Annotated in this window: 54 protein-coding genes, 1 tRNA gene and 1 riboswitch (2 of these 56 cut by a window edge); of the genes, 23 read left to right on the forward strand and 32 right to left on the reverse strand. The window is 65.7% G+C overall.

Annotation, left to right across the window (positions count from 1 at the left end; translation table 11 throughout):
• From C8J47_RS16585 to C8J47_RS16600, 4 genes are all read right to left on the reverse strand, one after another.
• Positions 1-456: the 5' portion of an NAD(P)-dependent oxidoreductase gene (locus C8J47_RS16585; protein WP_121886602.1), read on the reverse strand. 444 nt of this gene lie to the left of the window's left edge; 456 of the gene's 900 nt are visible here — the first part of the coding sequence; the start codon lies at positions 454-456; the stop codon falls past the left edge of the window.
• 97 nt (positions 457-553) lie between these two features.
• Positions 554-1,651, reverse strand: a complete 1,098-nt coding sequence (gene proB / locus C8J47_RS16590) for a glutamate 5-kinase (RefSeq protein WP_121886603.1) — start codon at positions 1,649-1,651, stop codon at positions 554-556.
• A 115-nt stretch (positions 1,652-1,766) separates the two neighbouring features.
• A complete protein-coding gene (obgE, locus tag C8J47_RS16595; RefSeq protein ID WP_056055836.1) occupies positions 1,767-2,813 on the reverse strand; it encodes a GTPase ObgE in 1,047 nt (348 codons plus the stop codon).
• Between the two features lie 78 nt (positions 2,814-2,891).
• Positions 2,892-3,491 (reverse strand): TetR/AcrR family transcriptional regulator, encoded by a 600-nt coding sequence (locus C8J47_RS16600; protein ID WP_056055838.1) that lies wholly within the window; start codon positions 3,489-3,491, stop codon positions 2,892-2,894.
• 63 nt (positions 3,492-3,554) lie between these two features.
• Between C8J47_RS16600 and C8J47_RS16605 the strand changes: the two genes are divergently transcribed.
• Complete coding sequence (locus tag C8J47_RS16605; RefSeq protein WP_121886656.1) at positions 3,555-4,424, forward strand: metal-dependent hydrolase; 870 nt, start codon at positions 3,555-3,557, stop codon at positions 4,422-4,424.
• A gap of 284 nt (positions 4,425-4,708) precedes the next feature.
• On the opposite strand, the gene C8J47_RS16610 is transcribed toward C8J47_RS16605, so the two are convergent.
• The 4 genes from C8J47_RS16610 to hspQ all read right to left on the reverse strand — a co-directional run bounded on the left by C8J47_RS16610 (position 4,709) and on the right by hspQ (position 6,725).
• A complete protein-coding gene (locus C8J47_RS16610) occupies positions 4,709-5,254 on the reverse strand; it encodes a GNAT family N-acetyltransferase (protein WP_259467607.1) in 546 nt (181 codons plus the stop codon).
• Between the two features lie 174 nt (positions 5,255-5,428).
• Complete coding sequence (rpmA, locus tag C8J47_RS16615) at positions 5,429-5,719, reverse strand: 50S ribosomal protein L27 (protein ID WP_056055842.1); 291 nt, start codon at positions 5,717-5,719, stop codon at positions 5,429-5,431.
• A gap of 13 nt (positions 5,720-5,732) precedes the next feature.
• Positions 5,733-6,077: a 50S ribosomal protein L21 gene (rplU, locus tag C8J47_RS16620; RefSeq protein ID WP_056065957.1), complete on the reverse strand. Its 345-nt coding sequence runs from the start codon at positions 6,075-6,077 to the stop codon at positions 5,733-5,735.
• Between the two features lie 252 nt (positions 6,078-6,329).
• Positions 6,330-6,725 (reverse strand): heat shock protein HspQ, encoded by a 396-nt coding sequence (hspQ, locus tag C8J47_RS16625; RefSeq protein WP_056055845.1) that lies wholly within the window; start codon positions 6,723-6,725, stop codon positions 6,330-6,332.
• Between the two features lie 155 nt (positions 6,726-6,880).
• Here hspQ and C8J47_RS16630 point away from each other — a divergent pair.
• Positions 6,881-6,970: transfer RNA gene (locus C8J47_RS16630), tRNA-Ser, on the forward strand.
• 217 nt (positions 6,971-7,187) lie between these two features.
• On the opposite strand, the gene C8J47_RS16635 is transcribed toward C8J47_RS16630, so the two are convergent.
• Positions 7,188-8,249, reverse strand: a complete 1,062-nt coding sequence (locus C8J47_RS16635; protein WP_121886604.1) for a hypothetical protein — start codon at positions 8,247-8,249, stop codon at positions 7,188-7,190.
• Between the two features lie 174 nt (positions 8,250-8,423).
• Here C8J47_RS16635 and C8J47_RS19740 point away from each other — a divergent pair, with 174 nt between their 5' ends.
• Positions 8,424-9,080 carry a hypothetical protein gene (locus tag C8J47_RS19740; protein WP_183129153.1) on the forward strand — a complete coding sequence of 219 codons (657 nt, stop codon included), beginning with the start codon at positions 8,424-8,426 and terminating at the stop codon, positions 9,078-9,080.
• A 707-nt stretch (positions 9,081-9,787) separates the two neighbouring features.
• Here the strand turns inward: C8J47_RS19740 and C8J47_RS19620 are convergent.
• The 8 genes from C8J47_RS19620 to coxB form a co-directional block, all read right to left on the reverse strand.
• The gene (locus C8J47_RS19620) at positions 9,788-10,102 is read right to left on the reverse strand and encodes a hypothetical protein (protein WP_259467608.1); all 315 of its coding nucleotides are present in this window, start codon (positions 10,100-10,102) and stop codon (positions 9,788-9,790) included.
• A complete protein-coding gene (locus C8J47_RS19625; RefSeq protein WP_259466918.1) occupies positions 10,099-10,257 on the reverse strand; it encodes a hypothetical protein in 159 nt (52 codons plus the stop codon). The genes C8J47_RS19620 and C8J47_RS19625 overlap by 4 nt, the downstream gene beginning before the upstream one ends.
• 133 nt (positions 10,258-10,390) lie before the next feature.
• Positions 10,391-10,990: a DNA-3-methyladenine glycosylase I gene (locus C8J47_RS16650; protein WP_259467609.1), complete on the reverse strand. Its 600-nt coding sequence runs from the start codon at positions 10,988-10,990 to the stop codon at positions 10,391-10,393.
• Between the two features lie 607 nt (positions 10,991-11,597).
• Positions 11,598-12,626 (reverse strand): c-type cytochrome, encoded by a 1,029-nt coding sequence (locus C8J47_RS16655; RefSeq protein WP_121886605.1) that lies wholly within the window; start codon positions 12,624-12,626, stop codon positions 11,598-11,600.
• Entirely contained in the window at positions 12,623-13,255 is a 633-nt protein-coding gene (locus C8J47_RS16660; RefSeq protein ID WP_121886606.1) for a cytochrome c oxidase assembly protein, read from the reverse strand. The genes C8J47_RS16655 and C8J47_RS16660 overlap by 4 nt, the downstream gene beginning before the upstream one ends.
• Complete coding sequence (locus C8J47_RS16665; protein ID WP_121886607.1) at positions 13,252-13,635, reverse strand: hypothetical protein; 384 nt, start codon at positions 13,633-13,635, stop codon at positions 13,252-13,254. Before C8J47_RS16665 ends, C8J47_RS16660 begins: the two co-directional genes overlap by 4 nt.
• Positions 13,632-16,178: a cytochrome c oxidase subunit I gene (gene ctaD / locus C8J47_RS16670; protein WP_121886608.1), complete on the reverse strand. Its 2,547-nt coding sequence runs from the start codon at positions 16,176-16,178 to the stop codon at positions 13,632-13,634. The genes C8J47_RS16665 and ctaD overlap by 4 nt, the downstream gene beginning before the upstream one ends.
• Positions 16,175-17,143 (reverse strand): cytochrome c oxidase subunit II, encoded by a 969-nt coding sequence (gene coxB / locus C8J47_RS16675; protein ID WP_121886659.1) that lies wholly within the window; start codon positions 17,141-17,143, stop codon positions 16,175-16,177. Before coxB ends, ctaD begins: the two co-directional genes overlap by 4 nt.
• A 206-nt stretch (positions 17,144-17,349) precedes the next feature.
• On the opposite strand from coxB, the gene C8J47_RS16680 reads away from it, so the two are divergent.
• The 5 genes from C8J47_RS16680 (at position 17,350) to C8J47_RS16700 (ending at position 22,908) form a co-directional block, all read left to right on the forward strand.
• On the forward strand, positions 17,350-17,679 hold the full coding sequence (locus tag C8J47_RS16680) for a multidrug efflux SMR transporter (RefSeq protein WP_121886609.1): 330 nt from the start codon (positions 17,350-17,352) through the stop codon (positions 17,677-17,679).
• A 119-nt stretch (positions 17,680-17,798) separates the two neighbouring features.
• Entirely contained in the window at positions 17,799-18,437 is a 639-nt protein-coding gene (locus C8J47_RS16685; RefSeq protein ID WP_259467610.1) for an RNA polymerase sigma factor, read from the forward strand.
• Complete coding sequence (locus C8J47_RS16690; protein WP_121886610.1) at positions 18,395-19,342, forward strand: FecR domain-containing protein; 948 nt, start codon at positions 18,395-18,397, stop codon at positions 19,340-19,342. Before C8J47_RS16685 ends, C8J47_RS16690 begins: the two co-directional genes overlap by 43 nt.
• A 79-nt stretch (positions 19,343-19,421) precedes the next feature.
• Positions 19,422-21,920 carry a TonB-dependent receptor gene (locus C8J47_RS16695; protein WP_121886611.1) on the forward strand — a complete coding sequence of 833 codons (2,499 nt, stop codon included), beginning with the start codon at positions 19,422-19,424 and terminating at the stop codon, positions 21,918-21,920.
• 52 nt (positions 21,921-21,972) lie between these two features.
• On the forward strand, positions 21,973-22,908 hold the full coding sequence (locus tag C8J47_RS16700; RefSeq protein ID WP_121886612.1) for a metallophosphoesterase: 936 nt from the start codon (positions 21,973-21,975) through the stop codon (positions 22,906-22,908).
• A 174-nt stretch (positions 22,909-23,082) separates the two neighbouring features.
• On the opposite strand, the gene C8J47_RS16705 is transcribed toward C8J47_RS16700, so the two are convergent.
• From C8J47_RS16705 to C8J47_RS16715, 3 genes are read right to left on the reverse strand one after another with little or no spacing between them, the layout of a single operon-like run.
• Positions 23,083-23,373 (reverse strand): hypothetical protein, encoded by a 291-nt coding sequence (locus C8J47_RS16705; RefSeq protein ID WP_121886613.1) that lies wholly within the window; start codon positions 23,371-23,373, stop codon positions 23,083-23,085.
• A 38-nt stretch (positions 23,374-23,411) separates the two neighbouring features.
• Complete coding sequence (locus C8J47_RS16710) at positions 23,412-23,816, reverse strand: hypothetical protein (RefSeq protein WP_121886614.1); 405 nt, start codon at positions 23,814-23,816, stop codon at positions 23,412-23,414.
• A 23-nt stretch (positions 23,817-23,839) separates the two neighbouring features.
• On the reverse strand, positions 23,840-24,367 hold the full coding sequence (locus tag C8J47_RS16715; protein ID WP_259467611.1) for a hypothetical protein: 528 nt from the start codon (positions 24,365-24,367) through the stop codon (positions 23,840-23,842).
• Between the two features lie 61 nt (positions 24,368-24,428).
• Between C8J47_RS16715 and C8J47_RS16720 the strand changes: the two genes are divergently transcribed.
• Positions 24,429-25,250, forward strand: a complete 822-nt coding sequence (locus C8J47_RS16720) for a helix-turn-helix domain-containing protein (protein WP_121886615.1) — start codon at positions 24,429-24,431, stop codon at positions 25,248-25,250.
• Positions 25,251-25,530: 280 nt separating this feature from the next.
• Here the strand turns inward: C8J47_RS16720 and C8J47_RS16725 are convergent, their stop codons facing one another.
• Both C8J47_RS16725 and C8J47_RS16730 read right to left on the reverse strand, forming a co-directional pair.
• Positions 25,531-26,499, reverse strand: a complete 969-nt coding sequence (locus C8J47_RS16725) for a DUF6607 family protein (RefSeq protein WP_121886616.1) — start codon at positions 26,497-26,499, stop codon at positions 25,531-25,533.
• An 8-nt stretch (positions 26,500-26,507) separates the two neighbouring features.
• The gene (locus C8J47_RS16730; protein ID WP_121886617.1) at positions 26,508-28,784 is read right to left on the reverse strand and encodes a TonB-dependent hemoglobin/transferrin/lactoferrin family receptor; all 2,277 of its coding nucleotides are present in this window, start codon (positions 28,782-28,784) and stop codon (positions 26,508-26,510) included.
• 79 nt (positions 28,785-28,863) lie between these two features.
• Between C8J47_RS16730 and C8J47_RS16735 the strand changes: the two genes are divergently transcribed.
• On the forward strand, positions 28,864-29,685 hold the full coding sequence (locus C8J47_RS16735; protein ID WP_121886662.1) for a DUF4198 domain-containing protein: 822 nt from the start codon (positions 28,864-28,866) through the stop codon (positions 29,683-29,685).
• A gap of 283 nt (positions 29,686-29,968) precedes the next feature.
• Here C8J47_RS16735 and C8J47_RS16740 read toward each other — a convergent pair whose 3' ends face one another.
• From C8J47_RS16740 to C8J47_RS16760, 5 genes are all read right to left on the reverse strand, one after another.
• The gene (locus C8J47_RS16740) at positions 29,969-30,940 is read right to left on the reverse strand and encodes an FAD:protein FMN transferase (RefSeq protein ID WP_259467612.1); all 972 of its coding nucleotides are present in this window, start codon (positions 30,938-30,940) and stop codon (positions 29,969-29,971) included.
• A gap of 67 nt (positions 30,941-31,007) precedes the next feature.
• The gene (locus C8J47_RS16745) at positions 31,008-31,847 is read right to left on the reverse strand and encodes a DUF4198 domain-containing protein (RefSeq protein ID WP_121886618.1); all 840 of its coding nucleotides are present in this window, start codon (positions 31,845-31,847) and stop codon (positions 31,008-31,010) included.
• 10 nt (positions 31,848-31,857) lie between these two features.
• Entirely contained in the window at positions 31,858-32,352 is a 495-nt protein-coding gene (locus C8J47_RS16750; RefSeq protein ID WP_056055894.1) for a DUF2271 domain-containing protein, read from the reverse strand.
• A gap of 11 nt (positions 32,353-32,363) precedes the next feature.
• Complete coding sequence (locus tag C8J47_RS16755; RefSeq protein WP_121886619.1) at positions 32,364-33,023, reverse strand: PepSY-associated TM helix domain-containing protein; 660 nt, start codon at positions 33,021-33,023, stop codon at positions 32,364-32,366.
• A gap of 131 nt (positions 33,024-33,154) precedes the next feature.
• Positions 33,155-34,066, reverse strand: a complete 912-nt coding sequence (locus tag C8J47_RS16760) for an AraC family transcriptional regulator (RefSeq protein WP_121886620.1) — start codon at positions 34,064-34,066, stop codon at positions 33,155-33,157.
• Between the two features lie 120 nt (positions 34,067-34,186).
• Here C8J47_RS16760 and C8J47_RS16765 point away from each other — a divergent pair, with 120 nt between their 5' ends.
• Together C8J47_RS16765 and C8J47_RS16770 are read left to right on the forward strand one after the other, a co-directional pair.
• Positions 34,187-35,305 (forward strand): zinc-binding alcohol dehydrogenase family protein, encoded by a 1,119-nt coding sequence (locus C8J47_RS16765; RefSeq protein ID WP_121886621.1) that lies wholly within the window; start codon positions 34,187-34,189, stop codon positions 35,303-35,305.
• On the forward strand, positions 35,302-35,727 hold the full coding sequence (locus tag C8J47_RS16770; RefSeq protein WP_121886622.1) for a DUF3291 domain-containing protein: 426 nt from the start codon (positions 35,302-35,304) through the stop codon (positions 35,725-35,727). The genes C8J47_RS16765 and C8J47_RS16770 overlap by 4 nt, the downstream gene beginning before the upstream one ends.
• 47 nt (positions 35,728-35,774) lie before the next feature.
• Here the strand turns inward: C8J47_RS16770 and C8J47_RS16775 are convergent, their stop codons facing one another.
• Genes C8J47_RS16775 through C8J47_RS16790 form a run of 4 tightly spaced genes read right to left on the reverse strand, consistent with a single transcriptional unit; the run spans position 35,775 to position 41,759 of the window.
• Entirely contained in the window at positions 35,775-38,957 is a 3,183-nt protein-coding gene (locus C8J47_RS16775) for an efflux RND transporter permease subunit (RefSeq protein ID WP_121886623.1), read from the reverse strand.
• Between the two features lie 3 nt (positions 38,958-38,960).
• The gene (locus C8J47_RS16780; protein WP_121886624.1) at positions 38,961-40,112 is read right to left on the reverse strand and encodes an efflux RND transporter periplasmic adaptor subunit; all 1,152 of its coding nucleotides are present in this window, start codon (positions 40,110-40,112) and stop codon (positions 38,961-38,963) included.
• Positions 40,109-41,371: a TolC family protein gene (locus C8J47_RS16785; protein ID WP_121886625.1), complete on the reverse strand. Its 1,263-nt coding sequence runs from the start codon at positions 41,369-41,371 to the stop codon at positions 40,109-40,111. Before C8J47_RS16785 ends, C8J47_RS16780 begins: the two co-directional genes overlap by 4 nt.
• A 55-nt stretch (positions 41,372-41,426) precedes the next feature.
• On the reverse strand, positions 41,427-41,759 hold the full coding sequence (locus C8J47_RS16790; protein WP_147454353.1) for a hypothetical protein: 333 nt from the start codon (positions 41,757-41,759) through the stop codon (positions 41,427-41,429).
• A gap of 721 nt (positions 41,760-42,480) precedes the next feature.
• Positions 42,481-42,704: riboswitch (cobalamin riboswitch) on the forward strand.
• 121 nt (positions 42,705-42,825) lie between these two features.
• On the opposite strand from C8J47_RS16790, the gene C8J47_RS16795 reads away from it, so the two are divergent.
• From C8J47_RS16795 to C8J47_RS16820, 6 genes are all read left to right on the forward strand, one after another.
• Positions 42,826-43,809: a DUF1852 domain-containing protein gene (locus tag C8J47_RS16795; protein WP_121886627.1), complete on the forward strand. Its 984-nt coding sequence runs from the start codon at positions 42,826-42,828 to the stop codon at positions 43,807-43,809.
• Between the two features lie 25 nt (positions 43,810-43,834).
• Entirely contained in the window at positions 43,835-44,869 is a 1,035-nt protein-coding gene (locus tag C8J47_RS16800) for a methionine synthase (RefSeq protein ID WP_183129154.1), read from the forward strand.
• A gap of 971 nt (positions 44,870-45,840) precedes the next feature.
• Complete coding sequence (locus C8J47_RS16805; RefSeq protein WP_121886629.1) at positions 45,841-47,091, forward strand: lipoprotein-releasing ABC transporter permease subunit; 1,251 nt, start codon at positions 45,841-45,843, stop codon at positions 47,089-47,091.
• Complete coding sequence (locus tag C8J47_RS16810; protein ID WP_121886630.1) at positions 47,084-47,797, forward strand: ABC transporter ATP-binding protein; 714 nt, start codon at positions 47,084-47,086, stop codon at positions 47,795-47,797. Before C8J47_RS16805 ends, C8J47_RS16810 begins: the two co-directional genes overlap by 8 nt.
• Entirely contained in the window at positions 47,794-48,390 is a 597-nt protein-coding gene (locus C8J47_RS16815; protein ID WP_121886631.1) for a GNAT family N-acetyltransferase, read from the forward strand. Before C8J47_RS16810 ends, C8J47_RS16815 begins: the two co-directional genes overlap by 4 nt.
• Positions 48,387-48,866 carry a glutathione peroxidase gene (locus C8J47_RS16820; protein WP_121886632.1) on the forward strand — a complete coding sequence of 160 codons (480 nt, stop codon included), beginning with the start codon at positions 48,387-48,389 and terminating at the stop codon, positions 48,864-48,866. Before C8J47_RS16815 ends, C8J47_RS16820 begins: the two co-directional genes overlap by 4 nt.
• A 212-nt stretch (positions 48,867-49,078) precedes the next feature.
• Here C8J47_RS16820 and C8J47_RS16825 read toward each other — a convergent pair whose 3' ends face one another.
• The gene (locus C8J47_RS16825; RefSeq protein WP_121886633.1) at positions 49,079-49,666 is read right to left on the reverse strand and encodes an HdeD family acid-resistance protein; all 588 of its coding nucleotides are present in this window, start codon (positions 49,664-49,666) and stop codon (positions 49,079-49,081) included.
• A 106-nt stretch (positions 49,667-49,772) separates the two neighbouring features.
• Between C8J47_RS16825 and dnaE the strand changes: the two genes are divergently transcribed.
• The 5 genes from dnaE to rutD form a co-directional block, all read left to right on the forward strand.
• Positions 49,773-53,276, forward strand: coding sequence for a DNA polymerase III subunit alpha (gene dnaE, locus C8J47_RS16830; RefSeq protein WP_121886664.1), 3,504 nt, complete (start codon positions 49,773-49,775; stop codon positions 53,274-53,276).
• 18 nt (positions 53,277-53,294) lie between these two features.
• Positions 53,295-54,887 (forward strand): long-chain fatty acid--CoA ligase, encoded by a 1,593-nt coding sequence (locus C8J47_RS16835; protein WP_121886634.1) that lies wholly within the window; start codon positions 53,295-53,297, stop codon positions 54,885-54,887.
• A 181-nt stretch (positions 54,888-55,068) separates the two neighbouring features.
• Complete coding sequence (rutB, locus tag C8J47_RS16840) at positions 55,069-55,797, forward strand: pyrimidine utilization protein B (protein ID WP_121886635.1); 729 nt, start codon at positions 55,069-55,071, stop codon at positions 55,795-55,797.
• Between the two features lie 100 nt (positions 55,798-55,897).
• Positions 55,898-56,281, forward strand: coding sequence for a pyrimidine utilization protein C (rutC, locus tag C8J47_RS16845; protein ID WP_121886636.1), 384 nt, complete (start codon positions 55,898-55,900; stop codon positions 56,279-56,281).
• Positions 56,281-56,303 carry the 5' end (the start) of a pyrimidine utilization protein D gene (gene rutD, locus C8J47_RS16850; RefSeq protein ID WP_121886637.1) on the forward strand. 766 nt of this gene lie beyond the right edge of the window, so the window shows 23 of its 789 coding nt (coding positions 1-23); the start codon lies at positions 56,281-56,283; its stop codon lies beyond the right edge, outside the window. Before rutC ends, rutD begins: the two co-directional genes overlap by 1 nt.

Genomic DNA, 56,303 nt, shown 5'->3' on the forward strand with positions numbered 1-56,303 from the left:
CAGCTCGTGGTCGCGCGGGCCGAAGATCGCGGGTGGGCGGACGATCGTCCAGTCCAGCCCCGATGTCTGCACACGCGTTTCCGCCTCGGCCTTCGACCAGCCATAGTTCGACAGCGTCGGCTCTCGCGCGGCAAGCGAGGAGACGTGGACGAAGCGGCGGATGCCCGCCGCCCGCGTTGCCTGGAGGATGCCTTCGGTGCCGGCGACATTGCCCTTGCCGAACCCCGCACGGTTGGGCGCGTTGACGACACCGGCGACGTGGATGACCACGTCCGCGCCCTCGACCAGCGTCGCGAGGCTCTTAGGCCGATCAAGCGCGCCTTCGATCCAGGTCACGCCGATCCGCTTGGCCTGCGGTTTCCGGGCGAGCGCACGGACAATGTGACCGGTCTCTAGCGCGTGGTCGATCAGGTGGCTGCCGACGAACCCGGTGCCGCCAGTGATGGCCAGGATCATGACGGCGCTCCCGAGGTAGCATAAGAAGTATGTTCACCCGCGAAGGCGGGTGCCCAGACTGGGCACCCGCCTTCGCGGGTGAACAAGGCCCGGCCGATCATACGAGCGCCAGATGATTGCGGTGCACGAGTGCGGATCTTGGAGCATAGCCAAGGATCGCCGCATGATCGTCGCTATGGCGGCCGAGCAAGCGCGCGGTATCCGCCGCATCATATTCCGCAAGCCCCCGTGCGACAGTCCCGCCCGGCCCCTCGATCGTCACCAGATCGCCCCGCGCGAAACCCCCGTCGATCCGCGTCGCGCCGGTGGCAAGCAAACTCCGCCCCCGTCCAAGTGCAGCCGCAGCCCCCGCATCGACATGGATCGCCCCCTTCGCGGTTAGCCCCCCCGCCAGCCAGGCCTTCCGCGCAGACGCCGTCCGCTCGGCAGTAAAGATCGTGTGGCGGGCAGGGGTGGACAGCGGATGCTCGATCCGCCCCGAAGCGATTGCCAGTGGAATGCCCGCACCCGTCGCGATCCGCGCCGCGGCAATCTTCGACGCCATCCCGCCCGAGCCCATCCCCGAGCCCGAACCGTCGTCCGCCATCCCCGCAACCGCATTGATCCGCGGCACGCTGGCGATATGCGTCGCGGACGGATCGGCATGCGGATTGGCGGTGTAGAGCCCGTCGACGTCGGACAGCAGGATCACGCCCTGCGCGCCGGCGGCTTGCGCAACGCGGGCGGCGAGACGGTCATTGTCGCCGAACCGAATTTCCTCGGTCGCGACGCTGTCGTTCTCGTTGATGACTGGCACGACTTTGAGGGACAGCAGCCGGTTGAGCGTCGCGGCGGCGTTGAGATAGCGTCGCCGGTCTTCGAGATCGTCCAGCGTGACGAGGATCTGGGCCGCGTTAAGCCCTTGCGCGGCGAGCAGTTCGGCCCAGACCTGGCTAAGCGCGATCTGGCCGGTCGCCGCGGCGGCCTGCGCATCTTCGAGGCTCGCCCGGCCGCCCTTCGAAAGACCAAGCCGGCGCGCGCCTAAGGCAATCGCGCCAGACGACACAATTGCAACCTGCTGGCCTTCACCAGTCCGAGCAGCAATGTCGGCAACGAGACCGGTCAGCCACTCCCGCCGAACGCTCCCATCAGGATCGACCAGCAACGCCGACCCGATCTTCACGATCAGCCGCGCGCAAGACGAAGGCGGAAACATCACTGCTCCCTCTCCCCGTCGGGGAGAGGGCCGGGGTGAGGGGCCGCCAAGCAGTGCTCCACCTGGAACAGCCCCTCACCCAACCCTCTCCCCGCAGGGGAGAGGACTTCAAGAATCAGAGCGGCGACCATGCGACCGGCACTTCGCCTTCTTCCAATTCCTTCGCCGCGCCCGGAGCGGGCCCGATCGCCTCGATAAGCTGGTCCAGCACCGCTTCGATCCCCGCGCCGCTCGCGCCCGAAATCGCCATTACCTCGGCGCCGCTCGCCTCGGCCAGTTCCGCCGACAGCGCCGCGATCAGCTCGGGATCGAGCATGTCGATCTTGTTCAGCGCGACGATCACCTTCTTGTCGGTGAGCCCCTCGCCGTAATTCTCCAGCTCGTCGCGCACGATCCGGTACGATTCGGCCACGTCACGGTCGTTCGCATCGACCAGATGCAGCAGCACCCGGCACCGCTCGATATGCCCCAAGAATCGATCGCCGATCCCCGCGCCCTCGGCAGCACCCTGGATCAGCCCCGGAATATCCGCGACCACGAACTCCCGCTGCTTGTGCCGCACCACGCCCAGCTGTGGCCGCGTCGTCGTGAAGGCGTATTCGCCGACCTTGGCCTGCGCGTTCGTCACCTGGTTGATGAAGGTCGACTTCCCCGCATTCGGCAGGCCGACGAGACCCGCGTCGGCGAGCAGCTTCAGCCGCAGCCAGACCCATGCCTCGCCGAACGGCCAGCCGGTGCCGTGCTGGCGCGGCGTGCGGTTGGTCGACGTCTTGTAGCTCGCATTGCCGCGCCCACCATCGCCGCCGCGGAACAGCACTTCGCGCTGGCCGACCTCGGTGAAGTCGATCAGCACCTCTTCCTTGTCCTCCGACAGCACCTGCGTGCCGAGCGGAACGCGGATGACGAGGTCCTTGCCGCCCGCGCCGGTGCGGTTCGAGCCCGACCCGCCCGAGCCGCGGGGCGCGCGGAAATGCTGCGTGTAGCGGAAGTCGATCAGCGTGTTCAGGCCGGCGATGCATTCGAACACGATGTCGCCGCCTTTGCCGCCATTGCCGCCATCGGGGCCGCCATATTCGATATATTTCTCGCGGCGGAAGCTGACGGCACCGGGGCCGCCCTCACCCGAACGTACGTAGATCTTGGCTTGGTCTAGAAAATGCATCGCCGCCCCATAGCGAAATTGGCGAAAATCTCCACCCTCTGCGATTCGGATCGCGATTCGAGCCCTGATCCGGTGCGCTTAGCAGCGGGCAGGGGCGGCGGCGTCCTTGCTGGCGAGCAGTGCGTCGAGCGCGAGTTCGCGTGCCTTGCCGACCGGCAGCCCCAGCGCGCGCGCCATCGGTGCCCCCATCAGCGCATCGCCGAGCGCCATCAGCACGAGCGTCAGAGTCTGTTCCTGGATCGGCTGATCGCCGGGCATGTCACCCTCCGCCAGTTCATCGACAAGATCGTGGATCGCGGTCAGGATCGGGTCGAGCGCATTGGTATTGCCCGAGAGGATCATCCAGCTCGCCAGCGCCCCCGCGCCGCCCTTGCCGAACGCGTCGAAGGTCATCTCGACAACCTCACGCGGGTCCAGCTCGCCTGCCCGCACGCGGAGAACCGCTGCACCTATAGTGCCGACGATGTCCGCCGCCATCCGCGTGATCAGCGCGGTATGCAGCGCTTCGGCCGAGCCGAAATGGTGGAGCAGATTGGCGTGCGTGCGCCCGACCCGGCCTGCCACGGCCTTTAGCGTGACGGCGCTAGGCCCACTCTCGACAAGGAGGGCTCGCGCAGCCTCGACGGCGGCTTCACGCGATTCGGTGGGGGAGAGGCGCTTGCGCGGTGTTGACGTCACGGACCGGGAAACCTATTTACATCAATGTAAGTAACGAGTGTTCATTCCTGTTTGGAGGTTTCCGTGGCGAAAGCAACCACGCCTGCCGATCTGACGATCACCCCGCGCGACCGCCGCTTCGGCCGCGGTGCCGCGATTCGCCGCTGGTGGCTGAACGACGATGCCGTCGCGACGGCGTTCTACAACGCGCTGTCGGTGACGTTTCCGAAGGGCGAGGGCTATTTCGTCGACAGCGTGCGGAAGTTTCGCGAGGGCACGCCGCCGAAACTCCACGCGGAGATCAACGCCTTCATCAAGCAGGAGGTGATCCACACCCGCGAGCACGTCGCGTTCAACCGCCACGTCACCGACCAGGGCTACGACGTCGCGCCGTTGATCGTCGATGTCGACGCTGCACTGGCGCTGACCAAGGGCCGTCCCGAGATCGCGAGCCTCGCCGCCACCACCGCGCTCGAGCATTTCACCGCGATGCTGGCGCACGAACTGATCGCGAATCCGAAGCACCTCGCGGGCGGCGACCAGCAGGCGGCGGCGCTCTGGCTGTGGCATGCGGCGGAGGAGATCGAGCACAAGGGTGTCGCCTACGACACATGGCTGCACGCGACTCGGGACTGGCCGCGGTTTACGCGCTGGCGGGTGAAGTCGATGGTGATGCTGATCACGACGTGGCGGTTCTTCACCGGACGCGCACGGGGAATGGCGGAACTGTTGCGGCAGGACGGGCTTACCGGACCGAAGGTGTGGGCGCGGATGGCGTGGTACGCGTTCGGTAATCCGGGAATGGCGCGCAAGATCGCGGGCGTCTGGGCCGCGTATTTCCTGCCGGGGTTCCACCCGTGGAAGCATGATGATCGCGCGCTGATTGGGCTAGCGGAGAGCGAGTATGAGGCGGCAGTGCTTCCGGTTGCGAAGCGGGTGGCGGCGGTGGCCTGAACCTCGGCTGGCAAGCTTCCCTCTTACGTCCTAGTTCTCCCGCGAAGGCGGGAGCCCAGGATACCAAACGCCACTGCCCGTGATTCCTGGACCCCCGCCTTCGCGGGGGAACAGCTATTGCTAGAGTAGCAACTCACCTAAACTAAGGCACCACCCCGGCGAAGGCCGGGGCCCAATTGGGGGACGTTGCTAACGGAGGTCAGCGCTCCGTTACTGCGACCTTTCCAATTGGGCCCCGGCCTTCGCCGGGGTGGTGTGCGATTGTGCAGCGACGGGTTTACGAATCAAGCCGCCAAAGGCATCGGCGCACATCGGTCGTCATCCAGATCCAGCTCGAACATCACCGCCGGAGCCTCACCCCCACGCCCCCGCGAGGTCCGAGCCTCGACCCGCCCGGTCGGCCGAAACCCGAGCTTCGCCAGCACGCGTCCCGATGCCGGGTTATCCACGAAATGAAACGCATCCAGCCGCCGCAAGCCGAGCGCGTGCCGCGCCATCGCCACCACCGCCTCGCCAGCCTCGGTCGCATACCCGCGGCCCCAGGCATCGGGCGCCAGCCAATAGCCGAGTTCATGCCCCGCATCCGCCGCGCGGATACCGATCCCGCCGACGAGTCGCGGCGTACCCGCCCCCATCGTCTCGATCATGAAATGTGGGTCGTGCGGCCCACGCGGCTGCGCCAGGAACGCCTCGGCGTCCCCCAGCGCATACGGCCAAGGCGCTCGCGCCAGCTTGGCGACCACCGACTCATGGCCGATCGCCCGCGCCAGTGCAGGCGCATCTTCCGGCCAACCCGGCCGCAATGTCAGTCTCTTGGTGCGCGCGAACACGGCTCTCTCCTATCGCGTCATTGGCTGCGCGCATGCCACGTCGGGATGACGGGACCGCGACAGCCGCGTGGAGGGAGCAATAAAAAAGGGAGCCGGGGTGACCCGTCTCCCTTGTTCAGGTTCGCTTTCGCGACCCGGGTCACCCTGGTGGGCAACCCGGATGGTTACCCTATGTTATTCGGCTGCTGCTGCCATATCGGCAGTGTCGTTCGCTGCCAGTTCGACCGAGCAGAACTTGCGCCCGAGTTTGCCTTGGCTGAACACGACGCGGCCATCGACCAGCGCGAACAGCGTATGGTCGGTACCGATGCCGACGTTCGTGCCTGGGTAGAACTTCGTCCCGCGCTGACGCACGAGAATGTTGCCGGCGACGCACGCCTGGCCACCGAACTTCTTGACGCCGAGGCGACGACCAGCCGAATCGCGACCGTTGCGCGAAGAGCCGCCTGCTTTCTTATGTGCCATCTGAAGCTACTCCTTATGCCTGAGCGGCCGGGGCATCAGCCTCGGTCTGCTTGGCGGTCTGGCCACCCACGGACACGATCTTCAGGATCGTATGCTGCTGGCGATGGCCGTTCTTACGACGATAGTTATGACGACGACGCTTCTTGAAGACGATGACCTTGTCCGCCTTCGCCTGCGCGATGATCTCTGCAGCGACGACGAAGCCCTCGACGGACCGCAGCTCGGAGCCTTCGCCCGCCAGCAGAACGTCACCCAGCGTCACCGACGCACCTGCATCGCCCTCGATCTTCTCGATGACGATCTTATCTCCGGCGGCGACGCGATACTGCTTGCCGCCCGTGCGCACGACTGCGAACATGGCCCTTGTCACTTTCCAAATACATGTACCCCACGGACGCAGGGTCCGCCGGGAGAAGCCGGGCAGCTAAGCGAGGGGGGGAGAGTTGTCAACCGCGAAGGGGCGGGAAAGGGTGGTTTAGGTAGGGCAATCACCGCCACTCCGTCACCCCGGACTTGTTCCGGGAACCACGGTTCCGCGAATCGACGGCCGATGATCAAGTGCAACGGTGGATGCCGGAACAAGCCCGGCATGACGGAGCGCGATTCGCCTCTAGTGCCGATGAACCTGGCGCAGCGCGTACCGCCCATCGGCATATTCACTGAACAACCCGTCGATCGCCGGATGGTCGACCGGCTCGTCGCTATCGTCCGGCACCAGGTTCTGCTGGCTGACATAGGCGACGTAGCTCGACTCCATGTTCTCCGCGAGCAGATGGTAGAACGGCTGATCCTTGCGCGGACGAATGTCCTCGGGAATCGCCGCATACCATTCGTCGCTGTTCGCAAACACGGGGTCGACGTCGAAGATCACGCCGCGAAAGTCGAACAATCGGTGCCGCACGACGTCGCCGATCGAGAAATTCGCATGCGAGATCGGCGGTGCGATCACCTCGGCCGGAATAAGCGGGCCGGTGATGTCGTGAGCGATACTGTCGTGTCGGGGCATATCCGCCAATTTAGGGTCTGTTTTGCGCCGCACAAGGAAAACGCGCCCGACGGTTCCCCGAACCTCGAAATCCGCTTGCGTCCCCAGGGGCACTTCATTAGAGGCCGCGCTTCGACCGATCGGAGGAACTGTTCGCAGCGCCTTGGATGACCTGCGGAGAGGTGGCAGAGTGGTCGAATGTACCGCACTCGAAATGCGGCGTACCCGCGAGGGTACCGTGGGTTCGAATCCCACCCTCTCCGCCAACTTCCTAGATCAACCGGCCTCATGCTGTCCTACACAGCACAGATTAGCCGTGCTTTTTCTCGTTCGGTAGTCTCGCACCGTTCCATCGTGTCTCCGCCAAGCGGAGGCTTGGTGGGGGTATTCTGGGGTACGCTAAAGACGTCCTAGGGGTATCAACTGCGTTGCCATCAGGCCAAGTCAGCGGAGAAGCACTCGTGCAGCACGGCAAGCTGTCCACTAGGGTTGCTTGCCGGCAGGGAGGTCCAGCGCGGACCAGGGAATGATGGCCCAATCCGGGCTGTCGCACGGCCGCTGCGCTCGTGCGAAATAGGCGCCGAGCCACAGTCCCTTGTCCGACAGAGCCCAGGCTGGGAATTGCCACACCTCCGGGTCCGCATAATTGCAGTCGTCATCGCTCGTGCCCGGCGGCGCCATCTCGTCTGGGTGATAGCGCTTGAGCAACACGACCACGCCGGGACCGAAGCTTTTGCCGCGATATTTGTACCAGGCGTCGCTGTCTTCATCAGGAATGGGACCCGATCCGAAGTGCAGCAACTCGTCCAGCGTCAGCGCGTGCCCGGTGCGCATGTCATAGCTGTAGCCCTGGGTTCCGAAATCCGGATGCGCGGCGCCGGCACAACTCCAGCTCGTGGTCCACACATAGCTCATGTGATTGACACCGAGCCAAGGCTTGCCGGCCTGCGTCACCTCGATGCCGGGCTTCCCGCCCATGTCGGTACAGGCGAACCACGCTGCCACATTCTGCCATTGGCTGCGGGCAAGCGCATGGTTGACCGCGGCCATTGCCGGCACAGCATAGCCGCGTTCGAGCCGGAACAGTCGGATGCCGGACTGCGGCTCGCGGTACCAGCGAATGGTCTTGCCGCCGATCGTCTCGCTTTGCGCGGGCGTGAAGCTGAGCCCGGCGAAATGCCAGCGCTCATAGGCGGTCAACTTGGGCGGCAGGTCGTCTGGCAGCCCGACCGGAACTCCCGCCGGATGCAGACTCACCGGCAGGCGCTGCCCCTTCGACGTTGTCGGCGCACCGGTAAGATTGGCCCCCTGCCGGGTCAGGACCAGTTGATCGCCCGTCGTCCGCGATTCCAGACGCGGGGTGGTACCCGCCATCTTGCCGGATAGATCGATGTCGAGCCGCGACGTCCGGTAGAAATACTGGCCGGACACCTCCCCCTCGTTTTGCTCGATCGACAGGACGACGCGGGCGGTGCCGACCATCCCTTCATACATCGTCTCGGCTGCGGCAGTCGCGCTCGCTGGCAGCGCTAGAAGGAAACGCATCCCGGCAAGAAAGCGGAGCCCGTGCATGGAAGCCTGTCGAGCAAGAGGAGTTGGGGCCTTGGCTGTACGGCATCGCTACCGGGAGAGCGATGCGAATCGCAGCGACCGAAAGCCCCGGCACGATCGCATCAAGGCCGGTCCACCGCCGCCTGAAGTCTGATACGAACAGACGGTATGATTTCTTCCCTTCTGGTCAACACTGCGACGTTGCTTCTCGCCGTCGTCATGGCACCTGCAAGCGGAGCCACCGTCGTCACGCCCGCGCCGGGCAGCCCCGAACGTACGGCCATCCTGAACGTGCTGCACCACAGTGATGCGCGGCCGGAGGCGCGCTTCCGCATCCGTGACTTTCGCGTCGTTCGTAACGGGCCGCGAGCCATTGCCTATATTCAGGGCGAGGGCGAAGTCGGCGCATTTCGAACCATCCTTACCCAGGAAGCGCGGATGCCGTGGCGCGAGGTGTGGGGCGAGAGCGACGGCGGCAGCAACAGCTGCGACGCAGGCGCACGCCATTATGCCTGGGTGGTTCGCCTGATCCGTACCTACAAGATCGATCCCGACATGCTGTTTCCTGGGGTGGCCGCGCAGAGGCAGGACCTGAAGCAGAAGGCAGTAGACGATCCCGAGGCGCAGTGCGTTGGCGATCTGGATGGCGGGCCGGGTGGCCCGACATCGACGTCGCGATCCGCAGATCGGCAAGCGCCTCGATCCAGTCTGTCCGCGCTACGATATGGCCGCAACGGACGGCCGCGGAGAGCGATTTGGAGAAGCTGCCGATCCGGACCACGCGGTCGAGGCCATCGAATGCCGCGAGCCTGGGTGCGACCGTGAGGTGCGTTCGCCCACACCCAGATATCCAAGCTGGCGATCCGGGCTCCCGATAACGGCCATTCGTTAAGCGCGATCTTTACCGTTTCTCCATCTCTGACAGCCTATTTCGGGAAAGAGCAATGAGGAACAGCTTCGGAAAAAAAAGGGGGGGGCGGACGGCTCGGTCGATCGCCTAGGCGACTGTCCCGCTAGGGGTTCGTTTTTGAACAAGCGACGAAGAGGACGAACAGGTGTCTGCGTCATCTGAGCGGACGTGTCTTGTGTACTGCCGCCCCTATCAAGACAGCATACCCTTGCCGTAGTAGTCGCGCTGTAGCAGACCGTCGACATGCGGCTCCTGTCCAATCTCCTTTTTGCCTTGTCGGCCTTTGTCGGCGGCTGTGCGATCCTGTTCTACGTTTACCTGTCAAATCTGGCATGTGGATATTCGCCAGGTGCCTGAAGCTGTCATGCTTGGCCTTGGAATCTTGGCAGCGATGACAGGTTCTGGCTGGTACAGATGCCGGTAGGTATCGTGATTGTCCTTATAGTTGGTGGCTTGCTGCTCCGCCGTAAGGCGACACGGAGAGGAGCGTGCCAGTCCAGCTGAGGACGTATTCGTCGCGTCAGATTATCGCTGCGCCGGCGGTTTGAGGACGCGCCCGTGGGACTATTCTGTGCCCGTTACGTTTCCTGAAGCTTGATCCCTTTTGAGAAAGGCCGCAGCGTCATGTGACGTCCGCTAACGCCATCCGCCTTCCCAATCGCGGACAGGCCGTTTTCTTTCTTATTGAGACATCGCGAGCAGATAGCCGGGCGTCAAAATTGGTCGTATCGCGGTCGTGAGCGGAGCGACCGCGCGGCATCCCGAGCGCGATCACCACGAGGCCTGGCAGCACGTTGCCCCAAAAGCGGGCCCTAGGGTCGACGGTCGTCATCGGCGCGAAGCCCACCCCGGTAACGATTGGCCTGATCGTCGGCGGCCAGCGCGGGCCAATCCGCTCGCTCAGTCGTCCGGCAAAGCGGGACGCGGTGGCGATCATGATCGAGAAAGGGAGCAACGCGAAACCCGCCTAGTCAGTGTATATCCGCCGCCGACGAATAACCGATACGGCAGCAACACCAGCAATCCGCCCAGCGCGCCGTACAGCAGCAGCGTCACGAAGAAAGGGCGTGACGCGAACAGCGTCAGCGGCATTATCGCGCGGTCGCCTCAACGGTGTTCCTGGAAGCCGTCATCGTCGCGGCGATCGTCCAGCCGGGATAGCGCACAGCGATGGTCCGTACGGCCCCTGCACGAGAGTGGCGGCCAAATCGCGGCGGTGGCGCATTCATGATCCGGCTCGACGGAAACAGCATGTCTCGTGGTCGTTCACGAGACCGCAGGCCTGCATCCAGGCGTAGACGATGACAGGGCCGACGAACTTGAACCCGCGCTGCTTGAGCGCCGCGGATAGGGCTTCGGAGGCAGGCGAGCGGGTCAGCGCCTTGGCACCGTCGCCGATCACCGGCGTACCATCGACGAAACTCCAGACGAAGCCACCGAAATCCTCGCCGGCGTCGCGCATCGCGAGATAGGCGCGGGCATTGCCGATCGTCGCCGCGATCTTGGCGCGGGAGCGGACGATACCGGCGTTGCCAAGCATCGTCACGATATCCGGCTCGCCGAACCGCGCGACGATGTCCGGATCGAAGTCTGCGAAAGCAGCCCGGAATGCGTCGCGTTTGCGCAGGATCGTGATCCAGGCCAGCCCGGCCTGGAATCCGTCGAGCATCAGCTTTTCCCACAGCGCGCGCGGGTCGCGTTCGGGCACGCCCCATTCGGCGTCGTGATACGCCGCAAGTAACGGGTCGCTCTGCGCCCATCGGCAGCGGGATAGCTCGGCGCGGGTCGTGGCGGGCATTGCCCGGTCTTTGCTGTCGATCTGCATGCTGCCCGGGACGATGCTCGCTCGGTGCCGAAGTGTCGATGCCGTTCGCCATCGCCGGCGCGGATCACGTCTCGATGACGTTCAGCAGTTCAGCATTGATCCGGTCGAAGCGGGCCGATTGCTATCCTCGCCTTTCAGACCGTCCAGGCAGCTGATCGGCCGCTGCGCGCTGCGGCCCAACTGGATGAACGAGTTGCCGAAGTTGGGATGCGGGGAAGAGCGATCTGAGTGTCCGCGAGTGGGTCTCGGTGCGCAGAAGTAGTAGATCGGCCGGTGCCGAAGAGCGGCGCACCGCCGCCAGAAGAGATATGGACGAGACGTCGGTGCGCACCACCAGCGTCGGCCCGGGTCCCACAAAGCTCACAGCCTATCTCGGACCAGGCGTAGTACGCCTTTGCCTCACCGAACGGGCGGGCAAAAGCTATCCATGCTAAGGCTGAACGAACGTCCAGAGGCGGGAAGGGCGCTGCCGCCCCGAATGTCTGGAAGTGGGGCCGCATTGAGACTGCCGCTAAGGATCGAGCGCTGAAACTATGATGGCGGGCATCCGTGGGCACGAGGCAAACGCCTTGCGTGCAAGGGGCGACCGCATCGCCTCTGCGGTAATTCAGCGACCCGCAAAATACTGCGCAAGCGGGTCGATCATGTCCTCGGGGATGCGACGGGCGATGACCGGCATCGTCGACTGCGATTTGCGCGCGTCCACCAGCGTCTCGTCGCCGCGCCAGTTACGGAGGCGTTGCGCGATGTAGCTGGCGCGCTGGCCGGTGAGCACGGGGTAGGGCTTGCCGGGTGCGTGGCAGCTCGCGCAGGCGGGGAGTTGCGCCTTCGGCAGCCCTTCGCGGTCGATCCGGGCAGCCGCGGTCGATCCCGACGGCGTGACGCCGCCGATCCCCGGCATCGCCGCGAAGTGATCCGCGAGGCGCGTCATGTCCTCGGGTGTCAGCGTCGCGGCGGCGTTCGCCATCACCGCGCTCTGGCGCTTGCCGGTTGCATAGGCTTCCAACGCGGCGCGGAGATACGCGGGGCTCTGGCCGCCAAGAACGGGCATGTCGGGCTGGCCGCGACCACGCCCATCTGCGCCGTGGCAGCCTACGCAGGTGGCAATCCTGGCATCGGTGACGCCCGGCACTTCGGTCAGCGAGCGATAGGTCGCGGGCGACATTTCCGGCAGCAGGCGGACGAACGCGACCATGCGGCGGACTTCGTCGTCGCGGTCCTTGGCGGCCCAGCCGGGCATGCCGGTGTATTTGACGCCGTGCTTGAGGATCCAGAAGATCTGCTTGTCGGTCCACTCGCGCGCGTTGACCGCGAGGTTGGGGGCAGGGGGCGTCGCCGCCTGCATTACCGGGAGCGGACGAACGCCGGGGGCGCCGTGGCACGAGGCGCAGCTTGCCTTGAACAGGCCGGCGGCGCTGACGAGACCCTCGTTCGCCTTGGGATCGTCGGGGGCGGTGACGGCAGCGTAGGTGCGGACCGAGTTGCGCATCGTCCAGTGGAGGAACCAGTCGGTGATCTTCCAATGGCCCGACGACGCGGCGATGTTGAACACGCCCGACCAGGCGAACAACAGTCCGGCGAGTGCCAGCGCGAGAATCGCGGCGGCGGCGCGCGCCCAGGTAATCCGGATCGTCATGCGGTCGCGCTCCGTGTCTTCAACAGTCCGCCGAGCATCGCGAGCCCGCCGATGAAATAGCTCGCCGCGCCGACCATCAGCATGACGACGCCGCCGAGTTGCTGGTCTTCGAGGGCATCGAGGCCGTGGATCGCCGGGTGCATCGCCGACATTTGGGCCATCATCGCGTAGAGCGGTCGCGGGGCGAGGCCGATCAATGCGCCGAGCAGCGTCATGTGCATCGATGTCAGCAGCAATGCCGCGACGCCAGAGGCGCGGCGGTCGGTGGCGCCGCCGACGCGGGTGCCAAGCACCGCGCTCCAGAGGAGGACGCCGGCGATGAGGAAGCTCGCTTGCTCGATGAGCAGCGCGAGCGGCTGCATGTCGACGCGGAGCCGCAGTGCGGGGAGGTGCCAGAGCCAGACGATGACGAGTTCGACGAGCGACATCGCGAGCGGGGTGACGATTGCGGGCCAGCGCTCGGCTGGGTCGAAGCGGCTGCCGGCGACCCCGTAGGCGAGGAACGGCGCGGCGACGGCGACCGCTATCATGTGACCCGCCATGTGACCGACCATCCCGAGCGGCGCCGCGGCGAAGGCCCAGCCGAGCGGGACGAGCACGGCGCCCAGGACGAGGCTCGCGCGTCTCATCGGCAGTCGCCGAACATGATGACCGGCAAGGCCGTGAAGATCACCGCGACGAAGCTCAGCCCCGCCAGCAACCGCGTCGACAGCGCGAGGAAGCGGAGGCGATCGATCGCGGTGCCCTGTTCGTGTGGGGCGGGATCGCCGGGCGTCTCCGATTGGACACGCGCGATATAGCCCGCCGCGACGATCCCCAGCAGCGCGACGATCGTCGCGATCAGCGTCGCCAGCGGGAAGCCGGTCAACGCCGTCCCCGGGGTCGAGGATTTCGCGCAGGTCACTGCCACCCACAGGTAACAGAACAGGAAATGCACGGCCCAGATCGTCGGCGGGACGATCAGCGTCCACAGCGTCACTTTCAGGTCGCGGGCCCAATGTTTCTTCATGCGACACCCGGGAACAGGCCGATCGTGCAGAACGTCACGATGCCCGTCAGCGCGAGGAAATGGTTGTACACGGTGATGTTGCGCAGGTCGGCGTCATAGACCGGCGTCATCTTGCCTGCGAGGCTGCGCGCGAGCGTGTAGGCCTGCATGATGACTCCGATCGCGGCGTGGACCGCGGTCCAGATCGCCAGCGTCCAGACGATCGCGGGATAGACGTGGAGTTCGGGATCGAGCCCCGAATACCACGGTCCCGCGAGCCCTGCGAACAGGCTCGACAACGTCGCGACGATCCCGACCACCAGCAGCGCGCGACCCGCACCGACATTGCCGCGCCGGTGCACTTCGCGCGCGCCGACGGTCGCGGCCCAGCCGGTGAGCGTCAGCGCCAGCGCGACCATCGGCCAGAACACGCCCGGTCCGTTCAGCCCGACGCCGCTCGGCGGAAAATCATTGTGGATCGTCCAGAAGAAGAAATAGCCGAACACGAGGCCGGAGAACGCGGTCGCGTCCGCCATCATCGTGATGAACATCGCCCACCAACCCGGCGCCGACGGCCCCGAGGTGTAGAGCGGCACTTCGATGCCGTGGCCGATATGCTTGGTCGGCTTTTCGGGGATCTCGGCGGTGCCGGTCCACAGCCACCACAGCACGCACGCGAGCGTCGCGACGCCGCTGACCGCCGACCAGATATAGAGGTGGTACGTCGTCAGGATGAACACGCCGGCCAGCGCGACCGCGGTCATCATCGGCTTCACGCTCGGGGTACCCAAGCGGATCACCTGGAGGGGGCGAGCATCGAGCACGGTCGTGATGATCGACTCGCGCCGCATCTCCTCCGCGTCGGGCAGGAAGAAGCGACCCTCGTCGACCTTCTGGACGAAGTTCTTCTGGTCCCAGATCGGATAGCGGCTCTCGATCAGCGGGACCGAGCGGATGCCCCAATCCTCGTCGTCGGGCAGTGCGAGCCATTCGAGCGTGCCGGCGTTCCACGGGTTGCGCGGCGCCTTCGGACGACGCGGCGACAGCGCGAGGTCGATGCAGACGATCAGCACGCCAGTTGCGAACATGTACGAACCCGCGGTCGAGGCGAGGTTGAGTCCGCCGATGCCGAGTTCCTCCGGATAGGTGAACACGCGCCGCGGCATGCCCAGCAGGCCCGACAGGTGCATCGGGAAGAAGGTCAGGTTCATGCCGACGAACATGATCCAGAACGCGATCCGCCCGAGCCGGTCCGACAGCTTCTTCCCCGTCACCAGCGGCCAGTAATAATAGAGCCCGGCGAACAGCGGCAGCAGCGTGCCGCCGATCAGCACGTAGTGGAGATGCGCGACGATGAAATAGGTGTCGTGCGCCTGCCAGTCGAACGGGGCGACCGCGACCATCACGCCGGTCAGGCCGCCGATCACGAACACCGCCAAGCTCCCGCTCGCATAAAGCAACGGCGTCGATTTCTTCACGTTGCCCGCCCAGAGCGTCGCGATGAACACGAAGATCTGGACGCCGGTCGGGATCGCCACCGCTTCCGATGCCGCCGCGAAGAAGGCGAGGCTGATCTTCGGCAGCCCGGTCGTAAACATGTGGTGGACCCACAGTCCGAAGCTCAGGAACGCCGTCCCGACCGCGGCCAGCACGATCCACGGATAGCCGAGCAGATGCCGTTGCGCGAACGTCGGGATCAGCATCGCGAACAGCGCGATCGACGGCAGGAAGACGATGTAGACTTCCGGATGCCCGAAGATCCAGAACAGGTGCTGCCACAGCAGGGGATCGCCGCCCTTCTCCGCGTTGAAGAACGGCCAGTTCAACAGCCGCTCCATCTCGAACAGCACGTCGCCCGCGATCAGCGGCGGGAACGCGAACAGGATCATCACCGCGACCACCAGGATGTACCAGGCGTAGAGCGGCATCAGGTTAAGCCGCATGCCAGGCGGGCGGCATTTCAGCACGCCGACGATCAGCTCAACTGCCGCCGCTACCGACGACACTTCGATGAAGCTCAGCCCAAGCATCCAGATGTCCGCGCCGAGCCCGCTCAGGTCGGTCCGCGTCGTCAGCGGCGGGTACATGAACCAGCCGCCATCGGGTGCCGCGTCGAAGAAGATCGAGCCCGACACGAACACGCCGCCGATCAGGAAGCTCCAATAGCCGAACCCCGACAGCCGCGGAAACGGCAGGTCGCGCGCGCCGAGCAGTTGCGGCAACAGGATGATCGACACCGCCTCGAACATCGGCACCGCGAACAGGAACATCATCATCGAGCCGTGCAGCGTGAACAGCTGATTGAACGTGTTCGCCGTGACGAGATCGTTGTTCGGCACTGCCAGCTGCGTCCGCATGATCAGCGCTAGCACACCCGCGAACAGCATGAAGCCGAACGCCGTCAGCGTGTACCACACGCCGATCCGGTTGTTGTTGACGTCGGTCCAGCGGAAGAACCAGCCGGTGGGCGGCTTCCAGACTTCCCGCAGACGATCTTCCTGGCCTTTCCGCACCGCGGGGTCATTCTGGTCGGGCGCGATATATTGGGTGCTCTCGGTGGTCATTTGAGCCCCTGAAGGTAGCTTGCGATCTGGTCGGCTTCGGCGGCTGACATCTGCGGGAAGGCGGGCATCCGCACGCCGGGCTTGGTCTTGGCCGGATCGCGTACGAACCCGGCGATGTTGGCATGCGTCATCGGCAACACGCCCGCGGCGAGCGTCGGGCGCGAGCCGAAGTGCGTCAGGTCGGGGCCGATCTTCGCGACCGGGCCGACGCCGCGGACGCTGTGGCAACCGCTACAGCCATAGCTCGCAAACAGGCGCGCGCCGGGCGACGCGGTGAGGACGGCGGGCTTGCGCTGCTCGGCGAGCCAGCGCTCGAATGCGGCCGGCTCCATCGCGATCACGTCGAACGCCATCAGCGCGTGGCCGAGCCCGCAGAACTCGGCGCAGACTCCGCGGTACGTCCCCGCCTTGGTCGCGCGGACGACGAGCCGGTTGGTGCGGCCGGGGATCATGTCCATTTTCCCAGCGAGACCCGGCACCCAGAAGCTGTGGATGACGTCGGGGCTGCGGAGCGACAGTTCGACCGTGCGGCCAACGGGGAGTCGAAGTTCGTTCGCGGTCTCGACCACCGATCCGCCCGGCGGCGCATAGCGGACGCGCCACCAGAACTGTTCGCCCTCGACCCGGATGCGCAGGTCGCCGTTGGCCACCTCGCGCGGCCGCATCGCGGGCAGGGCGTAGAGCACCAGGCCCAGCAGCAGGATCGAAGGACCGATGCCGCCGAGCCACAGCACCAGCTTCATCCCGCCCTTGTGAGTCAGCCGACCTTCCGGCGCGCGCATGGCGTGGCGCATCAGCAACGCGAGCCCGCCCGCGAGAATGATCGCGCCGATGACCAGAACGATGGTGATCGAGAGGACCTTGTCCGCCTCTTCGCCGAACGGCGCCAGCGTCGACTGGTGCCGGTTGCACGCCGCCAACAGCGGCAGGCACGCGCCCACGGAAAGAAAAATAGCCTTCCGCATCATCACCTTGCCACCCTTGCGAAGCGCGTCCCTAACCCGGCTGGCGGGGGCACGTAAACCCAAAATGACAGAAATGTCATGTAGGCCTGTCGACGAGAGCAGTCGCGTAGGCAGGTCTAATCCACACGTCCGGTTCGTGCCGCCGGAGGAACCGATCTGGAGATCGATTGGGGATTGGCCGCATTCGGTGTGCTAGCGGATCGTGCATGAACTATCTCATGCTAGCAATCGCGATCGTCTCCGAGGTTTGTGCCACGACGGCAATGAAGCAGTCGAATGGTTTTACCCGCATGCCTTGGACGATTGTTACCGTCATCGGCTACGGTATTGCCTTCTACTGCCTGTCGCTGACCCTTCGAACGATACCGACAGGCATTGCGTACGCTATCTGGTCAGGCGCCGGCATCGTCCTGATTTCGGCGGCTGCATGGGCATTCCAGGGTCAAAAGCTCGATGCTGCTGCTGTATTTGGCATGGGCCTGATCATTGCCGGCGTCATCGTGATGAACGTGTTCTCGAACGCGTCGAGCCCTTGAGCGGACGGCCGAAGCTGGGGAGCGGCAGAGTGCGCCCCAATGGCCGGGTATGGGGCGTCTGACGGGGGGCGAGCGTACAGCCGCAAGGCATCAGCGGAGGGCTACGTTCGACCCGACCCATGACGCTGTCCCCGTCGTGTAAGAATACCGGGCTAGGCGGCGCAGCATGGCTTCTGGAGCATGTGTTGAGCTGGCTGCGTGACATCGACCGCTGGTTTCTCGCCGAGGTGCTGCCGCATGCGGCGGCCTATCGCGCGAAGGCAGCGTATCTGTGCGGCCGCGACAACGCCGAGGATCTGGTCCAGGACGCCTATGCACGCGTTCTGAAAACGCCTGACTATCGCGCGATCGTCACGCCGCGCGGCTTCGTCCTGACGATCGTGCACAATCTTGCGCTCGAACGACTGCGTCGCGCGAACGTGGTGCGGATCGACATGCTCGCGTCGCTCGACATGCGGGGTGTCGCGGACCCGGCGCCCGACGCCTTTGCAATCGCGTCGGGACGATCCGAATTGCAACGCCTGCTCGACCTGATCGACGCGCTGCCTGCGCAATGCTCGCGCGTCCTGCGCATGCGGAAGGTCGAGGGGATGCCGCCGGGTGACATCGCCGATGCGCTATGCATATCGGTCTCGACCGTGGAAAAGCATATCGCTAAGGGGCTGGCGCTCATCACGAGAGCCCGGCGCGATAACGAAGCGCAGGCGGAGGAAGCGTGCCAGGCCGTTCCGACATTCCGCAGCGTCATGCCGACCTGACCGACGAGGCTGCCGGCTGGCTGGCCGCGCTCGACGCGGGATCGGCGGACGTCGCGGCATTCGAGGCGTGGCGCGACGCCGATATCCGCCATGCCATAGCCTTTGCAGAGGTCGCCGGTACGTGGCGCGATCTCGATGGCCTGCGTGGTACACGGGGTAAGACGAGGGCTTCGCTTGAAACGCAGCCCGCGGCGAAAACCGTCGCGCGGCCGAACCGGCGCCAGCTCCTGCGTGCTGCCGGCTCGATCGTAGCCGTTGCCGCGGTCGGCGGGGGCATCGCCTACCGCGCTGCGGCGCGCGATATGGCGGAGACCCGGGTCGGTCAGCGGATGGCGGTCGCGGTGACGCCCGGCATCTTGCTCGATCTGAATACCGATAGTCGCGTCTACTGGCGCAACGGAACGCCTGCGCGGCTCTGGCTCGACCGCGGCGAGATCGCGCTGCGGCTGGCTGCCGACCACCGCCTGCAGTTGCTGACGCCGGGGGGGCAGTTCCAGCTCGATCCCGGTACGTACAACGTCCGGCTGCGCGGTGCGGGGTGCGAGCTGGCGGTGCTGGCGGGCGGTATTGCCGATGGATCGACGCTGCGCATCGGTTCGGGCGAAGTCGCGCTCGTCACGGCAGGGCAGGTCAGCATCCAGGCACGTGACGATATCGGCGGGGTCACCGCGTGGCAGCACGACACGCTGGTGCTCAACGGCGAAAGCCTCGACTATGCGGTCGCGGAAATGAACCGGTACCTGCCGAACAAGATCGTGATCGGCGACCCCGCGTTGTCGCGCCTCCGGGTGGGCGGCAGTTTCGCGACCACCAGGCCGGCAGAATTCCTGCGCGCGCTGCGTAGTTCGTTCGGCATCCGCGCGACCGCAGGCCGGGCCGGAGGGATAGTCCTGACCCGCGCGTAAAGTTTATTTTCGCGGTCGATGGCGGTTTGTCCGCGCTCATCCATCCCTGCTCCGACACACGGTGCGATGCGGGGATTTCATGTTCAAGTTTCTGACGACGACGGCCATCATGGCGGTGGTGGCGATTCCCGTTGCCGCCAGTGCGCAAACGCAGGCGGCAAGCGTCGCGTTCGACATCAAGGCGTCCGACACCGCGACCGCGCTCAACGCGTTCGCGCGGCAAGCGGGTGTGCATGTCAGCTTTCCCTACGATGCCGTCGCCAATCGGCGTGCGGCAGCGCTGCGCGGTCGGTTCACGCGCGAAGAAGCGCTCCGCCGTCTGATCGCGGGGCAGGGGCTGATGATCGCCGAGGAAACCCCCTCGATGATATCGCTGAAGGTGACCCCGGTCGAAACGCCGCAGGACTCCATCGACGCTGCGACCGCCAGTACGCCCGGCCAGGATATCGTCGTGCTCGGCCAGGGCCAGTCCCGCCAGGTCCAGACGGTGTCCGCCAAGGCGATGGCGAAGCTGACCGGCGGCTCGTCGCCGTTGCGCTCGCTCGGCAGGTTGCCCGGCGTGAACTTCGACTCCTCCGACGCGCACGGCACGTACGAGGCGGCGACGCAGCTCTCGATCCGCGGCTTCCTCACCGACCAGATGGGCTTCACGCTCGACGGCGTGCCGCTCGGCAACATGCAGTACCGCAACAACAACGGCCTTTCGATCAACCGTGCGCTGCTCAGCGAGAACAACGGCGCCGCGACGCTCTCGCAGGGTAGTGGCGCGCTCGGCACCGCATCGACCAGCAACATCGGCGGCACCGTCGATTTCACCTCGATCGACCCCACCGACAAACTCGGCATCGATCTCGAGCAAAGCTACGGCAGCGCCAATTCGTGGCGCTCGTTTGCTCGCGTCAACAGCGGCGAGCTGCCCTGGGGCGGGCGGCTGGCGGTGTCCTACGCGCATGACCGTCAGGGCAAATGGCGTGGCTGGGGCAAGCAGGTGCAGGATCAGATCAACGCAAAATACGTCCAGCCGCTCGGCGACGCGGTCAATTCGACCACGTTCCTGAACCTGATCGATCGGCGCGAGGACGATTACAACGACGTCTCGCTCGCCCGCCTCAAGGCCTATGGCTACAGGTTCGACAACATCCGCGATTTCGCGCTGGCCGAGCAACTCGCGACGATCGTCCAGAACGGCGGCACCCCGCCGGCACCGTTCGCGGCCGCCGACGACACGATCTACCAGGGCGGCGGCGTCCGGCGCGATCTGCTGGCGTACGAGAAGCTCGACTATGCGCTCGGGGCCCGGCTGAGCGGTTTCACGACCGGGTACATCCATCTCGACAAGGGTATCGGCACCTATGCGAGCCCCTATGACCCGACGCCCGCCGCGTTTGGCGGCTCGCCCGTCTCGGTGTCCGCGCTCCGCTACGCGATCAACCGGAAGGGCGTGATCTCGCGCCTCAAGTTCGCGGCCGGCGATCACAAGATCGAGGGTGGAATCTGGTACGAACGCAATGCCTTCGATCAGGGTTCGTATCTCTACGGCCTGCAAAAGGGCGTCGCGCCGAGCGAGTTCCAGCAATTCTACACCAACCCGTTCAAGACCAATTTCTACAACGAATACGTCACGAACACCGTCCAGCTCGATATCAGCGACACTTGGCAGGCGACCGACGCGCTGCGGCTGAACGCGGGCGTCAAGGGCGTGGTGTCGACCAACCGCGCGCACAGCGTCGTCAGCACGAAGCCGATCGACGGCTCGATCCAGGCGAAGAATTGGTTCCTGCCGACCGTCGGCGCGCTGTATACACTGGACGGCAACAACGAGGTGTTCGCGGACTATACCCGCAACATGGCAGCGTTCGTCGCGTCCACCTCGATCGGCCCGTTCTCGAGCAGTTCGCAGGCCGGGTTCGATTTCATCCGCAGCGGCCTGAAGCCCGAGATGACCAACACGTTCGAGGCCGGCTATCGTTTCCACGATGGCGATCTGCAGATGTCGCTGACCGGCTATTACGTGAAGTTCACCAACCGCCTGCTCGCGTCGTCGATCAGCGCGACCATCGTCGGCAACCAGAACGTGCTCCAGAACGTCGGCGGCGTCTCGTCGCGCGGCGTCGAGGCGGCCGCGAACTGGAAGTTCGCGCGCGGCTGGTCGCTCTACGGCAGCTATGCGTATAACGACGCGACCTATGACGATGATGTCCAGCCGCTCGGCGGCGCGCTCGTCGCCACCAAGGGCAAGCAGGTCGTGGCGTCACCCAGGAACGTCGGCACTGCCGAGCTGAACTACGACGACGGCACGATCTGGGGCGGGGTCAACGCGCATTATCGCAGCGCCCGCTATTACAGCTATCTCAACGACGCCAAGCTGCCCGGTGCGGTCAACGTCAACCTGTCGGCAGGCTATCGCTTCAGCCGCATGTTCGACGTCCAGTTCAATCTGACGAACGTGTTCGACAAGAAATACATCGCCTCGACCGGGACCGCCGGTTTCGTCACGTCCGATCCGAACGGCACGTACACGACGCTCCAAACCGCCGCACCGCGCCAGGTGTTCGGCACCGTTCGCGTCCACTTTTGAGCGTCGCCGCGTATCGGGAATGCCCCCTCTTCCTCCTGTCGACAGGTGCCCCATGGAACGCCGCAATCTCCTGAAGCTCGCGCTTGGCGCGCCGCTCGTCCCCTTGGCCGCGCGGGCCGCGGCGACCGAGCCGGTACGCGGCGGCGGCGACAGCTTCAGCTTCGCGTTCGTGGGCGATTGTCACATCCGGCCGGAACTGGGCGCGGATCGCGCCTGCGCACAGTGCTTCGAACAGATCTCCGCATCGCCCGTGGATTTCGTGATCCAGGGAGGCGACCATGTCGAGGATGCGCTTGAAACCGGCCGGGACCGCGCGACGCTGCTGATGGATCTCTATCAGCGCACCGAACGCGCGCATCTGCGCAAGCCGATATACCACGTCATCGGCAACCACGACTGCCTGGGCGTTTTCCCCAAAAGCGGCATCGATCCGTCGGCGCCCGATTACGGCAAGCAATTCTACATCGATCGGTTCGGGCCGCGCTATTACGCCTTCGATCACAAGGGCGTGCATTTCGTCGTGCTGGACTCGATCGGCCTGACCGCGGACCGCAATTACGAAGGCCGCGTCGACGCCGCCCAACTGGCATGGTTGCGCGCCGATCTCGCCGCGCAACCCAAGGGCACGCGGATGGTCGTGGTGACGCACATCCCGCTCGTCACCGCGATGCGCTGCTACGAACCCGAATCCTGGCTCGACACTCCGCACAACTGGACGTTCGTCGTCAACGGCCGGGAGGTACTCCGCGTCCTGCGCGACTATGACGTGCTGGCGGTGCTTCAGGCGCACAGTCACGTCTGCGAGCGGATCGAGCTCGACGGGATCTCGTTCATCACGACCGGCGCGGTTGCCGGTGCCGACTGGCACGGCTCGTTCCTCGGCACGCCGGAGGGCTATACCGACATCACGATTGCCGGCCGCAAGGTGGAGAGCCGGTACAGGACCTACGGCTTCACCAGTGTCGATCGCCAGGATGTGCCGATCTGAGCCCAAAGTGCGGGAGGCTACGCGGAGTGGGTCCGGCCGGAAGCCGTAGGGCAGGGCGTCCGCCCAAAACCGGACGCTTGGGTTAGCAGTCCGGAGCTCCGACGACTGCCATGTGTTTAGCGCGATCATGCTCGTTTATCGCTCGCCGAGCGGCAGATTACGGGGAAGGCGTATTCAGTCGAGGCCGGTGTTGTCCGGCGTCCAGTAATTTCGCGCGAGGATCCTGGTCGAAGGCACGCCCAGGGATGCGAGCCTGTGCCGCAAGCGCTGCACGGTGCTGGCTTTGCCGGCCAGAACGAATGTACATTCCGCTGCGAGCGCGGGCAGGCTTTGTTCGATACGGGCGATATGACCGTCATCGGGTTCGCGCGTGATCAACTCGAAACCATGGAGCGCTAAATCGTCGAGAACTGTGCGGCAGGCATCGATGTCATCGACCTCGAAGCCACCGACGAACCACGCCATGGGATCGCGTCGTACCAGCGTCGTCGATTAGTCGATGCTCAGGCTGCTGCCGACCCGCTGCGCTCTGAAATCATTTCCGCTGCAATTTGGGATGCTTCCTCGTGTGACGAGACCAGCTTCAAAGGATAGCCCCAGAACTTGGCGAAGGCCACGCCGAAGGGTTTGAAGGCCAAACGCTTGATGGCACTGGGCTCGATCACGATCATTGCCAGCACGAGCGAACGAAGCTCCGCCTTGTGCTTCTTCATCCACAGCGAGGTGCGCTTCTTCTCTTCCTGACTATGTTCATGCTCCTCGTTTGGAGCAGAGTCGGTCAGGATCACGAACGGTGTACCGCGCTTCAGATTCGCCTCGAATGCCTCGAAGTCCTGGTCGTGGTCGTGATCGGGGCCTTCGTCGTAACTTATCCAGACGAGCGGAAATTTCGTACTGTCGAAAGGCATGTTTCGTCTCCTTTTCAATGCTTTCAATGCAGGCGGATGTGCCGCCACGACATGACCAGCGCGACTGCGGCGGGGAGCGTGACGGCGAGCAGTTCCAAGGCAACGAGATGGCCGCCGTCGCGCAGGCCATCCGATACGCCGCCAAGCGTACTCATGGCGGAAACACCACCACCGATGACGAGCATCGCCCAGTCGGTTTCGCGCTTTCCGGCAAGCGCCAGCACTGGAGGGACGACCCAGGCACCGTAGAAAATGGATACTGCCCACAATGCGGTGGGGCCGAACGTGATCGCCTTCATCGTTCCGCCGCTGCCGACATAGCCGTTCAGGTAGGAGAAGCATTGGATCGTGACGAAGAGTGCGGCGCCGACCGCTGGGGCGAGCCACGCAAGTGCGAGTTCAACTGGCTGCTTTCTGATCACGTCGACATTCCCATCCGGAGGCGCTTGGTGGGGCTGCTGAATGCTGCCCGTCTCGAAGAGGCGTGCGATCTTGATCGCCGCTTCTCCCGTCCGTTCGAACGGCATATGGCGATCAGCAGATGGCGTCATTGCGCAATCCGGCCATGATATGTTTCTATCCGGCCGAACCCTCAAATTGCCGAGTCTCTCGATGCATATCGATGTCCGCAGTGACTGGCTTTCCTATGTCGATCAGGTTCCTCGGGCCCTAGTCGCGGCGAACACCGTCACCAGCCTCGATGCCCTTGAGCAATCGTCGCGGCACCAGCATCAGAAAGCGCAGCTGCTTCTGACCGTCCGTGGCGTCATCAATTGCGAGGTGGAAGACGCCGTCTGGATCGTGCCACCACAATGCGCCGTGTGGATCCCCGGCGGTCTGCCCCATACTGCTTTCGGCTCGGGCGAAGTGGAGTGCATATCCCTTTTCATCGAGCCTCCTGCCGCTCTGGCCCTGCCGAGCAAATGCTGCACGATCACCGTATCGCCGTTGCTGCGTCATTTGCTGATGCGGGCGAACGAACTGGCCGAGCGCTATGATGTCGATGGTCCAGACGGCCGGATCGTGTCGGTTATTCTCGATGAGCTGGCTGCCGCCCCAGTCGAGGACCTCCGCCTCCCGATTCCCAGCGATCCGCGGCTCAGGAAACTTACCGATCTGTTGATCGCGACGCCGGCGGATCATGCCACCGTCGCACAATGGGCCTCGCGGATCGCGCTCAGCGAGCGCAGTCTGAGCCGTATGCTGGCGGAAGAGGTCGGCATGAGTTTCGGCCGCTGGCGGCGACAGTTGCATATCGTCCTTGCCTTGCGGCATCTGAGTGCCGGTCAAACGGTCCAGGCCGTCGCAATGGATCTAGGCTATGAAAGCGCCAGCAGCTTCGTGACCATGTTTCGAAAGATGGTCGGCAAGCCACCAAGCCGCTATCTGCTCGAGCGACTTCGGCCTGCACCCCTCGATCATGGCCAACGATAGGCACTGCCGGAGTTTAGACGATCGCGGTGCAGCCCATGCTCCGCGGATCGACGTCCGGTATACGCTGCGTACATGCTCAAATTTCTTGCTGATCACCGGCTCGGACGCTTGCCCGAGGTCTAAGTTCAACGCGTGAGGACGATCTCCGCGCCGAAAACGCGGGTTCGAGCGCGCGCAATCGGAACACGAATGAACGGCTGGTTTCGGTGAGAGGCGGGGCCGGCACGAATGTCGCTTTGTGGATCAGATTGCGGGAACCGGCCAGATCGACGCGAGGCATTCATGATGTCCCGCTCTCGCGCCGGATCAGATTGGCGGCTTCGGCCTCTCCCGACTTCTGATCGGTTTCACCCGCCGCGATATCGTCGGCGAGCAACATCAACTGGTGGCCGGTGGTCGACCCATTCGACGCATCTTCCGCAACCCGCAGGCCTGAGCCTTTCGCGATCGCGCGGTCCCAGTCGGTGCGGACCGCGGCCCAATAGTCCTTCGTCTTCGCCCAATACGTGTCGGCCGCCGCGACGGCGAAGTCGGTCGCGGGGGTGTAGGTGTTGATGACGTATTCGTGGACGTACGTGGCGGGCCTGCCGTCCTTGAGGCCGATCTTGGCGTTGTCCTGCTCGTGGACCCAACCGGCGGGGGTCAGCACGTGGCGGTTGCTGCCGATATAGTGATCATAGGGTGGGTTCCGGGTCGCATCGCGGCGCGCGAGCGGGCGGCGGGTCTCGTCGCTGGTCCAGCGGGTGGCGCCGTCGTCGTAGCGCCAGCGACCGATCCCGCCATAGCGCGGGGAATCGTCGGTCTGCCACACCGTCTGCGACCATGCGCCGCGTCGTTCGGTTTCCGACAGCGGCCTTAGCGTCCAGCGGCCTGCCGCGGTGTAGACGAGCACGGTCGACGGCTGCCACGTCCAGTCCTGTCGCCAGTGCTTGATCACCATCGTCTTGGCGTTGCCGTCGGTGACGACCAGCAGATGCTGGAGCACGACGTGGTCGGGCGTATCGACGATCGCGCGGACGACCTCGTGGCCGCCGCTGAGCTTGGCAGGGTAGGGCGTGTAGCCCGCGACCAGCGGCGTCGTCTCGCGCATGTCGAACGTCACCTTGAAGGTACCGGCCATCGCCAGGATCGATGCGTGATCGCGGACCTGGTCGCCGTATACGGCCTGCGTTTGCGCGGACGCGATCGTCGGTGCGAGGGGGAGCGCGGCCAGCGTCAGCCCGGTCGCGAGAAGAAGGGAGCGGAACATCGGGGGCCTCACAGATTGAGCGAGAAGGAGAGCCCGGCGTTGCGGCCGGGTTGCGAATAGGCGTCGCGGACGACCGAGGTCGAGGTCAGTCCGCGGACGTCGCTCCACCAGAAATACTTCTTGTCGGTGATGTTGAAGATCCCCGCGCGCAGCGTCGCATGATCCATCACGCGCAGCGACGCGGTGGCGTCGAGGATCCAGAAGCCCGACGGCGTGAAGCAGCTGGTGGCCGCGGTGTTGCAGCTGTTGTTGGTGTCGCCGACCTTCTTGCCCGCCGAATGCGTGGCGATGACCTCGGCACGGAACGGCCCGGCATCGGGCTGGTAGAAGATGCCGGCGACGAGCTTGACGGGTTCGATGCTGTCGAGCGGCTGCGTGCCGGCGACACCGGTCGTCCGCATCGTTCCCTTGGCGTAGGAGGCGGCGGCGCGGACGCCGACGCCGACCGGCAGGCGCGCCTCGCCGCGTGCTTCGAGCCCTTCGATCTTGACGCGGCCGCGGTTGATATACTGGTACACCGCCGGGTCCGCCGCGGTGAAGGCGCCGCTGACCTGGACCTGGTCGATGAAGTTGCGGAAGCGGCTGCTGAACGCGGTCCCGCTCAGCGACCAGCCGGTGCCGCTCAACCGGATGCCGCCCTCGACGCTGTTGCTCGTTTCGGGTCTGAGATCGGGATTGGGAACCGAGCGGTAATTCTGCGTGATGTTGGCGAAGCCGTTGTTGATCTGGTTCGGCTCGGGCGGCTTGAAGCCCTGCGCATAGTTGGCGAACAGCCGGACGCCCTCGGTCAGCTTGGCGACCGCGCCGATCCGCGGCGTCACCTTCGACCCACTCTGCTCGCGCGGTACGAAGGTCGTGAACAGCGGATCGTTCTGTGGGTTCAGCTTGTAGTGATCGTAGCGGATCGACGGGAACAGCGTCAGCAGCCCATCGGCAATCGCGATTTCGTCCTGCGCGAACACGCCGACCAGCGTGTAGTCGGTCGTCGGGAAGGCGCGGGTCGGATAGACCTCGCCCGCAGGCGCGACGGTGCCGTCTCGCACACCCGTCTGGCGGGTGTGCGAATAGTCGGCGCCATAGGCGAACAGGTGCGTCAACGGCCCGGTCGCGGCGCGGCTTTCGAGCTGCAGCGTGCCGCCGTACACCTCGTTGTCGAAGCGGTTGATGCGGGTGCGGTCGGCGGCGGTGTTGCGGTCCTCCGCCGCGGCCTGGAGCGTGAGGCTCTTCTGGTAATAGCCCGCCGCGCGGACACCGCTGACGATCCCATCGCCAACATACCGGTAGTCTAGCGTGCCGCGGTTGCGCTCGGTCGTGTCATGCGCGGTAAGGCCGATCACCGATGTCGCCGCGAGCGGAGGCTTGGCGATCGCGCTGAGCACGTCGGTGTCCACCACGGAAGAAAAATGCTCGTAGGTCAGGCGTAACCGACTGGCATCGTTCGGCGCCCAGACGAGGCGGCCGAGCAGCGCGTTGGACTCGATATCCTGCGGGTTGGCGGTGGTGCGATCCGTGGTCGCGCTGTCGTTGCTGCCCTTGGTCTCGGTTTCGTGACCGTCGCGACGGGTATAGGCGACCATCGCCTCGATATCGCCGGTGCGCCCTGCGACCACGAAGCCGTTGGTCCAGCTGTCGTCCGAGGAATCGTAGCTCGAGCGAAGCCCGCCGCCGACCAGCTTGCCGCCGCTCAGGAAATCGCGCGGGTCCTTGGTGATGAAGCTGACCGCGCCCGCGACGCCGTCGCTGCCGTATAGCGCGGAAGCGGGGCCGCGCAGGATTTCGACCGACTTGAGCAGGTCGAGATCGACGTAATCGCCGCGGCCGACGGATTGCGCGCCGAAGCTGAACGCGTCGGGAACGCGGACGCCGTCGACGGTGATGAGGACGCGGTTGCCCTCGAGTCCGCGGATGTTGAACCCGCTGTCGCGGTCGCGCCCGGTGGATGATCCGGCGGCGGTGAAGCGCGACGGCGCGCGGCGGACGGTGACGCCCGGCTCGTAGCGCACCAGATCCTTGATGTCGGAGATGAAGCGATCCTCGATCGTCTGCGCGTCGATTACCGATACGGTCGCGGGAACGTCCTCGACCGCCTTCTCGGTGCGCGTCGCGGTGACGGTGATCGTCTTGTCCTGACCCTCCGGATCGGCGGTTGGCGCGGTCGTAGCCGACGTGTCGGTCGCCGATGCGTGCACCGCTTCCGGCAAAGTGGGCTCTGCATGGGCAAGGCCGGCGGTGCCGATCATCAGCGCGACCGGCGAGATGCCGGCCAGCAATTTGGTCAATGTCATGTTCGTTATCCCCACGGTCTGGCAGCTTGCTGTTGCGAATCATTCTCGTTATCAAGTGGCATCGAAAAGGAGCATCGCGATGACGAAGATCAGGGGAAATTGGCGGACGGCACGAGCGACCGGGGCGCTCGCCCCCGCCATAGCCACCGTCCTCGCCCTCGTGTCGGGACCCTCTGCGGCGCACATGCCATATGTGCTGCCGAGCGTGTTCGACGCGGCAGGGCGTGATCGCGTCACGCTCCAGGCATCGTTCACCGAGGACGCCTTCCGGCCTGAAATCGCGATGAAGGACGCGCCGTTCGAGATCACCGGGCCCGACGGAAAGACCGTCAAGCTGGCCGCACCTACGCTGACCACCGACCAGGCGATCGTCGAGGCCGCGCTACCGGCGGACGGTGTGTACCGGCTGTCGTCCGGGCAGCGGATCGGCCGGTTGAGCAAGATGTACCGGACCGGCGAGGTCTGGACGATCGTCGGCGAAGGGAAGACGCCACCGCCCGGCGCGACGTCGGTCGACGTGCGCAGCACGACGCTGGCCGACGCCTATGTGGTGCGCGGCAAGCCCGGCGCTGCGGGGGCGCTGACGGCGCGCGGCAAGGCGCTGGAGATTCATCCACTCGGCGATCCGAGCAGTTATGCGCCGGGTTCAGCAGCCGCGTTCGAAATCCTGTACGAGGGCAAGCCGCTCGCCGGCGAACCCGTGACGCTGTTCCGGGAGACCGGCTTCTATGACGGGCGCAAGCAGGTCGCGACTGTGAACAGCGACAAGGCCGGGAAGGTGACGCTGACCCCGTCCGATGCCGGGCGGTACCTGATGCTCGTGCGGCACCGCGCAGCTACGCCAAGTGCGGCGGATGCGTATTCGAGCTTCACCGTGACGCTGGCGTTCGAGGCGATTTGAGGCGACGTCGCTGTCTCCGTATCCGTATCCTCTCCCTGGCGGGGAGAATTTCAGCGTCCGCTATTTCCAGTCGGTGGTCGACTTCACCCGGATCTGCAGCGGCGTGTCCTAGGTCCGGGGCGAGGGGTTGGGAGCGGATCTGATCGATCAGGCTGTCCCGCCGGCCCACTTCGCGCGCGATGTTCTGCCGCGAAGGCGGGAGTCCAGTCTGGGTCCCCGCCTTCGCGGGGAAACAAGTTTTGCCAGGATAGACACCTACTCGGCGGATGTATCGAGGCGGCGATCAGTCGCTCAGCATCCTCGAAAGACCGGGAGTTAAATATTCTCGGACGGTGCCGTCGATCTCCGTGACGAGCCGCGCGGCGATCCCTTGGTCGTCCGCAAGGTCAAGACCGTCCGGGCCAAGCACGGTCAGCGCTGTCGCCCAGGCGTCGGCATCGAGCGCGGTCTGGTGGATCACGCTGGCGGAGATGACGTGCGTTTCGATCGGACGCCCGGTGCGTGGATCGAGCGTGTGGGCGCCGCGGCGATAGTCGCCTGAGGTCGCTACCGCCTGGCCGTGCAGCGCGATCCGGAGCGGGGGTAGTGTCAGGCCGGGTGGACTTTCGAGGTCGACCCACCAGGGATCGCCGTCGGGCTTGATACCACGACCGACGAGCTCGCCGCCGATTTCGACCAGTGCGTTCGCGATGCCTGCGTCGTGGAGCAGGTCCGCGATAACGTCGACCGCGTGGCCCTTGGCAATCCCCGACAGGTCGAGCGCGGTGCCGCCGGGTTGACGAAGATGCGCGCCGTCGGGGGCGAACGACAGCCGACGCCAGCCCGATGTCGCGCGTGCCGTCTCGATCTCGGGAGCGCCCGGCAGATGCGCGACGGGGACAGGGCCGAAACCCCAGGTATCGACGAGCCTGCCGATCGCCGGATCGAACGCGCTGCCGGTCAGCTCGGCGAGCGCGAGGCCGCGCGTCATGACATGCGCGAAGTCGGGTGGGAGCGTCGTCCAGGTGCCGGGCGCCGACCGGTTGAAGCGGGACAGCAGCGAGTCCGGTGCCCAGTGGCTCATCTCCGCGACGAGCCCGGCCAGCCGCGCGACGATCGCCGCTCGGATCGGCGACGGGTCGGTGCCGGCGGGCGCGGCGAAGCGCACGCTCCACGACGTCCCCATCGTCTCGCCGTGCAGATCGAGCACCACCGCCGACGGATCGCGCGCCGCGAACGCCGCGGCGTCGATCGTCGGTGGCAGCGCGATCCTCATGCCGCGATCCTCATGCGGCCAAACTCATGCCGCCAAAACTCATGCCGCCAAACTCACGCCGATCGCCTCAGGGGGTGAGCACTTCGAGCGTCGTGACGTAGCTCATCCGGCGTTCGGTCGCGCGCGGGCTCGTTGCCTTGGCGTCGGTCAGCGTCGCGTTGAGCCAGTACATGCCCGCGGTCGGCCACGAGACGCTCAACACGCCGTCCGCGCCGGTGGTCAGCTCGCGGGCGCCCTCGTCGTTGCGATAACGCTTGCCGCCGGGGATCACCGTGACCTTCAGGCCGGACGCGGGTTTGCCGTCGAGCAGGAAGCGGAACTTGGCGGTCTCGCCCGCGACCAGCTCGTCGGGGTGCGTGATCGGCGCGAACTCGAGGCCCTTGCCGGTGGTCTTGAAGACGGTGGTGGTCGGCGCGCCCGCGGTCACGAAAATCTCGTTGCGGCCCGATACCTCGGTGACCTTCACGTCAGTCGCGTTGGCGGGGATGTCGGCGACGGTCAGCGGGGCAGGCGCGTTCGGCTGCGGTGGACCGCGACGACCGCCGAGACGCTTCTCAACGCCGTCGATCTTGAAGCTGCCCATGACCGCGGACATCTGCGTGCCGATCTTCCACGTGCCGGGTTTGTCGAGCTTCACGTCGAATACCGAGCGATAGCGCCCGGTCGCGCCGTTCTGCAGTGTACCCTCGCTGCCGTCGGGCTGCCAGACCTTCATGCCGTCGAGGCGGAGCGGCTGGTGATCGAAGAAGAACAGGTCGTTCGAGACCGCGGCGTCGACCGTCACCCAGCCATCGGTCCCTGAGAACACGGTGGCCGATGGCAACAGCCACATGCGGTGCGCAGACAGCGCGGCGGGGATCGACAACAGCGCGGCGGCGGCCATCAGGCGTGCAACAAAAGGCTTCATGCTGTGATCCTTAGCGGGCGGAGATGGCGACGGCGCCGAGTTCGGTCTTGCCCGTGGTGCGGGCTCCGGCGGTAAGCGGTACGGACACGAGCTCGCGGCCGCCGGTTTCGCGCGCAGCCTCGACGTTCAGGACATACTGGCCGGGCTTGACGTCGGCGGGCAGCGGGATGGTGTATTGGCCCGGCGCACGCGTCGCGCCGCTGATGCCGTCGGCGGGCATCGTCATGCTGCGGCCGCCCTTGCGCCACCATGCGCGCAGGTCGGCAAGCCATTTGGTGCCGGGATCGTTGCCGCGCTTCTTCAGATCATACCAGACCGCGAGCGTGCGCGGCGCGCCGCCGCCGACCGGCTCGAGCCAGACCGCGACATAGGGTTTGTGATATTCCGCGACGCTCAGCCGGGGGATGGTGATCGTGACGGTGCCCGCGGGCGCGGCGCTGGCGGGCAACGACAGCGCAGGCGCGGTGATCGCCCCGCCAAACAACAGCAACGCGGTAGGACGCATGGCAGAACCCCTCAATGGACGAACAGGATGGCAAGCAGGACGGGAATGGCGAGCCCGGCGGCGACGATCGGCCAGGTCGTCGGCCGATGGCGCGCATGGAGCTGCAACAGGAGTAGTCCGGTCAGCGTGAACAGGATGCAGGCGCCGGCAAAGATGTCGATGAACCACGCCCAGGCTTCGCCCGCGTTGCGACCCTTGTGGAGGTCGTTCAGGTACGAGATCCAGCCGCGATCGGTCGTTTCCGCGGTGATGCGTCCGGTCACGCGCTCAATGCTGACCCAGGCGTCGCCACCCGGGCGTGGCAGCGCGACATAGGCGTCGGTGTCGGACCACTCGACCGACTTGCCGGCGGGATCGAGGCCGACCGTGGCCGCAACGCTTTTCGCGACGGGCGCGGGCAGAGGCGTGTCCGGCGTGTGCGGTGCGGTCAGCATGCGGCGAAGCGACGGGAGCAGCATGCCGCTTTTCTCGATGACCACCGGCTTGGCACCGATCGTCGCCGCATGGTTCAGCGTGATGCCGGTGATCGCGAACAGCAGCATGCCGACCAGCGACAAAGCCGCGCTGATCCAGTGCCAGCTATGGAGCTGCTTCAACCACCAGCTACGCCATTTTTTTCGGTTGCGGCTGACTGATGTGCGGCGATGTGGAGAGGAAGATTGCGATGTCACACCTCCGCCTAACGCCTGTCGAAACGTGCATCAAGAATAATGCGAATAACTCTCATTATCGATCGCAGGCGCTCCCTGTCGCCCGCTGAAAAGGACGTCTGCGCGATCGCCGCCCGCGGCAATAAGACTGGCTACGCGGCCACCGCCTTGGTGAATTCGCTCGGCGAGTGGCCGAACGTCCGCTTGAACGCCGCACTGAAAGCGCTTTCAGACTCGTAGCCGACGGCGGGTGCCACGGTCGCGATCGAGACACGCCCGCTCGCCAGCCGATCGGCCGCCAGCATCATCCGCCAGCGGGTCAAATAGTCCATCGCCGGCTCGCCGACCGTTTGCTTGAACCGCACGGCAAAGCTGGACCGCGACATGCCGCCTGTTCGGGCGAGATCGGCAAGCGTCCAGCGCCGGGCGGGGTCTGCATGCATTGCCGAGATCACGGCGCGCATCTGCGTGTCGGCCAGCGCGAACAACCAGCCTGCGCTGTGGGGCGAGCGCTCGGCGAGGTGTAGTCGTAGTGCTTCGATCAGCAGCGTCTGCGCCAGATGCCCCGCCATCAGCGTGCCGCCCGGTTGCGGGTCTCGCAGCTCGCGCATCAACCGCTCGATCAGCCAGCCGAGCGCCGCCTTGGTCGCCTCTGCCCGGATGTGGACGATCGGGGGCAGGATGCCGAGCAAAAGGTCGGTGTGGAGCCCGGTGAAGTCGAAGAAGCCGCCCACGCCCGAGCAACTGCCGCCGCCACCGAGGACACCGGTCTCGCCGGCGGGGAACGACGGGAAGAATGCAAAGGCGTCGGTCACCGGCGCGCCGATCGCGCTGTAGAGGTTGAACGCGACGCGGCCGGGAAGCAGGATGAAATCGCCCGCCTGAAGCGCCATCGGCTCGCGTCCGCCCTCCAGTGCGATCCAGCATGTCCCGGTGTGAATCGCGAAGCATTTGACTCCCTCGGCCGGCGGGTAGGCAAGCGCCCAGTCCCCGCCGGCATCCAGGCCTCGAAATCCGTAGCTGCTGGGCTTCAGCAGGGCGAGTACGTCCGACAAGGGATCCATTGCGACATTCCTGGACGCTGGCGATGAATTGGCGGACTTTGAAGCATGGGCCGTCCAGTGTCACGGGACTATCCCAGATCTCATCGATGCATCTTCACCTGGCACCGCGGGAGACAGATCATGATCGACAATACCGCCCTCTGGCTTTCCTCGAAGCGTGCCGCCTTCACCGTGGGGGCAGCGCCGTTTCCGACCGCGCAGTCGGGTGAAATTGTCATTCGCACCCGTGCGATCGCGGTGAACCCGATGGACCGGCTGGTGCAGACCTCGGGCGACCTGATGACCCCCTACCTGCACTATCCGGCCATCGTCGGCTCCGACGTCGTCGGCGAGGTCATTGACGTCGGCGCGGACGTGACCCGGTTTCGGGTCGGTGACCGGGTCGTGGGTTTTGCCGGGAGTACCGACAAGACGCGTAACCGCGCCGCAGAGGGCGCTTTCCAGACCTACGTCGTCCTGCTCGAGCATATGACGGCCGCGATCCCAGATGCGCTCGCCTTCGAGGATGCTTCCGCGCTGCCGCTCGGTATCTCGACCGCAGCATGCGCGCTCTTCCAGCGCGATTTCCTCGCGCTGAACGCACCCGCCAAGGGAGCACGGGCGACCGGTCGGATCGTCTTGGTATGGGGTGGGTCGACCAGCGTCGGCGTCAATGCGGTGCAACTGGCCGTCGCCGCTGGCTACGAAGTGATCGCCACGGCCTCGCCGCGCAATTTCGGGCTGCTGGAGAAGCTCGGCGCGACCGCTGTGTTCGACTATCGAAGTCCGACCGTCGTTGCCGACATAGGCGCGGCGTTGCGTGGGAAAACGGTCGCAGGCGCGGTCGCGATCGGCCCGGGATCGGTGCAGCCGTGCATCGACATTCTTGGACCGTGCAAAGGCAATCGCTTCATCGCGATGGCGACGCCGCCCGCGTCCTTCGACGCAGTCCCGGCGGGACGGGGTCATTGGCGCAAGTTGATTGCCGCGATGGCCGGCACGGTCGCCGGCAATATCGCACTCGCGCTGAGCGCACGCCGCAAGAAGGTGACCCTGAAAATGATCTGGGGCAGCACGTTGATCAGCAACGAGGTGGGGCCGATGATCTTCGAGACATTCCTGCCCGAAGCACTGGCCGACGGCCGCTACGTGGCAGCGCCTGCAGTCGAAATTGCAGGTCACGGGCTGTCGGCGATCCCGGCGGCACTCGAGCAGCAACGCCGCGGTGTCTCGGCGACCAAGCTGGTCGTGACGTTGTGAGCGGCTTCGTCGTCAGCGTCACCCGCTTCCGCGTTCGCAGCCTGCGGTTCCTGCCCTTCTTCCTGATCCATGCGCAGCGCTGCCTCGCGCAGATCAGGCGAAGCGACGGTTACATCGCCGGAGCGCTGCGCCACGATCGCGACCGCGCCTATTGGACGATAAGCGTATGGCGCGACGAGGCCGCACTACTGGCGTATGTCACCGGGGGCGCCCACCACAACGCGATGCCCAAGATGAGCGAGTGGGGCGACGAGGCCAGCACCGTTCGCTGGGTTCAGGACAGCGCCGACCTTCCGTCCTGGCCGGCGGCGATCGAGCGGATGCGCCGCGAGGGACGCCCCGTCCCGCTTCGCCATCCGGGACCAGGGCATGCCGGTCTCGGCTTAGCGGCGAGCGAGCCTGTGCAGATGGTGCGGATCTGAAAAGGAGCCTATGCAGGGTCTCCTCGGATCGAACGCGTTCCCGGAGATCACATCCTTCGAGGCGCTCCATTGCCGAACCGTGCATAGAGTGTCGGGAGGATGAACAGGGTCAGCAGCGTCGCCGAGACCAGGCCACCGATCACAACGGTCGCCAGCGGCTTCTGCACCTCGGCACCGGCGCCGTGGCCGAGTGCCATCGGCACGAAACCGAGGCTGGCGACGAGCGCCGTCATGGCCACGGGGCGCAGCCGGGCCAGCGCGCCATCGTGTGCGGCGCGGACCCTGTCCATGCCCCCCGCCATCAGGTCGTGGATCGATGACACCATGACCAGACCGTTGAGCACCGCGATCCCCGACAGCGCGATGAAGCCGACCGCAGCCGAGACCGAGAACGGCATCCCTCGAACCACAAGCGCGAGGACGCCGCCGACCAGCGCGAGCGGCACGCCGGTGAACACGATCGCCGCGTCGCGGACCGAGCCGAGCGCGCCGTAGAGCAACAGCATGATGACCGCGAAGCAGACCGGCACGACGAGCATCAGGCGATCGCGCGCCGAGGCGAGGTTCTCGAACTGCCCGCCCCATTCGACATAGGTGCCGGGCGGCATCGTCACCTGTGCGTCGATCGCCGCGCGCGCATCGGCGACCACGCCCGCGACGTCGCGGTTGCGCACATTGGCCTGGACGACCACGCGGCGCTTGCCGTTCTCGCGACTGATCTGGTTGGGGCCGTCGACGACCGCGATGTCGGCGACGGTCGACAGCGGCACGAACCCGCCCGCCGATGTCGGCACGGGGATCTGCGCCACCTGGGTGAGATCCGAGCGCGATGCCTCCGCCAGGCGGATCACGACGGGGAAGCGCCGGTCGCCTTCGAAGATCATGCCAGCCTCGCGCCCACCGATCGCGGCGGCCACGGTGTCCTGCACGTCGCCCGCGGTGACGCCGATCCGCGACATCGCCATCCGGTTCGGACGGATGTCGAGCATCGGCAGACCCTCCGTCTGCTCGACGCGAATGTCGACCGCGCCGCGTGTCTTGCGCAGGATTTCAGCGATGCGGTCGGCGGCAGCGTTCATGCCGCTGAAGTCGTCGCCAAAGATTTTCACCGCGATGTCGCCGCGCACGCCGGCGATCAGCTCGTTGAAGCGCATCTGGATCGGCTGGGTGATCTCGTACGCGTTGCCCGGCAGTGTCGCGAGTTGCTTCGCCATCCGCGCGACCAGCGATTCCTTCGAGAGGCCGGGGTCGGGCCATTCGGCCTTGGGCTTCAGGATCACGAAGGTGTCGGTGGCGTTGGGCGGCATCGGATCGCTTGCGATCTCGGACGTGCCGGTGCGCGAGAAGGCGAAGCGGACCTCGGGCTGGCGCGCGAGCAGCTTCTCGACCTGGAGCTGCATCGCCTGGCTCTGGTCGACCGATGTGCCGGGGATGCGGACCGCCTGAACGAGGATGTTGCCCTCGTCGAGCTGCGGCAGGAATTCCTGGCCGAGCGTGGTGAAGGCGACACCCGCCAGCGCCAGCGCGCCGACGGCGATGCCCAGCGTGATACTCGGGCGGCGCATCGCCTTGCCGAGACCCGGTTCGTAGCGCCGACGCAGCCAGCCGATGATCCGGCTCTCTTTCTCGTCGATGCGCCGGCTGAGCGCGATCGCGATCGCTGCGGGGACGAACGTCATGGACAGGACGAACGCGAAGACGAGCGCGATGATGACGGTCAGCGCCATCGGCTCGAACATCTTGCCCTCGACGCCGGTGAAGGTGAGCAATGGCGCGTAGACGAGGATGATGATCGCCTGGCCGTAGACCGAGGGCCGGATCATCTCACGCGCCGATGCGGCGACCAGATCCAGCCTGTCCCGGAGCGACAGCGGCGCGTCCCTGTCATGCTGTGCCTCGCCCAAACGACGCAGGGCATTCTCGACGATGATCACGGCGCCGTCGACGATCAGCCCGAAGTCGAGCGCGCCGAGGCTCATCAGGTTCGCGGACACGCCGGCCTTCAGCATACCGATGCTCGTCAGCAGCATTGTGACCGGGATAACCAGCGCCGCGATCAGCGCCGCGCGGAAATTGCCGAGCAGCACGAACAGCACGACGATGACCAGCACCGCGCCTTCGGCCAGATTGCGGGCGACGGTCGCGATCGTCGAATTGACGAGTTCGGTGCGGTTGAGCACCGGCTTCACCACCACGTCGACGGGCAGCGCGTGGCCGATCTCCGCCAGCCGATTGCCGACGCCGGTCGAAACAGTGCGGCTGTTCTCGCCGATCCGCATGACCGCGGTGCCGACGACGACTTCGTGGCCGTTTTCGGACGCGGAGCCCATGCGCAGCGCTTGGCCGGTGCGGACGGTAGCGATCTGGCTGAGCAGAATCGGCACGCTCTCGCGCGTTGCGACCACGGTGCGCGCGAGCTCGTCGGCGTTGCGGATCCGGCCGTCGGCGCGGACCGCGAGACCCTCGCCGTTGCGGTCGACGATGCCGGCGCTGGCGCTGGTGTTGTTGCGCTCGAGCGCGGTGGCGAGATCGTTCAGCGTGATCTTCATCGCCGCCATCCGCTGGATATCGGGAACGACGAGATATTGCTTGGTGTAGCCGCCGAGGCTGTCGACGCCCGCGAGACCCGCGGTGCTTTTCAGCTGCGGTGTGACGATCCAGTCCTGCACGGTGCGCAGATAGGTCGCCTTGTCGGGTTCGCTGACGAGATGATCGCCCTCGGGCGTGATATAGCTGCCGTCCTTCTGCAGGCCCGGCTCGCCGTTGCGGTGACGGACCTGATCGAGCTCGCGGTATTCGACCGTCCACATGAAGATGTCGCCGAGGCCGGTGGCGATCGGCCCCATCTCGGGTACCACGCCGTCGGGCAGATCGGCCTCGGCGGTCCGCAGCCGTTCCGCCACCTGGGCGCGGGCGAAGTAGATGTCGGTCCTCTCGTCGAAGACGGCGGTGACCTGCGCGAAGCCGTTGCGGCTGAGCGAGCGGCTGTAGGCGAGGCCGGGGATGCCGGCCAGCGCGGTCTCGACGGTGAAGGCGACCTGCTTCTCGATCTGGTCGGGCGAAAGCGCTGGCGCGACGACGTTGATCTGCACCTGGTTGTTGGTGATGTCGGGGACGGCGTCGATCGGCAGCCGCTGGATGGCGAACACACCGGCGAGCGCCGCGGCGACCGTCAGCAGTAGGACTAGCCAGCGCTTCTCGACGGCGAGCTTTACTATACGCGAGAGCATGGCCTAGTCCTCGTCCTTCGCCGCGCCCTTGCCGAGTTCGGCCTTGAGCGTGAACGAGTTGGTCGAGGCGATGCGCTCCTCGCCGGTCAGGCCGGCGGTCACGGTGACCGCGCCGCCATTGGTACGGCCGAGCGTCACCGGCGTCGCGCGGAAGCCGGTCGCGGTCCGGACGAAGACGTGCGGCTTGTCGGCGATCATCTGCACGGCGGCCGAGGGCACGGCGACGCTGCGATCCCCGCTGGCGGGGAGCAGCACCGACACGCCGACATTCTCGCCAACGCGCCACAGGCCGCCCGCATTGTCGATCGTCGCGATCACCGGGACCAGCCGCGTGGTCTCGTCGAGGATCGGCGAGACGAAGATGACGCGGCCGTCCTGACGGCGGCCGGCAGACGTCACCTCGACGCGCGCGCCCGGCTTCACGCGGCCGGCGTCCGCAGGCACGAGCGACATCGTCACCGACACCTTGGCGAGATTGGCGACGCGGAACAGTTCGGCGTCGGCCGCGACCTGTTGCCCGAGCGTGGCCGACCGCGCGATCACCTGGCCGGTGATCGGGGAGCGGACGGCGATGCGGTTGAGCGCTCCGCCGCCCCCGCCGGTGGCCGACAGCTGCTGCCGCGCGAGACGTAGCGCGATGCCGGCCTCGGTCGCTGCGGTGCGTGCGGCGACGAGGTCCTGCTCGGGCGACACGCGCTCGGCGAACAGTCGCCGTTCACGGCGGAGGTTAGACGCGGCGAGCGCCGACCGCGCACCCGCCGCCTCGACCTCGGCGTTGAGCGACGCCGCCTCGCCGCTTTCGATGATCGCCAACGTCTCGCCGCGGCCGATCGACTGGCCGAGGTTTCTGGTGAGCGCGACCAGCCGGCCGCCGATCGTGGCGGATACGACCCGCACGTCCTGCGGATCGCCCTCGATCGTCGCCGGAAGCTCGATCGCGCCGGCCACGCCCCCCACTGTAGGGCGGGTTATTTCGATACCGGCATCGGCGATCTGCTGGACCGACAGAATGGCAACGGCAGGATCGCTCGCGCTCTCGTTTTGCTTGTCGCCCGCTTCGGCGCTTGCGTTGGTCGCTTGCTCGGATGGGCGTCCGCAGCCGACGATGGCCAAGGCGATGGCGACAGGCGCGATCGCCCGCAGGATGATGGTCATCGATCGGTGCCCTTGGTCGGGAGCGCGTCAGCGGTGAGTCGCTCGAACCGCCCCTGTGCGTCGTGATAGGCGGCCAGCGCGTCGATCGCCGCCGCCCGGGTGTCGAGCAGCGTGCGTTCGGCGTCGAGCAGATCGAGCTGGCCGAACTTGCCTTCGCGGTAGCCGATGCGGGCGATCCGCGCGGCCTCCAGCGCGGCGGCGAGCGCCGGGCCGGCGGCGTTGCGCGCCGTCGTCGCGGCGTTCGCGGCATCGACCTGCGCGCCGGCGATGTCCTGTTCGACGTCGAACAGCGCGACGCGGCGCAACGCGTCCGATTGGTCGCGCTGGGCATCCGCCACGGCGACCGCCGCACGGCCGCCGTTGAAGATGGCGAGCGGGATCGAGACGCCGAAGACCGCGGCGACGTCGTTGGTCTGCTCCAGCCTGCGCGCGCTGGCGCTGAGCGTGAGGTCCGGCACGCGCTGACTGTGCGCGAGGCGGACCTGGGCGGTGGCGGTCGCCAGATCGGCGCGGGCGGCGGATGCAGTCAGCGTGAGCGTCGTGTCGGGAGCAGGCGACTTGCGGGGCGCATCGACGCGCTCGAACCAGGCGTCGTCGAGCGGGCCAACAGCTATGCCGACAAGCCGGGCTAGGTTTGCCGCGGCGACGATGGCTGAACGCTCGGCGCGCTCCATCGCACCATCGGCGGCCACGCGCGCGACGTCGGCGCGCTGTTCCTCGAGTGGCGACGCCCGACCGGCCTTTACGCGCACCCGCGCGGCGCGAAGGACTTCGGCAGCGATGCCGCGCTGATCGCGGGCGATCCCGACGCGGCGCTGCGCGGCGACCGCGACGACGTAGGTCTGCGTGACGCGCAGGCGCAGGTCGGCGCGCGCGATGGCGGCCTGGAGACCGGCGCGACCGATCTGTGCGTCGGCGAGCGCGATCCGGGCGCCGCGCTTGCCGCCGCGTTCGAGCGGCAGGGCGAGACCGACGGTCGTCTCGGACGAGCGCAGTCCCTGATAGATGCCGGTTCCGGCGACGTTCTCGGTCTCCGCGACGAGCGACGGGTTCGGACGCAGCGCGGCGACGCGGCGCTGCGCTTCGGCGGCGTGGACTCCGGCGGAGGCGGCATCCTGGAAGGGCGACGATGCGCCGGCACGGGCCAGCGCCTCGGCGAGCGTGAGGACCGGCTCCGCCGAGCCTGGCGGACGGGTCTGGGCCTGCAGCGAAGATGCGCAGACCCCTGCGGCGATGACGGCCGCAATGATGCGATGCATGGGGATGCTCCTGACGACGGGGACGCGGGCGCGCACGGCGCACCCGATCGACGCGTTAGGCCTGCGGTGGTCTCAGCGCGGTGTCGGCATCGCGGCCCTCAAGCGTCGCACCGTCGACCGACGCGAGCATCGCGCCGGCGAGGACGGTCGCGCCGCAGAGCGTGTCGGCGTCCGGCGCGCTCATGTGATGCGCGTGGCAACTGCCATGATGGTGCGGATAGCCCTTGTCGGCATCGGCCGCGACCTGATCGCCGTCGCCATCGACATGGGAACCGGCGGCGTACTGGCTGGTCTCGATGCATCCCCCGACTTCGGCCGCATGCGCCACCCCGACCCAGGTGGTCAGGACGAGCATCAGACAGGCAAGGAAGGGCAGGAGCCTACGCATCGATCGGCGAGGTAGCAGATAATGGTAGTGCTGTAACCGGGCACCGTGGAACGACCCGATCGCGGCGGATTTGGTGATTAATGACGACTGGAGTTTGCAAAGGGTAAAGAGGGCAACGTCCGGTCATGGGTCTGGCCGGAAGCTGCAGGCAAAGGCGCGTTCGCCAAATGTCGGAGGCTCGGCTTGCGATTCCCCGTCCATAAAACGGCCATCCGTCACGCGCGACTGACCTGCCCCCGTTTTCCCACCTCCGACGGGCAACCTCGCCAAGCGTAGTTGGCGCGACACGGCCGATCCGTTGCAAGGATGGCCCTCAGGATCGCTTCCGATCGCCGCAGGCCGTAGCCGTGGCCGTAAGCACTGGACGTGACGGCAACTACCCGGTGGCGGCTTGGGACCACGTATATCTTGTTGCCGCCGTTGCCCGACGCGAATGAAACCGGGACCGACACGCCATCGATCTGTTGGACCTTCGAATACCAGAAATAGCCATAGCCGTCGGCGTAAGGGGCGCTATCGGCAATGCCGACTTTCGGAGCGAATGCGTCTCGTAACCCCCGGCGGGGTGCCTGATCTGGCCGCTACACGGCGAACCTCGATGGTCCGCATCGCAATGGCTGGATTGAGCAGGACTTCGGGCAGGACGAAACACGCACTTGAACCATCATATAAAGATATAAGGATATCTTTATATCACGATTGACACCGCCGCAGTGATAGCGTTTAACCAGCGTGTCGAGGTTCCTCATCCCAGGCATGGCGATGAGGCTAAGACGGGAAGCCGGTGATGTCCTTCGGGGCATAATCCGGCGCTGCCCCCGCAACTGTAAGCGGCGAGCGGCGGTTCCATTTTGCGTCACTGGGCTCGCGCAACGAGCCTGGGAAGGCCGGAACCACCGCGTTGACCCGTGAGCCAGGAGACCTGCCTCCGACGCGATAACGTTCCTCGGACGGGGGTTCCTCCGGTGGATCGCGCTTGACGCAAGGCTCGTGGCTTACGCCATCCGGGCCTGACGATGCCTTGCGCGCTCTTCCTTGGCCTCCTGACCGCAAAAGCAGGTGAGTCATGACGAATAGCAGGTTCACGTTCACGATAACCAGCATCCCGTTCGATGAGGACTATCGTCCTGCCAAAAATACGCGGATCACCACCAATTTCGCGAACCTTGCGCGCGGGGAAAGCCGCCAGGAGAATTTGCGCAACACGCTGGTGATGATCGACCGTCGCTTCAACTCGCTGATGCACTGGGATAATCCCGTAGGTGATCGCTACGCGGTAGTACTGAAAATCATCTCGGCAGTGCTCAGGATCGTCGACGACGACCGCGACGAAGCGTTTCCGCTGATAGAAATCCTGCACACCACCGTCACCGACAAGAACAGTGGCCAGCGTACCGACGGGATAGTTGGCAAAAACTTCTCGTCTTACGTGCGGGATTACGACTTCAGCGTCGTCCTGCCGGATCACCGCAAGACCGGAAGCGGCGAAGCGCCCGAAGGCTTCGGCGATCTCCACGGTAATTTGTTCAGGCAATTCCTCGGCTCAAGCGCCTACCAAGACCATTTTCGCAAGCCACCGGTCATATGCCTGAGCGTATCGAGCAAGGAGGTCTATCACCGAACGGCGAACGTGCATCCCATTCTCGGGGTCGAATACAGGAACGACGAGCCTTCCGCGACCGACCGGTATTTTGCCAAAATGGGAATGAAGGTGCGGTATTTCATGCCGCCGCACAGCGTCGCGCCGCTCGCGTTCTATCATATTGGCGATCTCGTCAGTGACTATACCAACCTCGAACTCGCCAGCACGGTCAGCACTATGGAGACCTTCCAGAAGATCTACCGTCCAGAGATCTATAACGCCAACTCCGTGGCGGCGGAACACTATCGCCCGAGCTTGGGGTGTCAGGACTATTCACTGACGCGCGTCGTCTACGACCGCGAGGAACGCAGCAGGCTTGCCGCGGAGCAGGGCAAATTCGCCGAAGAGGCGTTCATCAAACCGCATGGCGCCGCGCTTCAGCGCTGGTCCGAAACCTGCGGCCTTTGATCCTCACGAGCACAAGGTATTCTCCATGATGACATTGTTGCCGACGACGACCGCGGGCAGCCTGCCCAAACCCTCCTGGCTTGCGAAACGCGAGACCTTGTGGTCGCCGTGGAAGCTGGAGGGCGAGGAACTGATCGCCGGCAAGCAGGACGCCCTGCGCCTGGCTGTCGACGATCAGCGGCAGGCAGGCATCGACATCGTCGGTGACGGCGAACAGACCCGCCAGCATTTCGTCACGACGTTCATCGAGCATCTGGACGGCGTCGATTTCGAAAAGCGCGAGGTTGTCCGGATCCGCGACCGATATGAAGCCAGCGTGCCGACCGTCGTCGGCGCCGTGTCACGCCCCAGATCCGTATTCGTCGACGATGCGCGGTTCCTGCGTGCGCAGACCGATCAGCCGATCAAGTGGACGCTGCCGGGACCGATGACGATGATCGATACGCTCCACGACGCCCACTACCGCAGCCGCGAGAAACTGGCATGGGAGTTTGCCCGCATCCTCAATGAGGAAGCCCGAGAGTTGGAAGCGGTCGGAGTCGATATCGTTCAGTTCGACGAGCCCGCGTTCAATGTATTTTTCGACGAGGCCAACGATTGGGGGATCGCCACGCTGGAACGTGCGGTCGAGGGGCTGAAGGTCGAGACTGCCGTGCACATCTGCTACGGCTACGGCATCAAGGCGAATACCGACTGGAAGAAGACGCTAGGCGCCGAATGGCGGCAATATGAGAAGACCTTCCCCAGTCTGCAAAAGTCCAAGATCGATATCGTCTCGCTGGAGTGCCAGAACTCGCGCGTTCCCATGGATCTGATCGAACTGGTCCGCGGCAAGAAGGTAATGGTCGGCGCGATCGACGTCGCGACCGACACCGTCGAGACTGCGGAACAGGTTGCCGACACTCTGCGTAACGCGCTCCGGTTCGTGGATGCGGACAAGCTATACCCCGCCACGAATTGCGGCATGGCGCCTCTTTCGCGCAACGTCGCGAAGGGCAAGCTGAGGGCCTTGGCCGCGGGCGCAGACATCGTCCGGAGAGAACTCCGGACCGACGGGTGAATATTGGCGGTCGCTGACGAGTTGGCGAACGTATTAGACCGGGTTTTAGCCTTGAAGCCGGGCTTCATCAGGAAGCTGGATACCACTCGCAAACGCGGAATATGCCGCATGGATGGTGATGTGGACGCCAGACCGCCACCAGCTCATAGCCGCGACACTTGCTCGCGCGGGTCGGTTTGACTGCGCTGGAGTCGCCAACGAGGCGCAATTCGCGGTCGACGTCGAGCCATCGGATAGATCGTGGGCAGCGTGGCACCGGGCAGGGTAGGGAATCAGGCAGGCGGCGCGCCCGGCAGCAAACATCGCCGTTTCGTTACTTCAGCTCGTCATCCGAGATGATCCGGCTGGTGGTGCTGAAATACGGTCGTTTCCCGCTGGGTCTAGGGCACGCCCTCGCTGCTCTGACTCGAGATATCCACTCGCTCTCGTGACCACGCCCGTCATCCTGACGAAAGTCAGGATCCGGAGTAACGCGCAGTGCTGTTTAGCTCTGGGTCCCGTCTTTCATCAGGATGACGGCACCGCCGTGGCGTCAAGCGCTACTGCCAAAGATGTCTCGAAGTATAGACCGCACGAAAAACTGCGCCGGACAAGCAAACGCCCGGACCGTTGCCGATCCGGGCGCCTGCGTGACGATCGCTCGTCAGCCCCCATTTTTTCGCTTCCGCTCTGCACCTTGCGGCGCGGCGTAAAAGCAGTCCCCGAACCACGGCCGTTGCCTGTGTCTCAGCGAGTTTGTTGCTAGTTATGTCGATGGATTTTGTCACGGTCTTTGCGCAAGCCGTTTCACGATTGGACCGCGGCTGTGGCGGTTTCGCAACAGACCAATCTAGACACTTCCGAACCGGGACCAACGCGGGCCGCTCCGTACGGTCCGCCGCACCGTCCCAAGCAGGCCCGACAGTTGCCTCGCAACGGGCCGCGTCCTAGAGCCGCTGCACTGTATCCCTAACGATCGAACCTGGCCGCCCATGATCCTCTCACGCTACGAACGGATGATAGCCCGCCGCTATCTGCTGCCGGGCAAGGGCGAGGCGTTCATCTTCCTCGTCGCCTCGATCAGCCTGGTCGCGGTCATGCTCGGCGTCGCTGCGCTGGTGATCGTGATGAGCGTGATGAACGGCTTCCGCGCCGAACTGTTCGACAAGATCGTCGGGCTCAACGGCCATGCGGTGGTGCAGGGCGTCGGCAACCGGCTCCCCGACTGGCGCGAGATCGTCGCGCAGGCGCAGAAGACGCCGGGCGTCACCAGCGCGCTGCCGTTGATCGAACAGCCGCTCGCCGCCACCTATAACGGCCGCGCCGAGGCGGTGTTGGTCCGCGGCATGCGCGTCGACGACATCCGCCGCAATTCGACGATCAGCAACAAGGTCGTGATGGGCTCGCTATCGTCGATCACGCAAGGGTCCGGCCGGATCGCGATCGGTTCGCGACTCGCCGAATCGCTCGGTGCGCAGGTCGGGTCGGAGATCTCGCTGTTCAGCCCGCAAGGCCAGACGACGCCGTTCGGCACGGTGCCGCGGATCGTCAGCTACACGGTCGGCGCGATCTTCGAGATCGGCGTCTATGACTACGACAAGGCGTACATCATCATGCCGATCGAGGATGCGCAGACGCTTCTCCTGATGGGCGACGCGGCCGGCATGGTCGAGCTGAAGACGGTCGATGCGGACCGCGTCGGCGAGATCCTCAAGCCGCTGGCCGACAAGATCGGCGGGCAGGCGGTGATCCAGGACTGGCGGACGATGAACGCGCAGCTGTTCGAGGCGCTCGCGGTCGAGCGCGTCGCGATGTTCACCGTGCTGTCGATCATCATCTTGGTCGCGGTGTTCAACATCCTGTCGTCGCTGATCATGCTGGTCCGCGCCAAGACGCGCGACATCGCGATCCTGCGGACGATGGGCGCGACGCGCGGCTCGATGATGCGGATCTTCATCGTTGTCGGCACCACCATCGGTGCGCTCGGCACGGTCGCGGGGCTCCTGCTCGGGTTCATCTTCCTGTTCTACCGACAGGGCGTGGTGAACTTCGTCCAGCTCGTCACCGGCCAGGACCTGTGGGATCCGTCGATCCGCTACCTGACCGAACTTCCGTCGAAGACCGCTCCCGTCGAGATCGTCGTGATCGCGCTGATGGCGCTCGTTTTCAGCTTCCTCGCAACGCTCTATCCGGCCTGGAAGGCGGCGAGTACCGACCCCGTGCAGGTGCTGCGTTATGAATGAAGGCCTCAGGATCGATCGCCAGATCGAGAAGTTCGACGATTACGTCCTCCAGACCAGCGGGCTGACCAAGAGCTTCACGCAAGGTGGCGCGACCATCGACGTGCTGCGCGGCGTGGACCTCGCGATCGCACCGGGCGAGATCGTCGCGCTGCTCGGGCCGTCGGGCTCGGGCAAGTCTACCTTTTTGCAAGCCGTGGGCCTGCTCGAGGGCGGCTTCCAGGGATCGATCAGGATCGCCGGCACCGAGGCGGCCAAGCTCAACGCGCATGAGCGGACCGTGGTGCGTCGCGACAGCCTCGGCTTCGTCTATCAGTTCCACCACTTGCTGCCGGACTTCAACGCGACCGAGAACGTCGTCCTCCCGCAGCTCGTCCACGGCGCGACGCGGGTCGAGGCGGACGGGCGCGCTGCGGAATTGCTGACCCAGCTCGGTCTCGGCCACCGCCTCACGCACCGCCCGAGCCAGCTCTCCGGCGGCGAGCAACAGCGCGTCGCGGTCGCCCGTGCGCTCGCCAACAAGCCCGCGCTAGTCCTGGCGGACGAGCCGACCGGCAACCTCGACGAACATACCGCCGACATCGTCTTCGCCGAGTTCATCCGGCTGGTCCGCGAGCAGGGCACGGCGGCGGTGGTCGCGACGCACAACGAGCGGCTTGCGGCGCGCATGGACCGCGTGCTGCGACTGCATGAGGGGCGGCTGGCGTGACCTGGGGCGAGACGCCGACGCTCACCGGGCGTCACGTCGCGCTCCGCTCTTTGGTTGCCGAAGACATGGATGCGCTGGTGGCGGCGGCGTCGGCGGACAATTTGTGGGACACGTTTTACGCCAACGTCGCGATGATGAAGGCGCCCGAGCGTTGGCTCGCCGCGGCGTTGTGCGAGGAGGACTTCGGGCGGGCGCGGCTGTTCGCGGTGGTGGCCGGCGGGACCGTCGTCGGCACCACGCGCTTCATGCGGATGAACGAGGGCAACAGGCGGCTGGAGATCGGTGGCACCTTCTACGCCAAGTCCGTCCAGCGCACCGGCGTCAACACCGAAGCCAAGCTGATGCTGTTGACCCACGCCTTCGATGCCCTCGGCTGCGAATGCGTCCAGATCCGCACGGATTCGCTCAACAAGAACTCTCAACGCGCGATCGAACGCCTCGGCGCCAAGCGAGACGGCACGTTGCGCGGGCACCAGGTGATGGCTGACGGTCGCTTGCGCGATACCGTCGTCTACAGCATCCTCCGCCACGAATGGCCCGGCGTGCGTCAGAACCTGACCTACCTACTGGCCCGAAACGAGGACCGCCCATGACCGCGATCACCGACTTCACCGTTAAGAGTGCCGACGGTAGTGCGGCTTCGCTAGAACCGTATCGCGGCAAGATGCTGCTGATCGTCAACACCGCCTCGAAATGCGGCTTCACCCCCCAATATGACGGCCTCGAAGCGCTACATCGTGACTATGCGGAGCGCGGGTTCGAAGTCCTCGCATTCCCGTGCAACCAGTTCGGCGGGCAGGAGCCGGGTGACGCAGCTGAGATCGCGAACTTCTGCACGCTGAGCTACAACGTGACGTTCCCGGTGTTCGCCAAGATCGACGTCAACGGGGCAGGGGCCGACCCGCTGTTCGAGCGGCTGAAGTCGGATGCGCCGGGGGTGCTCGGGTCGAAGGCGATCAAGTGGAACTTCACCAAGTTCCTGGTTGGTCGCGATGGGGCGGTGGTGGACCGCTACGCCCCAACCACACAGCCCGAGGACATCCGCAAGGATATAGAGAAGCTGCTATAGCGTTCTGCTCCACCCCGGCGAAGGCCGGGGCCCAATTGGGGGGCGGCAATGAAGAACGCTGCGCTTCGTTACTCCAACCTCTCCAATTGGGCCCCGGCCTTCGCCGGGGTGGTGCGCGCTTAGCGGCGGCGGACATCAGCCCAAGAATGTTCCCCCGCGAAGGCGGGGGCCCAGACTGGACTCCCGCCTTCGCGGGAGAACAAACTAGCGGTTCACACGGAAAACGCCGGCGCACCCTTCTTATGCGCCAACGCAGACGCAACCGAAGTAACTCCACCAAACAAGAAGCTGATTCCCAGCACATACCCCGGCAGCGTCAACGCCGACCACGGCAACGTCGCCAGCACGATCACCGCCAGCAGTATATTCACCACCCCCAGCGCAATCATCAGCCCCTTGCCACGCCGAAACCGCGCCCCAAGCCCGATCTCCAACGCGCCCCGCACACCAAGCCAAACCGCAATCAGCAACGTCAGCGAGATCGCCCCCGTCGCTGGCTCGAACGCCATGATCAGCCCGATCACCAGCGACACCAGCCCAAAGCCGATCGCATAGCCGCGCCCCTCATGCCCTTTGCCGGCCACCCCTGACACGATCGAGATAATCCCCGCCGCAATAAAGAACGCGCCGATCACAAGTGTCGCGGCGTAGGTCGCCGAAAAGGGCGAGGCGAACGCCATGAATCCCAGCAACACCGACAGGACTCCATACGCCAGGATCCACCCCCATCCCGCACCCGCGCGCGGCGAGCCTGCGGCGGTCGTTTCGGTTTCGGCAAAGTGTCCGCGTGGATCGGTCATGTACAAGGCTCCCGTGTTGCACCGCGGCAACGGCTTGTCGTGCACCGTGTTCCAACCGGGCGCAACGCCGCTGGCCGAATCACGCGTCAACGCCTACCTAAATATGATGCCTCATTCCGGTTACGTCCCCCTTCGCGTTTTCTCCTGCTACACCATGCTCGACGGCGCCATCGATCCGAAAGCGATCGCCAAGCAGGCGCGCGCGCTGGGCTTCCCCGCGGCCGCGCTGACCGATCGCAACGGGCTCTACGCCGCGATGGCCTATTCGGACGCCGCCAAGAAGGATGGCGTGCAGCCGATCATCGGCGTGATGCTTGGCGTCAGCCGCCCCGACATGCCCGACGGCGTCCCCACGCCGTTCGACTGGATCGCGCTCTACGCGCAGGACATGAAGGGTTACGACAATCTCTGCGCACTCGTCTCGATGGCGCATCTCGACCGCCCGATCGAGATGCCCGCGCACGTCGATTTCGCCGCGCTAGAACGCCACACCGACGGTCTGATAGCCTTGACCGCAGGCGGCGAAGGCGGTCTCGCTCGGCTGTTCGCGGAAGGCCAGCCGGATCGCGCGCGCGCCTATCTCGACCGCCTGCAGGGCCTGTTCGGCGACCGCCTCTACATCGAACTCTCGCGCCGCAACGACGCGATCGAGACGGCGGCCGAAACCGACCTCATCGACATCGCCTATGAGCGCAACCTGCCTCTCGTCGCGACCAACCCGTGCTGCTTCACCGAGAGCGCGTTCGGCGACGCGCACGACGCCATGCTCTGCATCGCACACTCGACCTATGTCGAGACCGAGGACCGCATCCGCAGTTGCCCCGAAGCTTGGATGAAGCCCGCGCCGGTGATGCACGAGATGTTCGCCGACCTGCCCGAGGCGATCGCCAACACGCTCGTCGTCGCACAGCGCTGCGCGGTGATGGCGCCGTATCGCAAACCGATCCTCCCCAGCCTCGCCGGCGATATCGAGGGCGAGGCCAAGCTGCTCCGCGACGACGCCGAGGCCGGGCTCGAAGCGCGCCTAGCCCGCATCACCGAACTCCACGGTGAGGGCGAAGACGGCTGGCGCGACGTTTACCGTAAGCGCCTCGCGTTCGAGGTCGACGTGATCGTCCAGATGGGCTTTCCCGGCTATTTCCTGATCGTCGCCGACTTCATCAAATGGGCGAAGGACCACGACATCCCCGTCGGCCCGGGCCGCGGTTCGGGCGCCGGCTCGGTCGTCGCCTGGTCGCTGACGATTACGGACTTGGATCCGATCAAGCTGGGCCTGCTGTTCGAGCGCTTCCTCAACCCGGAACGCGTGTCGATGCCCGATTTCGACATCGATTTCTGTGAAACCCGGCGCGTCGAAGTGATTCGCTACGTCCAAGAGAAATACGGCCGCGATCAGGTCGCGCAGATCATCACCTTCGGAAAACTGAAGGCGCGCGCGGTGCTCAAGGACACCGGCCGCGTGCTGCAGATGAGCTATGGCCAGATCGATCGCCTCGCGAAACTGGTGCCGAACCACCCGACCGATCCCTGGACGCTGGAACGCGCGCTCAACGGCGTCGGCGAACTGGCGAAGGAATACGCCAATGACAACGGCGTGCGGAAGCTACTCGATCTCGCGATGAAGCTGGAGGGACTGCCGCGGCACTCGTCGACGCATGCCGCTGGCGTGGTGATCGGCGACCGCCCCTTGGCACAGCTTGTCCCGCTATATCGCGATCCGCGCTCCGACATGCCCGTCACCCAGTTCGACATGAAATATGTCGAGGGTGCCGGCCTCGTGAAGTTCGATTTCCTCGGGCTGAAGACACTGTCCGTGCTGCAAAAGGCGGTGCAGCTACTCGCCAAGCGGGGCGTGACGGTCGATCTCGAGGCGCTCGAATGGGACGATGCCGGCGTCTACGCGCTGCTGCAAAAGGGCGACACGGTCGGCGTGTTCCAGCTGGAATCGGAGGGCATGCGCCGCACGCTGTCCGCCGTCCGCCCGTCCAATTTCGGCGACATCATCGCGCTCGTGTCGCTGTATCGACCGGGCCCGATGGACAACATCCCGTCGTTCGGCCGCCGAAAGAACGGCACCGAGGCGATCGACTATCCGCACCCGCTGCTCGAACCGATACTGTCGGAGACCTACGGGATCTTCGTCTACCAGGAGCAGGTCATGCAGGCAGCCCAGGTGCTGGCCGGCTTCTCGCTCGGTGGCGCCGATCTGCTGCGTCGCGCGATGGGCAAGAAGGTGAAGGCCGAGATGGACGCGCAGCGCGCGGGCTTCGTCGAGGGCTGCCTGAGCGTCAACGGCATCAAGAAGGCCGAGGCGAACGCGCTGTTCGACTTGATCGACAAGTTCGCCGGCTATGGCTTCAACAAGAGCCACGCCGCCGCCTATGCGCTGCTCGCCTACCAGACCGCGTGGCTCAAGGCGCACCACCCGCACGAATTCTTTGCGGCCTCGATGTGCTACGACCTCCACCAGACCGACAAGCTGGCGATCTTCACCGACGACATGCGCCGTCTCGGGATCACCGCGCTGCCGCCGTGCATCAACGCGAGCCAGGCCGAGTTCGACGTCGAGGTTCTGCCCGACGTCGAGGAGAACAATCTCGCCGTCCGCTACGCCCTCGGCGCGTTGAAGAGCGTCGGCGAAGGCGCGATGGAGAAGCTCATCGTCGAGCGCGTCCAGAACGGCCCGTTCGCCGGCCTCGACGATCTCGCCAAGCGAGTTGATCCGCGTCTGCTCAACAAGCGCCAGCTCGAGACGCTCGCCGCCGCGGGCGCGTTCGACGGCCTCGACCAGAACCGCGCCGGCATCCACGCCACCGCAGAGACGATCCTCGCGATCGCCGCGCGCACGCACGAGCAGAAGACCAGCGGGCAGGGCGGCCTGTTCGGTGACGCCGAACCCGCCGGCGACGCGATCAAGCTCCCCCCCTCGGTCCGCTGGACGCTCAGCCAGCGCATGGACCAGGAAAAGGAGGCGTTCGGTTTCTATTTCTCCGCGCACCCGGTCGATCGCCACCGCCACATCGCGGTCAGCCACGGCGCGCGCGCGTACACGGCACTGTCCGAGCTCAACATCCCCGACGACGGCAGCCGCGCCGGTGCGACGATGGCGGTGCTTGTCGAGGACGCGCGCTATCGCACCTCCGCGCGCGGCAAGCGCTTCATGATGGCGCAATGCTCCGACGCCAGCGGCCAGTTCATGGCGACCTGTTTCGACGAGCAGGTCTCGAAGGACCTGGAAGAGGCGGCCAAGGCCGGCGGCTGCGGGCTCATCACCGTCGAACTCGACCGCAAGCCCGGCGAGGACACGCCGCGAGTCAGCATCAAGCGCATTCAGCCATTCGAAGGCCTCGCCAACCTCGCGCGCTTCCAGGTGGTCGTGACGATCTCCGAGATGACCGCGTTCGCCGGCCTCGCGTCGCTTCTCGCCGAGCATCGCGGTGCGCGCGGCGAGGTTCGCGTGCGTGCGCAACTCCCCGACGGCGAGGTCTGCATCCTGCTGGGTCGCGACTTCCTGCTCGACGGAGAGCTTGTCGAGCACATCGAGTCGTTGCACGGTGTCGCCAAGGTGGAGATGAAGACCTCGGAAACGAGGCTCGCTCTGGTCGGTTAACAGCTTGGGAGAGCATGAATGCTGGGTGGAATGCAGGATTTCGAGCTTCGTGTTCCCCGCCTGATAGACCACGCGGCGCGGGAGCATGGGGCGAGGGAACTCGTCAGCTACTGGGCCGACGGTCGCGAGACGCGCACGAACTGGGCCGGCATCGCGCGCGACGCCCGCAAACTGGCTCAAGCGCTCGAAAAGCTCGGTGTAGCCCCCCGCGACCGGGTCGCGACGCTGGCCATGAACCACGCGCACCACCTCGTCGCCTGGTACGGCACGATCGGCATGGGCGGCGTGATCCACACGATCAACCCGCGGCTGTTCGACGAGCAGCTCGTCTACATCGCCAACCACGCCGAAGACCGCGTGATGCTCTACGACAAGGCGTTCCAGCCGCTGGTCGATCGCCTGCGCGGGCAATGGACCAGCATCCGCCACTATATCTGCTTCGACGATCTCGGGCCCGATGGTTTCCAGGCCATGCTGGACGCGGAGGACGGCGCTTACGCGTGGGTCGAGGGGCCCGAGCGCGACCCGTGCATGCTCTGCTACACCAGCGGCACCACCGGCAATCCGAAGGGCGTCCTCTACACGCACCGCTCGACCATGATCCACGCGATGGCCGAGGTCGCGCCGTGGGTCTTCGATCTCTCGCCGAACGCCGTGGTGCTCCCGGTCGTCCCAATGTTCCATGCGGCCGCCTGGGGTCTGCCGTTCGCCTGTGCGCTGTCGGGTGCGAAGGTCGTTTATTCCGCGGTCAACGACCCCGCCGTGCTGTGCCGCCTGATGAACGACGAGAAGGTGACGCACTCCGCCGGCGTGCCGACCGTCTGGCTCGCGATGTTCGGCCACATGGACGCCTTGGGCGACGCGCCGCGCCACCTCAAGCAGGTAACGATCGGCGGCTCGGCAGCCCCCCGCGCGATGATCGAGCGGATCATGGGGATGGGCGCCACGGTGAAACACCTCTGGGGCATGACCGAGACCTCCCCGATCGGCACCGCCGGCTTCGCGCCCCCACATTGGGACGACATGACGCACGACGAAAAGCTCGACCTGGTCGGGAAGCAGGGCAGCGTCCCCTTCGGCATAGAACTCCGCATCATCAATGACGAAGGCAAGGTCCTCCCCCGCGACGGCTCGATCGCCGGCCGGTTGCAGGTCCGTGGCCCTTGGGTAGTCCAACGCTATTTCGGCGCGGAAGAGGATGCGGTCGACGCGGACGGCTGGTTCGACACCGGCGACGTCGCGATGCTCCACGCCGACGGCACGATGCAGATCACCGATCGCTCGAAGGACGTCATCAAGTCCGGCGGCGAATGGATCAGCTCGGTCGATCTGGAGAACGCGGCGGTCGGCTGTCCGGGCGTGGCGGAGGCGGCGGCGATCGGCGTCCACCACCCCAAGTGGGACGAGCGCCCGTTGCTGCTGGTCGTCCGCAAACCCGGCAGCGACGTGGGAGAAGCCGAAATCCGCGACTACCTGGCAAAGCACGTCGCCAAATGGTGGCTCCCCGATGCGATCGTCTTCGTCGAGGACCTGCCGCACACCGCGACGGGGAAGTTGTTGAAGACCGCCCTGCGCGAACGCTTCAAGGATTTCGCGCTGGCGGCCGCGTGACTTCCCCCCTCCCTGGAAGGGAGGGGCCGGGGGTGGGTCGGCCCGCTCGTGGTGCAACGTCTCCTGATACGGAACCCGACCCACCCCCAACCCCTCCCTTCCAGGGAGGGGGGAGAATACTCCACACAGCGCCCTCCATTTCGCACTTGCACAATTCCCGTGATCCAGCGAGCTTGTCACAATGACCGAGGCCACCCCGATCATCCGTACCGGCGCGAACGAGGCGAACGCCGTCACGTTGCCCGCAAGGCCGGAAGCGCTCCGCCTCGATCCCGCGGAAACCGCCGTGGTCGTGATCGACATGCAGAACGCCTACGCCTCCCCCGGCGGCTACGTCGACACGGCCGGCTTCGACATCGCAGGCTCGGCCGGCACCATCGCCCAGATCGCCAAGGTCCTCGACACCGCCCGCGCGGCGAAAATGCCGGTCGTGTTTCTCCAGAACGGCTGGGACCCCGACTATGTCGAGGCCGGCGGCCCGGGCTCGCCCAACTGGCACAAGTCCAACGCGCTCAAGACCATGCGCGCCCGCCCCGAACTCCACGGCCAGTTCCTCGCGCGCGGGGGCTGGGACTACGAGATCGTCGACGCGGTCGCTCCCCAACCCGGCGACATCCGCGTCCACAAAACCCGCTACAGCGCGTTCTTCAATTCGCAGCTCGACAGCATCCTGCGCAGTCGCGGCATCCGCAACATCGTCTTCGTCGGCATCGCCACCAACGTCTGCGTCGAGAGCACGCTGCGCGACGGCTTCCACCTCGAATATTTCGGCGTGATGCTGGAGGACGCGACGCACCATCTCGGCCCGCCCGAGATGCAGGCGGCGACCGTTTACAACGTCGAGAAGTTCTTCGGCTGGGTCAGCACCGTCGACGATTTCTGCGGAAGCTTCGGACAGCGCCCCGGATGAACCACTTCAAAAACCCGCTCGTGCTGAGCGAAGTCGAAGCACAGTCACCACCCATGCCCTTCGACTTCGCTCAGGGCGAACGGAGGTAGAGGAGCCGACAATGCCGTTCGAAGCCATCAACCCACCCCAGTTCCCGACCCCCATCGCCCCCTATTCGGCCGCCGCGAAGGCCGGCAACACGGTCTACGTCTCGGGCGTGCTGGCATTAGGCGAGGGCGGAACGGTCCTCCACGTCGGCGACGCCGCAGCCCAAACCCGCGCCATCCTCGACACCATCAAGACCACGCTCGAAGCCGCCGGCGCGACGCTCGCCGACGTCGCCTTCAACCACATTTTCCTGAAAGACCTCGCCGACTACGCAGCCTTCAACACGGTCTACGCTGAGTATTTCCCTGGCCCCAAGCCCGCCCGCTACTGCATCAAGACAGACCTCGTGAAGCCGGACTGCCTCGTCGAGATCGCCAGCATCGCCCACCTCGCCTGATGGGGATCGCAGGCGGCATCCA

Source organism: Sphingomonas sp. PP-F2F-G114-C0414 (genome assembly GCF_003688595.1).
Lineage (GTDB): Bacteria > Pseudomonadota > Alphaproteobacteria > Sphingomonadales > Sphingomonadaceae > Sphingomonas.

Bases quoted from the DNA above. Each gene is read 5' to 3' on its own strand.
- C8J47_RS16680 (WP_121886609.1), top strand. From the start codon at position 17,350: ATGAACTATCTCATGCTAGCAATCGCGATCGTCTCCGAGGTTTGTGCC.
- C8J47_RS16665 (WP_121886607.1), bottom strand. From the start codon at position 13,635: ATGAAGAAACATTGGGCCCGCGACCTGAAAGTGACGCTGTGGACGCTG.
- rutB (WP_121886635.1), top strand. From the start codon at position 55,069: ATGACCGAGGCCACCCCGATCATCCGTACCGGCGCGAACGAGGCGAAC.
- C8J47_RS16780 (WP_121886624.1), bottom strand. From the start codon at position 40,112: ATGACCATCATCCTGCGGGCGATCGCGCCTGTCGCCATCGCCTTGGCC.
- rpmA (WP_056055842.1), bottom strand. From the start codon at position 5,719: ATGGCACATAAGAAAGCAGGCGGCTCTTCGCGCAACGGTCGCGATTCG.
- rplU (WP_056065957.1), bottom strand. From the start codon at position 6,077: ATGTTCGCAGTCGTGCGCACGGGCGGCAAGCAGTATCGCGTCGCCGCC.
- C8J47_RS16700 (WP_121886612.1), top strand. From the start codon at position 21,973: ATGGAACGCCGCAATCTCCTGAAGCTCGCGCTTGGCGCGCCGCTCGTC.
- C8J47_RS19740 (WP_183129153.1), top strand. From the start codon at position 8,424: ATGATTTCTTCCCTTCTGGTCAACACTGCGACGTTGCTTCTCGCCGTC.
- C8J47_RS16725 (WP_121886616.1), bottom strand. From the start codon at position 26,499: ATGTTCCGCTCCCTTCTTCTCGCGACCGGGCTGACGCTGGCCGCGCTC.
- C8J47_RS16685 (WP_259467610.1), top strand. From the start codon at position 17,799: ATGACGCTGTCCCCGTCGTGTAAGAATACCGGGCTAGGCGGCGCAGCA.
- C8J47_RS16825 (WP_121886633.1), bottom strand. From the start codon at position 49,666: ATGACCGATCCACGCGGACACTTTGCCGAAACCGAAACGACCGCCGCA.
- C8J47_RS16835 (WP_121886634.1), top strand. From the start codon at position 53,295: ATGCTGGGTGGAATGCAGGATTTCGAGCTTCGTGTTCCCCGCCTGATA.
- C8J47_RS16810 (WP_121886630.1), top strand. From the start codon at position 47,084: ATGAATGAAGGCCTCAGGATCGATCGCCAGATCGAGAAGTTCGACGAT.
- C8J47_RS16790 (WP_147454353.1), bottom strand. From the start codon at position 41,759: ATGCGTAGGCTCCTGCCCTTCCTTGCCTGTCTGATGCTCGTCCTGACC.
- C8J47_RS16715 (WP_259467611.1), bottom strand. From the start codon at position 24,367: ATGACGCCATCTGCTGATCGCCATATGCCGTTCGAACGGACGGGAGAA.
- C8J47_RS16805 (WP_121886629.1), top strand. From the start codon at position 45,841: ATGATCCTCTCACGCTACGAACGGATGATAGCCCGCCGCTATCTGCTG.
- proB (WP_121886603.1), bottom strand. From the start codon at position 1,651: ATGTTTCCGCCTTCGTCTTGCGCGCGGCTGATCGTGAAGATCGGGTCG.
- dnaE (WP_121886664.1), top strand. From the start codon at position 49,773: ATGCCTCATTCCGGTTACGTCCCCCTTCGCGTTTTCTCCTGCTACACC.
- C8J47_RS16635 (WP_121886604.1), bottom strand. From the start codon at position 8,249: ATGCGTTTCCTTCTAGCGCTGCCAGCGAGCGCGACTGCCGCAGCCGAG.
- C8J47_RS19620 (WP_259467608.1), bottom strand. From the start codon at position 10,102: ATGATCGCCACCGCGTCCCGCTTTGCCGGACGACTGAGCGAGCGGATT.
- C8J47_RS16785 (WP_121886625.1), bottom strand. From the start codon at position 41,371: ATGCATCGCATCATTGCGGCCGTCATCGCCGCAGGGGTCTGCGCATCT.
- C8J47_RS16735 (WP_121886662.1), top strand. From the start codon at position 28,864: ATGACGAAGATCAGGGGAAATTGGCGGACGGCACGAGCGACCGGGGCG.
- rutC (WP_121886636.1), top strand. From the start codon at position 55,898: ATGCCGTTCGAAGCCATCAACCCACCCCAGTTCCCGACCCCCATCGCC.
- C8J47_RS16660 (WP_121886606.1), bottom strand. From the start codon at position 13,255: ATGAGACGCGCGAGCCTCGTCCTGGGCGCCGTGCTCGTCCCGCTCGGC.
- C8J47_RS16720 (WP_121886615.1), top strand. From the start codon at position 24,429: ATGCATATCGATGTCCGCAGTGACTGGCTTTCCTATGTCGATCAGGTT.
- C8J47_RS16745 (WP_121886618.1), bottom strand. From the start codon at position 31,847: ATGAAGCCTTTTGTTGCACGCCTGATGGCCGCCGCCGCGCTGTTGTCG.
- C8J47_RS16650 (WP_259467609.1), bottom strand. From the start codon at position 10,990: ATGCAGATCGACAGCAAAGACCGGGCAATGCCCGCCACGACCCGCGCC.
- C8J47_RS16750 (WP_056055894.1), bottom strand. From the start codon at position 32,352: ATGCGTCCTACCGCGTTGCTGTTGTTTGGCGGGGCGATCACCGCGCCT.
- C8J47_RS16695 (WP_121886611.1), top strand. From the start codon at position 19,422: ATGTTCAAGTTTCTGACGACGACGGCCATCATGGCGGTGGTGGCGATT.
- C8J47_RS16705 (WP_121886613.1), bottom strand. From the start codon at position 23,373: ATGGCGTGGTTCGTCGGTGGCTTCGAGGTCGATGACATCGATGCCTGC.
- C8J47_RS16655 (WP_121886605.1), bottom strand. From the start codon at position 12,626: ATGACGATCCGGATTACCTGGGCGCGCGCCGCCGCCGCGATTCTCGCG.
- ctaD (WP_121886608.1), bottom strand. From the start codon at position 16,178: ATGACCACCGAGAGCACCCAATATATCGCGCCCGACCAGAATGACCCC.
- obgE (WP_056055836.1), bottom strand. From the start codon at position 2,813: ATGCATTTTCTAGACCAAGCCAAGATCTACGTACGTTCGGGTGAGGGC.
- coxB (WP_121886659.1), bottom strand. From the start codon at position 17,143: ATGCGGAAGGCTATTTTTCTTTCCGTGGGCGCGTGCCTGCCGCTGTTG.
- C8J47_RS19625 (WP_259466918.1), bottom strand. From the start codon at position 10,257: ATGCCGCTGACGCTGTTCGCGTCACGCCCTTTCTTCGTGACGCTGCTG.
- C8J47_RS16775 (WP_121886623.1), bottom strand. From the start codon at position 38,957: ATGCTCTCGCGTATAGTAAAGCTCGCCGTCGAGAAGCGCTGGCTAGTC.
- C8J47_RS16760 (WP_121886620.1), bottom strand. From the start codon at position 34,066: ATGGATCCCTTGTCGGACGTACTCGCCCTGCTGAAGCCCAGCAGCTAC.
- C8J47_RS16730 (WP_121886617.1), bottom strand. From the start codon at position 28,784: ATGACATTGACCAAATTGCTGGCCGGCATCTCGCCGGTCGCGCTGATG.
- C8J47_RS16765 (WP_121886621.1), top strand. From the start codon at position 34,187: ATGATCGACAATACCGCCCTCTGGCTTTCCTCGAAGCGTGCCGCCTTC.
- C8J47_RS16800 (WP_183129154.1), top strand. From the start codon at position 43,835: ATGATGACATTGTTGCCGACGACGACCGCGGGCAGCCTGCCCAAACCC.
- C8J47_RS16710 (WP_121886614.1), bottom strand. From the start codon at position 23,816: ATGCCTTTCGACAGTACGAAATTTCCGCTCGTCTGGATAAGTTACGAC.
- C8J47_RS16795 (WP_121886627.1), top strand. From the start codon at position 42,826: ATGACGAATAGCAGGTTCACGTTCACGATAACCAGCATCCCGTTCGAT.
- hspQ (WP_056055845.1), bottom strand. From the start codon at position 6,725: ATGCCCCGACACGACAGTATCGCTCACGACATCACCGGCCCGCTTATT.
- C8J47_RS16740 (WP_259467612.1), bottom strand. From the start codon at position 30,940: ATGAGGATCGCGCTGCCACCGACGATCGACGCCGCGGCGTTCGCGGCG.
- C8J47_RS16820 (WP_121886632.1), top strand. From the start codon at position 48,387: ATGACCGCGATCACCGACTTCACCGTTAAGAGTGCCGACGGTAGTGCG.